Source organism: Streptomyces wuyuanensis, from assembly GCF_900103455.1.
Lineage (GTDB): Bacteria > Actinomycetota > Actinomycetes > Streptomycetales > Streptomycetaceae > Streptomyces > Streptomyces wuyuanensis.
The window spans coordinates 1-55,438 of record NZ_FNHI01000030.1; the positions used below are offsets into that span (position 1 = coordinate 1).

General features: G+C 71.2%; 53 protein-coding genes, 2 rRNA genes and 1 pseudogene (1 of these 56 cut by a window edge). 35 read left to right on the forward strand and 21 right to left on the reverse strand.

Features of this window, described 5'->3' with window-relative positions:
* The 10 genes from BLT82_RS32690 to BLT82_RS32735 all read left to right on the forward strand — a co-directional run.
* Nucleotides 1-107, forward strand: a 23S ribosomal RNA gene (locus BLT82_RS32690); the annotation flags it as partial.
* Between the two features lie 87 nt (nucleotides 108-194).
* A 5S ribosomal RNA gene (rrf, locus tag BLT82_RS32695) occupies nucleotides 195-311 on the forward strand.
* 100 nt (nucleotides 312-411) lie between these two features.
* Complete coding sequence (locus BLT82_RS32700; protein ID WP_093661497.1) at nucleotides 412-1,056, forward strand: HAD family hydrolase; 645 nt, start codon at nucleotides 412-414, stop codon at nucleotides 1,054-1,056.
* A gap of 43 nt (nucleotides 1,057-1,099) precedes the next feature.
* Nucleotides 1,100-2,338, forward strand: a complete 1,239-nt coding sequence (locus tag BLT82_RS32705) for an MFS transporter (RefSeq protein WP_093661499.1) — start codon at nucleotides 1,100-1,102, stop codon at nucleotides 2,336-2,338.
* Nucleotides 2,289-3,464 carry an acetoin utilization protein AcuC gene (locus tag BLT82_RS32710; RefSeq protein WP_093661501.1) on the forward strand — a complete coding sequence of 392 codons (1,176 nt, stop codon included), beginning with the start codon at nucleotides 2,289-2,291 and terminating at the stop codon, nucleotides 3,462-3,464. The genes BLT82_RS32705 and BLT82_RS32710 overlap by 50 nt, the downstream gene beginning before the upstream one ends.
* 91 nt (nucleotides 3,465-3,555) lie before the next feature.
* Nucleotides 3,556-4,371 carry a phosphatase gene (locus BLT82_RS32715; protein ID WP_093661503.1) on the forward strand — a complete coding sequence of 272 codons (816 nt, stop codon included), beginning with the start codon at nucleotides 3,556-3,558 and terminating at the stop codon, nucleotides 4,369-4,371.
* A 128-nt stretch (nucleotides 4,372-4,499) separates the two neighbouring features.
* Nucleotides 4,500-4,709, forward strand: a complete 210-nt coding sequence (locus tag BLT82_RS32720; protein ID WP_158687078.1) for a helix-turn-helix domain-containing protein — start codon at nucleotides 4,500-4,502, stop codon at nucleotides 4,707-4,709.
* A gap of 110 nt (nucleotides 4,710-4,819) precedes the next feature.
* A complete protein-coding gene (locus BLT82_RS32725; protein WP_003948845.1) occupies nucleotides 4,820-4,918 on the forward strand; it encodes a 30S ribosomal protein bS22 in 99 nt (32 codons plus the stop codon).
* 186 nt (nucleotides 4,919-5,104) lie between these two features.
* Nucleotides 5,105-6,160, forward strand: coding sequence for an NAD-dependent epimerase/dehydratase family protein (locus tag BLT82_RS32730; protein ID WP_093661505.1), 1,056 nt, complete (start codon nucleotides 5,105-5,107; stop codon nucleotides 6,158-6,160).
* A 15-nt stretch (nucleotides 6,161-6,175) separates the two neighbouring features.
* Nucleotides 6,176-7,264: a lysophospholipid acyltransferase family protein gene (locus BLT82_RS32735; protein ID WP_093661507.1), complete on the forward strand. Its 1,089-nt coding sequence runs from the start codon at nucleotides 6,176-6,178 to the stop codon at nucleotides 7,262-7,264.
* 145 nt (nucleotides 7,265-7,409) lie between these two features.
* Here the strand turns inward: BLT82_RS32735 and BLT82_RS32740 are convergent, their stop codons facing one another.
* The 3 genes from BLT82_RS32740 to BLT82_RS32750 all read right to left on the reverse strand — a co-directional run bounded on the left by BLT82_RS32740 (nucleotide 7,410) and on the right by BLT82_RS32750 (nucleotide 11,164).
* On the reverse strand, nucleotides 7,410-8,609 hold the full coding sequence (locus tag BLT82_RS32740; RefSeq protein WP_093661509.1) for a DUF5667 domain-containing protein: 1,200 nt from the start codon (nucleotides 8,607-8,609) through the stop codon (nucleotides 7,410-7,412).
* Between the two features lie 299 nt (nucleotides 8,610-8,908).
* On the reverse strand, nucleotides 8,909-9,745 hold the full coding sequence (locus BLT82_RS32745) for an ECF subfamily RNA polymerase sigma factor, BldN family (RefSeq protein WP_093661511.1): 837 nt from the start codon (nucleotides 9,743-9,745) through the stop codon (nucleotides 8,909-8,911).
* A 471-nt stretch (nucleotides 9,746-10,216) separates the two neighbouring features.
* Nucleotides 10,217-11,164 (reverse strand): HAD family hydrolase, encoded by a 948-nt coding sequence (locus BLT82_RS32750; RefSeq protein WP_093661513.1) that lies wholly within the window; start codon nucleotides 11,162-11,164, stop codon nucleotides 10,217-10,219.
* Between the two features lie 126 nt (nucleotides 11,165-11,290).
* Between BLT82_RS32750 and BLT82_RS32755 the strand changes: the two genes are divergently transcribed.
* The 6 genes from BLT82_RS32755 to hemB all read left to right on the forward strand — a co-directional run bounded on the left by BLT82_RS32755 (nucleotide 11,291) and on the right by hemB (nucleotide 17,743).
* Entirely contained in the window at nucleotides 11,291-11,566 is a 276-nt protein-coding gene (locus BLT82_RS32755) for a glutaredoxin family protein (RefSeq protein ID WP_093661515.1), read from the forward strand.
* Nucleotides 11,567-11,837: 271 nt separating this feature from the next.
* Nucleotides 11,838-12,611: a redox-sensing transcriptional repressor Rex gene (locus tag BLT82_RS32760; protein WP_093661517.1), complete on the forward strand. Its 774-nt coding sequence runs from the start codon at nucleotides 11,838-11,840 to the stop codon at nucleotides 12,609-12,611.
* Nucleotides 12,608-13,963 (forward strand): glutamyl-tRNA reductase, encoded by a 1,356-nt coding sequence (locus BLT82_RS32765; protein ID WP_093661519.1) that lies wholly within the window; start codon nucleotides 12,608-12,610, stop codon nucleotides 13,961-13,963. The genes BLT82_RS32760 and BLT82_RS32765 overlap by 4 nt, the downstream gene beginning before the upstream one ends.
* On the forward strand, nucleotides 13,960-14,937 hold the full coding sequence (hemC, locus tag BLT82_RS32770) for a hydroxymethylbilane synthase (protein WP_093661522.1): 978 nt from the start codon (nucleotides 13,960-13,962) through the stop codon (nucleotides 14,935-14,937). The genes BLT82_RS32765 and hemC overlap by 4 nt, the downstream gene beginning before the upstream one ends.
* Complete coding sequence (locus tag BLT82_RS32775; protein WP_093661524.1) at nucleotides 14,934-16,592, forward strand: bifunctional uroporphyrinogen-III C-methyltransferase/uroporphyrinogen-III synthase; 1,659 nt, start codon at nucleotides 14,934-14,936, stop codon at nucleotides 16,590-16,592. Before hemC ends, BLT82_RS32775 begins: the two co-directional genes overlap by 4 nt.
* 152 nt (nucleotides 16,593-16,744) lie before the next feature.
* Nucleotides 16,745-17,743: a porphobilinogen synthase gene (gene hemB, locus BLT82_RS32780; RefSeq protein WP_093661693.1), complete on the forward strand. Its 999-nt coding sequence runs from the start codon at nucleotides 16,745-16,747 to the stop codon at nucleotides 17,741-17,743.
* 58 nt (nucleotides 17,744-17,801) lie between these two features.
* On the opposite strand, the gene BLT82_RS32785 is transcribed toward hemB, so the two are convergent.
* Nucleotides 17,802-18,596, reverse strand: coding sequence for a DUF4253 domain-containing protein (locus BLT82_RS32785; RefSeq protein ID WP_093661526.1), 795 nt, complete (start codon nucleotides 18,594-18,596; stop codon nucleotides 17,802-17,804).
* 382 nt (nucleotides 18,597-18,978) lie between these two features.
* Complete coding sequence (locus tag BLT82_RS32790) at nucleotides 18,979-19,890, reverse strand: imine reductase family protein (protein ID WP_280142514.1); 912 nt, start codon at nucleotides 19,888-19,890, stop codon at nucleotides 18,979-18,981.
* A gap of 237 nt (nucleotides 19,891-20,127) precedes the next feature.
* Here BLT82_RS32790 and BLT82_RS32795 point away from each other — a divergent pair, with 237 nt between their 5' ends.
* A complete protein-coding gene (locus BLT82_RS32795; protein WP_093661530.1) occupies nucleotides 20,128-20,400 on the forward strand; it encodes a DUF1876 domain-containing protein in 273 nt (90 codons plus the stop codon).
* Nucleotides 20,401-20,472: 72 nt separating this feature from the next.
* On the opposite strand, the gene argS is transcribed toward BLT82_RS32795, so the two are convergent.
* Nucleotides 20,473-22,236, reverse strand: coding sequence for an arginine--tRNA ligase (gene argS, locus BLT82_RS32800; protein ID WP_093661532.1), 1,764 nt, complete (start codon nucleotides 22,234-22,236; stop codon nucleotides 20,473-20,475).
* 233 nt (nucleotides 22,237-22,469) lie between these two features.
* Here argS and lysS point away from each other — a divergent pair, with 233 nt between their 5' ends.
* Nucleotides 22,470-24,209 (forward strand): lysine--tRNA ligase, encoded by a 1,740-nt coding sequence (gene lysS, locus BLT82_RS32805; RefSeq protein WP_093661534.1) that lies wholly within the window; start codon nucleotides 22,470-22,472, stop codon nucleotides 24,207-24,209.
* 219 nt (nucleotides 24,210-24,428) lie between these two features.
* Here lysS and BLT82_RS32810 read toward each other — a convergent pair whose 3' ends face one another.
* The 3 genes from BLT82_RS32810 to BLT82_RS32820 form a co-directional block, all read right to left on the reverse strand.
* Complete coding sequence (locus tag BLT82_RS32810; RefSeq protein WP_208868111.1) at nucleotides 24,429-25,706, reverse strand: DUF2637 domain-containing protein; 1,278 nt, start codon at nucleotides 25,704-25,706, stop codon at nucleotides 24,429-24,431.
* A gap of 188 nt (nucleotides 25,707-25,894) precedes the next feature.
* Nucleotides 25,895-26,623 (reverse strand): DUF3558 domain-containing protein, encoded by a 729-nt coding sequence (locus BLT82_RS32815; RefSeq protein WP_093661536.1) that lies wholly within the window; start codon nucleotides 26,621-26,623, stop codon nucleotides 25,895-25,897.
* Between the two features lie 180 nt (nucleotides 26,624-26,803).
* Entirely contained in the window at nucleotides 26,804-27,598 is a 795-nt protein-coding gene (locus BLT82_RS32820) for a hypothetical protein (protein WP_093661538.1), read from the reverse strand.
* A 229-nt stretch (nucleotides 27,599-27,827) separates the two neighbouring features.
* On the opposite strand from BLT82_RS32820, the gene BLT82_RS32825 reads away from it, so the two are divergent.
* From BLT82_RS32825 to BLT82_RS32835, 3 genes and pseudogenes are all read left to right on the forward strand, one after another.
* Entirely contained in the window at nucleotides 27,828-29,021 is a 1,194-nt protein-coding gene (locus tag BLT82_RS32825) for an RtcB family protein (RefSeq protein WP_093661540.1), read from the forward strand.
* A 245-nt stretch (nucleotides 29,022-29,266) separates the two neighbouring features.
* A complete protein-coding gene (locus tag BLT82_RS32830; RefSeq protein WP_208868112.1) occupies nucleotides 29,267-30,061 on the forward strand; it encodes a hypothetical protein in 795 nt (264 codons plus the stop codon).
* Nucleotides 30,054-30,428: pseudogene (locus tag BLT82_RS32835) on the forward strand (GntR family transcriptional regulator); the annotation flags it as partial. The gene BLT82_RS32830 and the pseudogene BLT82_RS32835, both read left to right, overlap by 8 nt.
* A gap of 370 nt (nucleotides 30,429-30,798) precedes the next feature.
* Here BLT82_RS32835 and BLT82_RS32840 read toward each other — a convergent pair.
* The 4 genes from BLT82_RS32840 to BLT82_RS32855 form a co-directional block, all read right to left on the reverse strand.
* Nucleotides 30,799-32,520, reverse strand: a complete 1,722-nt coding sequence (locus tag BLT82_RS32840; RefSeq protein ID WP_093661546.1) for an alpha/beta hydrolase — start codon at nucleotides 32,518-32,520, stop codon at nucleotides 30,799-30,801.
* A gap of 469 nt (nucleotides 32,521-32,989) precedes the next feature.
* Nucleotides 32,990-33,757, reverse strand: a complete 768-nt coding sequence (locus tag BLT82_RS32845) for an SDR family NAD(P)-dependent oxidoreductase (protein ID WP_093661548.1) — start codon at nucleotides 33,755-33,757, stop codon at nucleotides 32,990-32,992.
* Nucleotides 33,758-33,808: 51 nt separating this feature from the next.
* Nucleotides 33,809-34,144, reverse strand: a complete 336-nt coding sequence (locus tag BLT82_RS32850) for a YnfA family protein (protein WP_093661550.1) — start codon at nucleotides 34,142-34,144, stop codon at nucleotides 33,809-33,811.
* A gap of 96 nt (nucleotides 34,145-34,240) precedes the next feature.
* Nucleotides 34,241-35,674 (reverse strand): FAD-dependent monooxygenase, encoded by a 1,434-nt coding sequence (locus BLT82_RS32855; protein ID WP_093661552.1) that lies wholly within the window; start codon nucleotides 35,672-35,674, stop codon nucleotides 34,241-34,243.
* A 178-nt stretch (nucleotides 35,675-35,852) separates the two neighbouring features.
* Here BLT82_RS32855 and BLT82_RS32860 point away from each other — a divergent pair, with 178 nt between their 5' ends.
* Nucleotides 35,853-36,428 carry a TetR/AcrR family transcriptional regulator gene (locus tag BLT82_RS32860; protein WP_093661554.1) on the forward strand — a complete coding sequence of 192 codons (576 nt, stop codon included), beginning with the start codon at nucleotides 35,853-35,855 and terminating at the stop codon, nucleotides 36,426-36,428.
* A gap of 92 nt (nucleotides 36,429-36,520) precedes the next feature.
* On the opposite strand, the gene BLT82_RS32865 is transcribed toward BLT82_RS32860, so the two are convergent.
* The 3 genes from BLT82_RS32865 to BLT82_RS32875 all read right to left on the reverse strand — a co-directional run bounded on the left by BLT82_RS32865 (nucleotide 36,521) and on the right by BLT82_RS32875 (nucleotide 39,192).
* The gene (locus BLT82_RS32865) at nucleotides 36,521-37,255 is read right to left on the reverse strand and encodes a Mut7-C RNAse domain-containing protein (RefSeq protein ID WP_093661556.1); all 735 of its coding nucleotides are present in this window, start codon (nucleotides 37,253-37,255) and stop codon (nucleotides 36,521-36,523) included.
* A 347-nt stretch (nucleotides 37,256-37,602) separates the two neighbouring features.
* Nucleotides 37,603-38,175 (reverse strand): GNAT family N-acetyltransferase, encoded by a 573-nt coding sequence (locus BLT82_RS32870; protein WP_093661697.1) that lies wholly within the window; start codon nucleotides 38,173-38,175, stop codon nucleotides 37,603-37,605.
* A gap of 63 nt (nucleotides 38,176-38,238) precedes the next feature.
* The gene (locus tag BLT82_RS32875; RefSeq protein ID WP_244529828.1) at nucleotides 38,239-39,192 is read right to left on the reverse strand and encodes a helix-turn-helix domain-containing protein; all 954 of its coding nucleotides are present in this window, start codon (nucleotides 39,190-39,192) and stop codon (nucleotides 38,239-38,241) included.
* A gap of 62 nt (nucleotides 39,193-39,254) precedes the next feature.
* Here BLT82_RS32875 and BLT82_RS32880 point away from each other — a divergent pair, with 62 nt between their 5' ends.
* Entirely contained in the window at nucleotides 39,255-39,824 is a 570-nt protein-coding gene (locus BLT82_RS32880) for a TIGR03086 family metal-binding protein (RefSeq protein ID WP_093661701.1), read from the forward strand.
* On the opposite strand, the gene BLT82_RS32885 is transcribed toward BLT82_RS32880, so the two are convergent.
* Nucleotides 39,745-40,149, reverse strand: coding sequence for a hypothetical protein (locus tag BLT82_RS32885; protein ID WP_093661558.1), 405 nt, complete (start codon nucleotides 40,147-40,149; stop codon nucleotides 39,745-39,747). The genes BLT82_RS32880 and BLT82_RS32885 overlap by 80 nt on opposite strands.
* A gap of 429 nt (nucleotides 40,150-40,578) precedes the next feature.
* Here BLT82_RS32885 and BLT82_RS32890 point away from each other — a divergent pair, with 429 nt between their 5' ends.
* Nucleotides 40,579-41,694 (forward strand): magnesium and cobalt transport protein CorA, encoded by a 1,116-nt coding sequence (locus BLT82_RS32890; protein ID WP_093661560.1) that lies wholly within the window; start codon nucleotides 40,579-40,581, stop codon nucleotides 41,692-41,694.
* 214 nt (nucleotides 41,695-41,908) lie between these two features.
* Here BLT82_RS32890 and BLT82_RS32895 read toward each other — a convergent pair whose 3' ends face one another.
* Entirely contained in the window at nucleotides 41,909-42,472 is a 564-nt protein-coding gene (locus BLT82_RS32895) for a hypothetical protein (protein ID WP_093661562.1), read from the reverse strand.
* 126 nt (nucleotides 42,473-42,598) lie between these two features.
* Here BLT82_RS32895 and hemL point away from each other — a divergent pair, with 126 nt between their 5' ends.
* The 8 genes from hemL (at nucleotide 42,599) to BLT82_RS32935 (ending at nucleotide 50,920) form a co-directional block, all read left to right on the forward strand.
* Entirely contained in the window at nucleotides 42,599-43,915 is a 1,317-nt protein-coding gene (hemL, locus tag BLT82_RS32900) for a glutamate-1-semialdehyde 2,1-aminomutase (protein ID WP_093661564.1), read from the forward strand.
* Nucleotides 43,912-44,604: a histidine phosphatase family protein gene (locus BLT82_RS32905; RefSeq protein WP_093661566.1), complete on the forward strand. Its 693-nt coding sequence runs from the start codon at nucleotides 43,912-43,914 to the stop codon at nucleotides 44,602-44,604. Before hemL ends, BLT82_RS32905 begins: the two co-directional genes overlap by 4 nt.
* A 114-nt stretch (nucleotides 44,605-44,718) precedes the next feature.
* Nucleotides 44,719-45,969, forward strand: coding sequence for a polysaccharide deacetylase family protein (locus tag BLT82_RS32910; RefSeq protein ID WP_093661568.1), 1,251 nt, complete (start codon nucleotides 44,719-44,721; stop codon nucleotides 45,967-45,969).
* 126 nt (nucleotides 45,970-46,095) lie between these two features.
* Complete coding sequence (locus BLT82_RS32915; protein ID WP_093661570.1) at nucleotides 46,096-46,698, forward strand: TlpA family protein disulfide reductase; 603 nt, start codon at nucleotides 46,096-46,098, stop codon at nucleotides 46,696-46,698.
* A 2-nt stretch (nucleotides 46,699-46,700) separates the two neighbouring features.
* Nucleotides 46,701-47,441, forward strand: a complete 741-nt coding sequence (locus BLT82_RS32920) for a cytochrome c biogenesis CcdA family protein (RefSeq protein WP_093661572.1) — start codon at nucleotides 46,701-46,703, stop codon at nucleotides 47,439-47,441.
* Nucleotides 47,442-47,443: 2 nt separating this feature from the next.
* Nucleotides 47,444-49,210, forward strand: a complete 1,767-nt coding sequence (resB, locus tag BLT82_RS32925; RefSeq protein WP_093661574.1) for a cytochrome c biogenesis protein ResB — start codon at nucleotides 47,444-47,446, stop codon at nucleotides 49,208-49,210.
* A complete protein-coding gene (gene ccsB, locus BLT82_RS32930; protein WP_093661576.1) occupies nucleotides 49,207-50,286 on the forward strand; it encodes a c-type cytochrome biogenesis protein CcsB in 1,080 nt (359 codons plus the stop codon). Before resB ends, ccsB begins: the two co-directional genes overlap by 4 nt.
* Nucleotides 50,287-50,389: 103 nt before the next feature.
* The gene (locus BLT82_RS32935) at nucleotides 50,390-50,920 is read left to right on the forward strand and encodes an SRPBCC domain-containing protein (protein WP_093661578.1); all 531 of its coding nucleotides are present in this window, start codon (nucleotides 50,390-50,392) and stop codon (nucleotides 50,918-50,920) included.
* A gap of 31 nt (nucleotides 50,921-50,951) precedes the next feature.
* On the opposite strand, the gene BLT82_RS32940 is transcribed toward BLT82_RS32935, so the two are convergent.
* A complete protein-coding gene (locus BLT82_RS32940) occupies nucleotides 50,952-51,407 on the reverse strand; it encodes a nucleoside deaminase (RefSeq protein ID WP_093661580.1) in 456 nt (151 codons plus the stop codon).
* Between the two features lie 21 nt (nucleotides 51,408-51,428).
* Entirely contained in the window at nucleotides 51,429-51,740 is a 312-nt protein-coding gene (locus tag BLT82_RS32945) for a PLD nuclease N-terminal domain-containing protein (RefSeq protein ID WP_244529836.1), read from the reverse strand.
* 100 nt (nucleotides 51,741-51,840) lie between these two features.
* On the opposite strand from BLT82_RS32945, the gene BLT82_RS32950 reads away from it, so the two are divergent.
* Nucleotides 51,841-53,292 (forward strand): menaquinone biosynthesis decarboxylase, encoded by a 1,452-nt coding sequence (locus tag BLT82_RS32950; RefSeq protein ID WP_093661584.1) that lies wholly within the window; start codon nucleotides 51,841-51,843, stop codon nucleotides 53,290-53,292.
* Entirely contained in the window at nucleotides 53,289-54,191 is a 903-nt protein-coding gene (gene mqnP / locus BLT82_RS32955; RefSeq protein WP_093661586.1) for a menaquinone biosynthesis prenyltransferase MqnP, read from the forward strand. Before BLT82_RS32950 ends, mqnP begins: the two co-directional genes overlap by 4 nt.
* Nucleotides 54,192-54,467: 276 nt before the next feature.
* Here mqnP and BLT82_RS32965 read toward each other — a convergent pair whose 3' ends face one another.
* Nucleotides 54,468-55,067, reverse strand: a complete 600-nt coding sequence (locus BLT82_RS32965; RefSeq protein ID WP_093661588.1) for a rhomboid family intramembrane serine protease — start codon at nucleotides 55,065-55,067, stop codon at nucleotides 54,468-54,470.
* 93 nt (nucleotides 55,068-55,160) lie between these two features.
* Between BLT82_RS32965 and BLT82_RS32970 the strand changes: the two genes are divergently transcribed.
* On the forward strand, nucleotides 55,161-55,438 hold the 5' end (the start) of the coding sequence (locus BLT82_RS32970; RefSeq protein ID WP_093661590.1) for a UbiX family flavin prenyltransferase. 388 nt of this gene lie beyond the right edge of the window; only the first 278 of its 666 coding nucleotides appear in the window; the start codon lies at nucleotides 55,161-55,163; its stop codon lies off the right edge, out of view.

The following is a 55,438-nucleotide window of genomic DNA, read 5'->3' on the forward strand; positions in this document are numbered from 1 at the left end:
ACTTGATGGGGTAAGGCTCCCAGTAGACGACTGGGTTGATAGGCCGGATATGGAAGCCAGGTGACTGGTGGAGTTGACCGGTACTAATAGGCCGAGGGCTTGTCCTCAGTTGCTCGCGTCCACTGTGTTAGTTCTGAAGTAACGAACATGCCGAGACCACGTGTTGGTCGGCTGGTTCGACATCTTCATAGTGTTTCGGTGGTCATAGCGTTAGGGAAACGCCCGGTTACATTCCGAACCCGGAAGCTAAGCCTTTCAGCGCCGATGGTACTGCAGGGGGGACCCTGTGGGAGAGTAGGACACCGCCGAACAATTTTTGAGCCTCAACCCCCGGGTTTCACTCGGGGGTTGAGGCCTTTTTGCGTTGCCCACCGTTTCCCGACCGTGTTCTCGGTTTCCTAGGCTGGGGCCATGCGCTATGACCTCGTGATCTTCGACAACGACGGTGTCCTCGTCGACAGCGAGCCGTTGTCGAACTCGATCCTCGCCGCGTATCTGACCGAGTTGGGGCACCCCACGTCCTACGCGGAATCCGTGCGCGACTACATGGGCGCCGCGGTGCACCGGGTTCATGACCTCGTGCTGGAGCGGACGGGCAAGCGGCTTCCCGAAGACTTCGACGAGACGCTGCACACTCGCGTGTTCGCCGCCTTCGAGCGCGAGTTGACGCCCGTCGCAGGGGTGCCCGAGGTACTGGGCAAGCTGGCGGCCGACGGGGTGCCCTACTGCGTCGCGTCCTCCGGGAGCCATGAGCGCATCCGGGTCGGCCACCGGAAGACCGGACTGGACACCTGGTTCCGCGAGGCGAACGTCTTCAGCGCCCAGGACGTGGGCCGCGGCAAACCCGCGCCGGATCTGTTCCTGTACGCCGCCGAGCGCATGGGTGTCCCTCCCGCGCGATGCGTCGTGGTCGAGGACAGCCCCCTCGGTGTGACCGCGGCCCTGGCCGCGGGCATGGACGTCTACGGCTTCACCGCGATGACGCCGGCCGAGAAGCTCCCCGGGGTCAACGGCTGCGTCGCGGACATGAGCGAGCTGCCGGGATTGCTCGTGTGATCCATCTACCCATGGGTAGCTGAGCGGCTTACGCTGTGCGGCCATGACGGATGCGCGGTTGCGGCACGGTCGGGCCTCGTTGGCGCTGAGTTTCTTCGCCCAGGGTGTGGCCTTCGCCCTCCTGGTGACGCGGATACCCGCCATCCAGGACCGCTATGGCATATCCGACGGGCTGCTGCCGCTCTTCCTCGCGGCGGTACCCGTCCTCGCCGGTGTCGGAAGCGTGGCGACCGAGAAGCTCGTCGCGCGCCGGCCGCCGGGATCGGTACTCCGATGGTCCCAGCCCGTGGTGCTGCTGTCGCTGCTCGCCGTGGGCGCCGGCAGCAGTGTGTGGCAGATCGCCCTGGCACTGGGGGTGTTCGGGCTCGCCGTCGGCGCGCTGGATGCCTCGATGAACATGCTCGGCGTCAGTCTGCAGCAGGCGTACGGCCGCAGCATCATGCTCGGTTTCCACGCCACCTACAGCCTCGGTGGGATCCTCGGCGCGTCCCTCTCCTGGGCGGGCGCCCACCGGGACCTGCCGCTCGCCGTGTCGTATCTGCCGGTGGTGCTCGTGCTGCTGCCCGCCGTGCTGCTGGGGAGCCGGTGGTACGTGGACGGAGGCGGTTCCGAATCGGGGAAGAGCGCCGACGGCCGGGACGCGGGGGCCACCGTCCCGTTCAGCCTGCTGCTTCCGCTGTGCCTGGTGATGGCCTTCGCCTACATCGGGGACTCCACGGTGTCCAATTGGAGCGCCAAGTACCTCCAGGACGTGCTGGGGAGTTCGGAGGAGCTGGCGACGGTCCCGTACAACGCCTACATGGTGACCACGCTGCTCGGACGTGCGGTGGGAGACCTCGGAGTCCGGCGGTTCGGGACCGCGGCCGTGGTGCGCTGTGGGTCGGTCCTGGCGGCGGTCGGGTTCGCGGTGGTCGCGGTGGCGCCCGGACCGTGGACGGGTCTTGCCGGTTTCACGCTGCTGGGGCTCGGTCTGTGCGTGATCGTGCCGCAGACGTTCGCAGCGGCGGGGCGGAGGGCCGTGTCCTACGGGGGCCCAGGGGCCGGCAACGCGGCCGTGGCACGGCTCAACGTCTTCAACTACGTGGGGTTCTTGATCGGGGCCCCGTTGGTCGGAGGACTGGGGGATGCGTGGAGCTACCGGGGAGCGATGCTCGTTCCGATGCTGTTGGTGCTCGTGACGTTGCTGTATGCCAGGTCGTTCGAGCCGGAGCCCGACCGATACGGTGTCGACCATGAGCGGCCGCGCACTGTTGATGTGGGACGAAGCGGTAACGAAGTATGACTTCGGCGCCGGCCATCCGATGGATCCGGTACGGCTGGCGCTGACCATGGGCTTGGTGCGGGCGTACGGGCTGGACCGCGCCGTCGACGTGGTGGCGGGCAAGCCCGCGGGCGAGTCCACGCTGCGGCTCGTCCACCGCGAGGACTACGTGGCGGCAGTGCGGTCGGCGTCGGCGAACCCGCGGGATGCGGACCAGGCGTACGGGCTGGGCACGATGGACGACCCGGCCTTCGCGGGCATGCACGAGGTGTCCGCGACGATCGCCGGCCAGTCCGTAGGGGCGGCGGAGGCGGTGTGGCGGGGGGAGGCCCCGCACGCCGTGAACTTCGCGGGCGGGCTGCACCACGCGATGCCGGGTTCGGCTTCGGGATTCTGCATCTACAACGACGCCTCGCTGGCGATCGCACGGCTGCTGGAGCTGGGAGCCGAGCGGGTCGCGTACGTCGATGTCGACGTGCATCACGGCGACGGCGTGCAGGCGGCGTTCTGGGACGATCCGAGGGTGCTGACGATCTCCCTGCACGAGCATCCCCGGATGCTCTTCCCGGGCACGGGGTGGCCGGAGGAGACGGGCGGTCCGGGGGCGGGCGAGGGCTCCGCGGTGAACGTGGCGCTGCCGGCGGGGACCGGGGACGAGGGGTGGCTGCGTGCCTTCCACGCCGTCGTACCGGAGCTGCTGGCGGACTTCCGGCCGCAGGTTCTGGTCACGCAGCACGGGGCGGACACGCACTTCGAGGATCCGCTGGCGCATCTGGCGGTGTCCCTGGACGCCCAGCGGCTGGTGCAGGAGGCCTGCCACTCGCTCGCGCACGAGTACGTCGACGGCGGCCGCTGGGTGGCGCTCGGCGGCGGCGGTTACGCCGTCGTGGACGTGGTCCCGAGGTCCTGGACGCATCTGGTGGGGATCGCGGCCCATGCGCCGGTGGACCCCGAGTCGGTGATCCCGTCCTCCTGGCGGGACGAGGTGTATGCGCGGACACGGCAGTTGGGGCCCGGCCGGATGACGGACGGGCGCACGCCGGCATGGCGGCCCTGGGAGGACGGCTACGACCCGGCGGACCGGCTGGACCAGGCGGTGCTCGCGACCCGTCGGGCGGTCTTCCCGCTGCGGGGGCTGCTCGCGTAGCGGGCGGGCGATCCCCGGGCGTTACGCCGAGTGTGGGGATTTGCCGGGGTTTCCGGGGTGTGCCGCCGGGCGTTGCGGGACCATCGTCGCTGTGTTGAGCAGAGGGGCGCTGCGGGCGCATCTGTTGGCGGCGGGACTCGCCGGCCCGGTGGCCACGACCCGGGAGGCGAGCCTGCGGAGCTACCGGCTGTTCGCGGCGCGGGACCCGAGAGCCACGCTCGGGCTCGATCCCGAACGGGCCTGGGCGGAGCGCGATCTGCTCGCTTTGATGGCGGACAGGTGTGGGGTCTCGGGGGACCCTGCGCATGTTTCCGGCCACGATGTCATCGACCCCGAGCGTACGTTGAGCGGGCTCGACGCCTTCGCCGGGCGGTTGGCCGCGGTCGCAGAACGGCGCGGGACCGTGCTGTTCGGAACCGGTCATCCGCACAGGCTGCTCGCGTTCTACGCCTCGCTGGCAGACGCCATGTCGGCGGTGGGCTGTCTCGTTCTCACACCCGCGCAGGGCCGATGTGTCGACATAACGACCCGGTTCGGCGTACGCACGTACACCCTCGACTACGTACGGGGAGTCGCGATGATGCGAGAACCCGGAGCGCGGGACCCGGGGTGTGAGACCGGCGTGCACTCCCATTCACCCCTCCCGGTGCGGGTCGCGCTGGAGGCTGTCGCGGAGTCCGGGGACCCGCTGCCCGAGCTGGTCGTCGGCGACCACGGCTGGGTCTGCGGCGCAGGTCAGCTCGGTTTCGAGGCCATCGGCCTGGCGGACACCGACGATCCGGCGCTGTTCGTGGGCGAGGCGGAGGGGCATGTGTCGGTGGCCGTACCGCTGGATGACGCTGTGCGGTCCGATTACTACCAGCCGCTTACTCGCTATGTACTCAATCGAGCGTGTCTGTCACAGTAAACGGCCGATGGCTGCTCCTCTTCCCCACTCGCACCACCCGCCCCTACTCTGGGGAGTGAGCGCACCGCGACGAAGAGTCACCGGAGGGGAAGCCGGTGTGCGTCGTGTGCGGAAGGTACAGGTGGGTCATGGCTGCTGGCGAAAGGCCTCTCAACGAGGTCAAGTTCCTGACCGTGGCGGAAGTCGCCTCGGTGATGCGCGTGTCGAAGATGACCGTGTACCGCTTGGTGCACAGCGGTCATCTGCCGGCGATCCGGGTGGGCAGGTCCTTCCGGGTCCCGGAGCAAGCGGTTCACGAGTACCTCCGGGAGTCCTTTGTGGGGGTCGAATCGGCCTGAGATGCCCCTCGGATTACAAGCTCGGAGCTCGGGCCGGTAGGCTAGGCCGACGTAGGTCGTGTGGGCCCAGACGCCCCGCACCGAGTGAAGAGAAGTGAGCGAGGGTAGTCGTGGGCTCTGTTATCAAGAAGCGGCGCAAGCGGATGGCCAAGAAGAAGCACCGCAAGCTGCTCAAGCGCACGCGCGTTCAGCGTCGCAACAAGAAGTAAGCGGCAGCTGTCCGCAAACGTCGTGGCCCCTTTCACCTGCGCGGTGGAGGGGCCACGGTGCTTTCTCCGCCCGGCAGTGTCGTGCGTTGGGATCAAAGAGCGGGCAAGAAGGCCCTGCGGTCATCACAGCGCAACGTCAACCCGCTACGGTGACGCATAGCCAGGACCGAACGGAAGGCGCTGATCTTGGGCAAGGTCGTGCTTGTCACCGGTGTGGCCCGGCAGCTCGGGGGCCGCTTCGTACGCCGCATCCAGCGGGACCCCGAAGTGGAACGGGTGGTGGGCGTCGACGCGGTGACTCCCGAGCATCATCTCGGCGGAGCCGATTTCGTACGGGCCGACATCCGGCAGCCCGCCATAGCGCGCGTACTGGCCGAGCACGACGTGGACACCGTGGTCCATCTGGACGTCACGGGCACACCGCTCGGCTCCGGCGGCCGTACGGCGGTCAAGGAGACCAACGTCATCGGCACCATGCAGCTGCTCGGTGCCTGCCAGAAGTCGCCGACCGTCCGGCGCCTGGTCGTGAAGTCCAGTACGAGCGTGTACGGCTCCGCCTCACGCGACCCGGCCGTCTTCACGGAGACCACGCCCCCCAAGTCCCTGCCGAGCGGCGGCTTCGCCAAGGACGCGGTCGAGGTCGAGGGGTACGTGCGCGGCTTCGCGCGCCGCAGGCCGGATGTGGCGGTGTGCGTGCTGCGCTTCGCCAACATCCTCGGGCCGCGCGCCGACTCACCGCTGGCGGACTACTTCTCGCTGCCGGTCATGCCGACCGTCCTGGGCTACGACCCCCGGCTGCAGTTCGTCCACGAGGACGACGTCGTCGACGTGCTGCGGATCGCCTCCCACGAGCCCCGCCGCGGCACGCTGAACAGCGGCACGTTCAACATCGCGGGCGACGGCGTACTGCTGCTGTCGCAGTGCTCGCGCAGACTCGGCCGTCCCACGGTGCCGGTGCTGCTGCCGGCCGTGACCTGGGTCGGCTCGGCGCTGCGTACCGTCGGCATCACCGACTTCTCGCCGGAGCAGATCCGGCTCCTCACACACGGCCGGGTGGTCAGCACCGTGCAGATGCGCGAGACACTCGGCTTCAACCCTGCCTACACGACCGCGGAGGCCTTCGCGGACTTCGCGCACAGCCGCGGGCCGGGCCTGCTGCCGCCGGAGACCCTGGCGAAGGCGGTCGACAAGGTCGCCGCGCTGTCGCCGGCCGGTGGCGCCACCCCACAGAGCGCCGGATAAGGAGCGCGAGCAACGATGGCGGACGCCAAGGTCATTCCGTTCGACGACGACCGGTCGCGCAACGGCGCACCGCAGCGCTCGGTGCGGCGCCGCGCCGGATCGGGCCGGCGGAAATCCGTGGCCGAGTCGGCGCGTGAGATCCCGGTCGGATCCGTGCCGGGACAGCTGGGCGGGGAACGGGCGGTGCCGAAGGACGCCTCGGCCGGTGGCGGTACGGGCGCGTCCGCGCAACCGCCGCGCGGTCCGGGGTCTCCCGGAGCTGATGTCGGCTGGGACCGGCGCATCGCGGGCGGGCTGGCGTTTCTGCGCCGTCGGCTCACCGGCGACTACGACGTCGACGAGTTCGGCTACGACCGGGAGCTCACCGACCAGGTGCTGATGTCGCTGCTGCGGCCGCTGTACGCGAAGTACTTCCGGGTCGAGGTGAAGGGCATCGAGAACATCCCGTCGGAGGGCGGGGCGCTGGTGGTTGCCAACCACTCCGGGACGCTGCCGCTGGACGGGCTGATGATGCAGGTGGCCGTCCACGACAACCACCCGGCCGGGAGGCATCTGCGGCTGCTCGCCGCGGACCTGGTCTTCGTGCTGCCGGTGATAAACGAACTGGCGCGCAAGGCCGGGCACACGCTGGCGTGCTCGGAGGACGCGGAACGGCTGCTGCAGCGCGGCGAGGTCGTCGGGGTGATGCCGGAGGGCTTCAAGGGCATCGGGAAGCCGTTCGGCGAGCGTTACAAGCTCCAGCGCTTCGGGCGGGGCGGTTTCGTCTCGACGGCGCTGCGGGCGGGCGTCCCGATCGTGCCCTGCTCGATCGTCGGGGCCGAGGAGATCTATCCGATGATCGGCAATGCGAAAACACTCGCGCGGCTGCTGGGGTTCCCGTATTTCCCGATCACTCCGACGTTCCCGTGGCTCGGGCCGCTGGGTGCGGTGCCGCTGCCGACGAAGTGGACGATTCAGTTCGGGGAGCCGATTCCGACGGACGGCTATCCCCCGGAGGCGGCCGAGGACCCGATGCTGATGTTCAACCTCACCGACCAGGTGCGGGAGCAGATCCAGCACACGCTGTACAAACTGCTGGTGCAGCGGCGGTCCGTCTTCTTCTGATCGCCCTGGCCGCCCTGTTCTCCTCGCCCGTCCGGTTGTCCGGTCGACGCGGGCGGGCGATCCCCGACGAAAGGGCGGGGGCCGGATACGCGTCGAGCGTATCCGGCCCCCGCCCTTTGCCATTCACCGGCCCGGGGCCCGGTGCCTACGGCATGTCCTCGCTGTCGAGACCCAGGCCCGGCAGGAGCCCCGGCAGCAGTGGCGGGATCGTCACGTCCGGCACGGGCGCGGCCGGGTCCGGGAGCCTTCCGGACGGTGACGGGGAGGTGCTGTTCTGCGGGGGGTTGAGCAGGCCGCCCGTGTTGCCCCCGATCAACTGGTCGTCCTCCACGGCGCCCGAGCCGGACGGCTGGGGCATGTGCTCCCCGTCCGGGCTGCCGGCCGATGCCGAGGAGGGTGCGGAGGGATACGCCGCCGAGGCACTCGAGGAGTCCTGCGGGGACGATCCGGGTCGGCTGGATCCCTGTCGCTCCGCCTCGGGGGCACGGGGCAGCAGCGACCGGAGGGGACCCACCTCCTGGTCTATGGCGTCGAACACCGAACTCACTTCGTCGCCGACGTCCGTGAGCTGGGCGGGCAACCGGTCCCGGAGCCCGTTCCACACGTCGCGGTGGCTGTTCGCGAAGGAGGACAGGGTGGCGATGGGGCCGAGCGAGCCGTCCCGCTCGTACGCCTGGTGCAGGAGCCGGTGGCCCTCGGAGGCGTCGTGGCGCATGCCGCCCAAGGTGCGCCGCACCTCGTTCACCGACTCGGTGTCCAGCTCGCCCGCGCGGCCGCGCTCCATGAGGCGGCGGGCCTCGTTCAGCCGCGTGGAGGCCTGGTCGAGGTACAGCCCGCCGCGGTCCGCGTCGTCGTCGGCCATACCGAGCTTCAGGTCCTCCATGCCCCGCTTCAGCCCGTAGAGGGAGTCACCGGGGAGGGCGTCGGAGCTCGCGGCGGCCACGCCGCCCAAGGCGCCTGCGGCCACTCCGACGGTCAGTCCGCCGGCCGCGAGGCCCTTGGACCACCGGGAGCGCGGACGGAGTTTCCGGAGCGGGGAGGCCCGATGCGCCCCGCGGCGGGAGCTCCGCTGCTCCGGGACCGTAGGGCCCCGGGACGCGGAGCCCTCCGCGAGCATCGCTTCCATGGCGGCCACGAGCTGTGCTCGCTGCACCACCTTCACATCGGGGTCCAACTCCGGCTTCGGCAGCTCGCCGAGGCCGTTCGCCAGGGCCAAAAGCTGCCCCTGTTCGGCCCGCTCGGCCGAATCCTCGGGCTGCTCGGCCGCCGTGCCCCGGAGCGTCTGGTTCTCCAGGGCCTGGGCGAAGGCGTTCGCCCGCCGGTGCGCCGAAACGTTCGCGATCACTGGCGGCACCTCCTCTCGTCATGACGGTCGACTCCCCGGGTGGTCCGGAAGGTTGCACGACTTGAGCACATCCACACGAATGAGTGAGTGGCTGCGCGCACGACGTGACCGCAGGGAGCCTGCATTGCGCACAACGAGCGGCTCGGCAGTTGGGTTACGCGCGGAGGATGATCGGACCAGTGCGTCATCAAGTGCTCACGGATGGTGAGTTGAGGGTGGACGGGCCGGGGACGGGCGCGTGGGGGAGGGGTGGTGCCGGTGGGGGTGTGGGGGCGGGACGGGTCAACGGGCGGCGGACGTCAGCGGGCGTCGTCCGGCAGAAGCCGTGCCAGAGTGCGCACGGCCCGGTACTGCAGGGTCTTGATCGCACCCTCGTTCTTGCCCATCACGCGGGCGGTCTCGGCGACCGAGAGGCCCTGGAGGAAGCGGAGGGTGACGCACTCCTGCTGCTGCGGATTGAGCTTGCGGACCGCTTCGAGCAGCGCGGCGTTGGAGAGCGACTCCAGCACCGACTCCTCGGGGCTGCGCTCGACCTCGTTGGCGTCGAGCATCTCGCCGGTGGTCACTTCCAGCCGGAATCGGCTCGATTTGAAGTGGTCGGCGACCAGGTTGCGCGCGATCGTGACCAGCCAGGCGCCGAAGTCGCGGCCCTGCCAGGTGAACGTCGAGATTCGGCGAAGGGCGCGGAGGAAGGTCTCGCTGGTGAGGTCCTCGGCTGTCGCCTTTCCGCCGACCCGGTAGTAGATGTAGCGGTAGACGGTGTCGCTGTACTGGTCGTAGAGCCGGCCGAAGGCCTCGGCCTCGCCGGCCTGGGCGCGCTCGACCAGCTCCATCATCCGCGCGCTGTCGCTGTCGGCGCTCGGCCGGCGGGCGGTGGTCGAGGTGGCGGCGTGCCGGCCGCTTCGTCTGCCCGCCTCTCGCTCGCCCGACCGGCCGTCGACCGCGCCGCTGCGGGCCGGCACCTTCTCGATGCGGTCGGCCAGGGCGTAGCAGGGACCGGCAGGGCCGAGGGCGGCAGGGCTCGCGGCGAAGGCGGGGACGGCGTACGCGGTGGGGACGAAGCCGCGCAGGTGGTCGATGACCACTGCGCGCAGCGTAGCCAGGCCCGAGGCGTCAACCCCGACGTGTGGGTACACGGGACTCCCAGAGGCAGAGCTTCCATCACGTGCTGTACGGGACCGTTCACTCGTCGTGGCGACGTGTGGGGGTCCATGTGCGTCTGAGGAGAATAACGCTTCGTACAGGCAGTGCTACACCCAGTTGCTCAAATCATCGAATCCGTCGCTTCTGTTACGACGAAGCAGCACATTCAGTCGCAGATTGTGATCGCTTGCTGATCGGATTACTTCGTCATCTGCCGTGGGGCGCGATGGGTTGTGTTCGTCCGAGAGCATCAGGACTGGCGGGAGGCGTGCGGGGGTAGGACCCCCGGAATGCCGGGTGCCGCTTGCTGTGCGTCGCCGCAGGACACGCGGGGTGCGGGGTTCCGCGCCGGTCGGGACCGGCCGGGAGTGCGGCGGTCGGAACCGAAACGCGGGCACTGATACGCAGAGTTGCGACGCCACCGCGCGGGCGCCGGGCGGGGCGGCGCGTTCGGCGCCGCGCGGTCAGCGGCGGCGGCGGTGCAGGGCGACGGCCGCGGCCGTACCGCCCGCGAGGGCGCCGACTCCCGCGGCGGCCGGGATGCCGACCTTCGCCGCCTTGCGGCCCGTGCGGTAGTCGCGCAGCCGCCAGTCGCGCTCACGGGCGTGCTTGCGCAGCTTGGTGTCCGGGTTGATGGCGTACGGATGCCCCACGAGGGAGAGCATCGGAATGTCGTTGTGCGAATCGCTGTAGGCGGCGCAGCGCGACAGGTCGAGGTTCTCGGCGCCCGCGAGGGCCCGTACCGCCTCGGCCTTGGCCGGGCCGTGCAGCGGTTCGCCCACGAGCCTGCCGGTGTAGACGCCGTCGACGGACTCGGCGACCGTGCCGAGCGCGCCGGTCAGCCCGAGCCGGCGGGCGATGATCGTCGCGGTCTCCACCGGCGCGGCGGTGACCAGCCACACCTTCTGGCCCGCGTCGAGGTGGGCCTGCGCGAGGGCGCGGGTGCCCGGCCAGATGCGGTCCGCCATGTACTCGTCGTAGATCTCCTCGCCGATCGACATCAGTTCGGAGACGCGGTGGCCCTTGACGATGGAGAGTGCGGACTCGCGCACGTCCTGCATGTGCTCGGGGTCCTCGACGCCCGCGATCCGGAACCACGTCTGCTGCCAGGCGAACCTGGCCAGCTCCCGCCGCTGGAAGAACTTCCGCTTGTACAGGCCGCGGCCGAAGTGGAAGATCGCGGCGCCCTGCATGACGGTGTTGTCCAGGTCGAAGAACGCCGCGGCGCTGACATCCCCGAACACGGGGAAGTCGGGCTCGGCCGGCGCGGTGTCCGCGTCGGTCCCGGCCCGGGCGTCCGCCTCGAACTGCTGCGACGTCTTGCGTGCTGCCTCGGCAGCGGCCTCGCCGGCGAGAACGCTCCGGGCGGTGGAGGAGCGCCTACGGGGGGTGAGCCATCCCAGTGCGGCCATGTCGTGAGCATAGCCAGTCCGTTCGGCAGTTCCCGACTCGCCGGGATGCGGGGGCGTGAACTCTCCGCAGCCGGATTGTTAAAGGGGCCATTCGGGCGTGTCGCCGTGGGGCGGAGAATGGGGGGCATGACTCCTCTGCTGCGGCGTGGCAAGAAGAAGGCCGGTGACCGTGTGGTGACCCTGATCGGGAAGCCCGGGTGTCATCTCTGTGACGACGCGCGGTCCGTGGTCGAGCAGGTGTGCGCCGAGACGGGCGCGTCCTGGGAGGAGAAGGACATCACCCAGGACGAGGAGCTGCACCGGGAGTACTGGGAGCAGATCCCGGTGGTGCTGGTGGACGGGGAACAGCACACGTTCTGGCGCGTGGACGCCGGCCGGCTCCGCCGCGAACTGGGGGCGTGACCGGAAAGGCGGCTACCATCGTGGGCGTTTTGTTGGGGTCTCGGGGGCGTGGCCGTGAGGAGTGTGTACCGCTTTGCCTCCTTCGGATTCTCCGCGGATGCCCATCGTGGCCGGTTCCGGAATGGCGCGATCGACTCGCGTGACCCCGGTCACTTTGCACGGACAAAGCGGACACCATCTTTGTGCACGCGTTCACAAAGACATAGCCTGCTCTCGACGGGGCGGTCCTGGGACGCATGGCCGCCAGCCTCGCTCATCCCGCAGGAGCACCGTGGCAACTGGCCGAACCCACCGACCGGCGACTCGCAGCCGAGGAATCCCCGAGGCCACCGTCGCCCGGCTTCCGCTGTACCTCCGCGCGCTGACCGCGCTGTCGGAGCGATCCGTGCCGACGGTCTCCTCGGAGGAGCTCGCTGCCGCAGCGGGGGTCAATTCCGCGAAGCTGCGCAAGGACTTCTCGTACCTCGGTTCCTACGGGACCCGCGGCGTCGGGTACGACGTCGAGTACCTCGTCTACCAGATCTCCCGTGAGCTCGGCCTGACCCAGGACTGGCCGGTTGTGATCGTCGGTATCGGAAACCTCGGCGCCGCGCTCGCCAACTACGGCGGTTTCGCCTCCCGAGGCTTCCGCGTGGCCGCGCTGATCGACGCCGACCCGGCGATGGCCGGGAAGCCGGTCGCCGGCATCCCCGTCCAGCACACGGACGAGCTGGAGAAGATCATCTCGGACAACGGCGTGTCCATCGGGGTCATCGCGACCCCCGCGGGCGCCGCCCAGCAGGTGTGCGAACGGCTCGTCGCCGCCGGTGTGACGTCCATCCTCAACTTCGCCCCCACCGTGCTCTCGGTGCCGGACGGCGTGGACGTGCGCAAGGTCGACCTCTCGATCGAGCTGCAGATCCTCGCCTTCCACGAGCAGCGCAAGGCCGGCGAGGAGACCGAGGGCGAGGCCGCGGTGCCGCCCGCCGCCCCGACCGGCGCCGCCGCCGCGGCCGACGGCCGGAAGGGACCCGACGGGGACGTACCCGCCGTGATGCCGGCATGAGCCTCCTCGTCGTCGGCCTCAGCCACCGCAGCGCCCCGGTCAGCGTCCTGGAGCGGGCCTCGCTCTCCGCGGACACGCAGGGCAAGCTGCTGCAGGACACGCTCGCCGCGGAGCCCGCGGCGGAAGCGGCCGTCCTCGCCACCTGCAACCGGATCGAGCTCTACGCCGACGTGGACAAGTTCCACGCCGGTGTCGCCGAGCTGTCGACGCTGCTGTCCCAGCACAGCGGCGTCGGGCTGGAGGAGCTCACCCCCTATCTGTACGTGCACTACGAGGACCGGGCCGTCCACCATCTGTTCTCGGTGGCCTGCGGACTGGACTCGATGGTCGTCGGCGAGGGCCAGATCCTCGGCCAGATCAAGGACTCCCTCGCGCTCGGCCAGGAGCTGCACAGCGCGGGCAGGCTGCTGAACGACCTGTTCCAGCAGTCCCTGCGCGTCGGCAAGCGTGCCCACAGCGAGACCGGGATCGACCGGGCCGGGCAGTCGCTCGTCACCTTCGGCCTGGAGCAGCTGGCGGACGGCACGCCCACCGAGGAGTGGGCCGCCGGCCGGACCGCGCTCGTCATCGGTGCGGGGTCGATGTCCTCGCTCGCCGCGGCCACGCTGGCGCGTGCGGGCGTCGCCGAGATCGTCGTCGCGAACCGCACCCGTGAGCGCGCCGAGCGGCTGGTGCAGATCCTGACCGAACCCGGCGGGACGGGCGTCCGCGCCCGCGCGGTCGACATGGCCTCGGTCGGCGGCGAACTGGCACGTGCCGACGTCGTCGTCTCCTGCACGGGCGCGACCGGGCTGGTGCTGAGGGCCGAGGAGGTCGAGGCCGCGCTGGACGGCCGTGATGGACCGCTGGCGCTGCTCGACCTCGCCATGCCCCGGGACATCGACGCCGCGGTCCACCGGCTCGACGGGGTACGGCTCGTCGACATCGAATCGCTCGCCGAGGCGTCCGCGGACGCCCCCATGGCCGCCGACGTCGACCGGGTGCGGACCATCGTGGCCGCCGAGGTCGCCGCGTTCGGCGCCGCCCAGCGTGCCGCGCACATCACCCCGACCGTGGTCGCCCTGCGCACCATGGCCGCCGATGTCGTGGCCGGCGAGATCGCCCGGCTGGAGGGCCGGCTGCCCGACCTGGACGAGCGCCAGCGCGCCGAGGTCTCCCAGACCGTCCGCCGGGTCGTGGACAAGCTCCTGCACGCGCCCACCGTGCGGATCAAGCAGCTCGCGGCCGAGCCCGGCGGCGCCGGGTACGCGGACGCGCTGCGCACACTCTTCGACCTCGACCCGGAGACGGTCGCCTCCGTCAGCCGGGCCGACGTCACCGACGCCGACATCAAGAACCGAGGGCGAGTATGACCGAGAGGGCATCGGGGACCGAGCGGCCCCTGCGGCTCGGAACCAGGCGCAGCAAGCTCGCCATGGCCCAGTCCGGGCATGTGGCGGAGGCGGTGCGGCGGCTGACCGGCCGCCCCGTCGAGCTGGTGGAGATCACCACGTACGGCGACACCTCGCGCGAGCAGCTGGCGCAGATCGGCGGCACCGGTGTGTTCGTCACCGCGCTGCGCGACGCGCTGCTCGCGGGAGAGGTCGACTTCGCGGTGCACTCCCTGAAGGACCTGCCGACCACGCAGCCGGGCGACCTCGCACTGGCCGCGATCCCGCGGCGGGAGGACCCGCGTGACGTCCTGGTCGCCCGGGACGGGCTGACGCTGGACCGGTTGCCGCAGGGCGCCCGGATCGGCACCGGCTCGCCGCGCCGGATGGCGCAGCTCAACGCGTACGCCCGCTCGCACGGGCTGCAGATCGAGACCGTGCCGATCCGCGGGAACGTCGACACCCGCATCGGTTTCGTGCGGAGCGGGGAACTGGACGCGGTGGTTCTCGCCGCGGCCGGCCTGAACCGTATCGGCCGGATCGACGAGGCGACCGACTTCCTGCCGGTCGACGCGATCCTGCCCGCCCCCGGTCAGGGGGCCCTGGCGGTGGAGTGCCCGGCGGCCGACACCGCCCTCGCCGCCACGCTCGCCGAGCTCGACGACCCGCACACCCGGGCCGCCGTGACCGCCGAGCGGTCCCTGCTCGCGGCCCTGGAGGCCGGCTGCAGCGCGCCCGTGGGGGCGCTGGCCGACCTGCCTGCCGACGAACAGGCTGTTCATGAAATGCGCCTGCGGGGTGTCGTCGGTACCACCGACGGTTCCACGCTGGTGCAGCTGTCCATCACCGGTCCCGTGCCCACGTCGCACGACGAAGCCGTGGCACTCGGGCGCGAACTCGCCTCCGAGATGCTCGCCAAGGGCGCGGCCGGTCTTATGGGGGAGCGAGCACTTTGAGCCCCACCACCTCGAACGTCCCGGCTGGTCCCGTACACGGGCAGGTCACCTTCCTCGGCGCCGGTCCCGGTGATCCGGGCCTGCTGACGCTGCGCGCCGTCGAGGCGCTGGCGGGCGCGGACGTATTGATCGCCGAGCCGGAAGTCCTCGACGTCGTTCGCGGCCACGCGCGCGCCGGAGTGAGCACGCCTGAGCTGACGGTTGTTGACGATGCCTCAACAACCGCCGGTGTCCCGGTGTTGAGGGACGCGGCCAATCTTGTCATGGAGGCCGTGCGGGGCGGCAAGCGGGTGGTCCGTGCCGTGAGCGGGGACCCCGGGCTCGACGGCGACGCGGGCGCCGAGATGCTCGCCTGCGCCGCCGAGGGGATCCCCTTCGAGGTCGTGCCGGGTGTGGCGACCGCCGTGGGCGTGCCCGCCTACGCGGGAGTGCCGCTGCGTGACGCACAGGGCACGGACGTGCGGTTCATCGACGCCCGGACGGCGGACGCGCGCTGCTGGACCGAGGTCGGTGCCTCCGACGGGACCGTCGTCGTGTCCACGACGCTGGACGCCGTGGCGTCGGCCGCCGGGGAGCTGGTGACGGCCGGGCGCAAGCCCGACACCCCGCTGACGGTGACGGTCGCCGGTACGACGACGCGGCAGCGGACGTGGAATGCGACGCTCGGCACGATCGCCCAGGTCTTCAAGCAGGGCAAGGTCCTGCCGTCGCCCGAGGGCCACCGGCCGGTCATAGCCGTGGTCGGTGAGCGCAGTGCCGCCGCCCAGCGCGACCAGCTCGCCTGGTTCGAGTCCAAGCCGCTGTTCGGCTGGAAGGTGCTCGTGCCGCGCACGAAGGAGCAGGCCGCCTCGCTCTCCGACCAGCTCAGGTCCTACGGCGCCGTGCCGCATGAGGTTCCGACGATCGCCGTCGAGCCGCCTCGTACGCCGCAGCAGATGGAGCGCGCGGTCAAGGGACTGGTGACCGGCCGCTACGAGTGGATCGCCTTCACCTCGGTCAACGCCGTGAAGGCGGTGCGGGAGAAGTTCGAGGAGTACGGGCTGGACGCCCGCGCCTTCGCCGGGATCAAGGTCGCTGCGGTGGGCGAGCAGACGGCGCGCTCGCTGATCGAGTTCGGCGTCAAGCCGGACCTGGTGCCGAGCGGCGAGCAGTCGGCGGCGGGCCTGCTGGAGGACTGGCCGCCGTACGACCCGGTGTTCGACCCGATCGACCGGGTGTTCCTGCCGCGGGCTGACATCGCCACCGAGACCCTGGTGGCGGGCCTGATCGAGCTGGGCTGGGAGGTCGACGACGTCACGGCCTACCGGACCGTGCGGGCCTCGCCGCCGCCGGCGGAGACCCGGGAAGCGATCAAGGGCGGCGGGTTCGACGCCGTGCTCTTCACCTCGTCGTCCACCGTGCGGAACCTGGTCGGCATCGCCGGCAAGCCGCACAACGTGACGGTGATCGCCTGTATCGGGCCCGCGACCGCGAAGACGGCCGAGGAGCACGGGCTGCGGGTGGACGTGCTGTCGCCGGAGCCGTCGGTGCACAAGCTGGCCGAGGCGCTCGCCGAGTTCGGCGCGCGGCGCCGGGAGGCCGCGCTGGAGGCAGGCGACCCGGTGACGCGGCCGAGCGAGCGGCGTCCGGGAGCGCGCAGGCGCCGTACGACGTGAGGTCGTAGGACGTGATCGGAAGGGGTCGCGGGGTTGTTCCCCGTGGCCCCTTTCCGTTCCTTCTGGACCGGATCGCGCAGGGGGCGGTCCGCCCGCGCCCGGGGACAACGTGTCGGCAAAAGCGGTCCCGGCACGGGCGTAGCGTGGTGGGCATGACTGTGTACGGATCCTTCCCCGGATCGCGGCCGCGCCGGCTGCGGACCACCCCCGCGATGCGGCGCATGGTCGCCGAGACCAGGCTGAACCCCGCCGATCTGATCCTTCCGGCGTTCGTGCGGGAGGGCGTGAGCGAGCCGGTGCCGATCGCGGCGATGCCCGGGGTCGTGCAGCACTCGCTGGACACGCTGCGGAAGGCCGCGGTCGAGGCGCGGGAGGCCGGTGTATCCGGGATCATGCTCTTCGGCGTGCCGGAGGACGCGAAGAAGGACGCCGCCGGGACCGCGGGCACCGACCCGGACGGGATCCTCCAGGTCGCCGTCCGCGCCGTGAAGGAGGAGGTCGGCGACGAACTGGTCGTCATGTCCGACCTGTGCCTGGACGAGTACACCGATCACGGCCACTGCGGGGTTCTCGACGCGGACGGCCGGGTCGACAACGACGCCACGCTGGAGCGGTACGCCGAGATGGCGCAGGTCCAGGCGGACGCGGGCGTCCATGTCGTCGGCCCCAGCGGGATGATGGACGGCCAGGTCGGGGTGATCCGCGACGCGCTCGACACCATCGGCAGGGAGGACGTGTCGATCCTCGCCTACACCGCGAAGTACTCGTCCGCGTTCTACGGGCCCTTCCGCGAGGCGGTCGCCTCCTCCCTGAAGGGCGACCGCAAGACGTACCAGCAGGACCCGGCGAATCTGCGGGAGTCCATGCGGGAACTGGCGCTCGACCTGGCGGAGGGCGCCGACATGGTCATGGTGAAGCCCGCGGGTCCGTACCTGGACGTGCTGGCGAAGGTCGCGGAGTCCGTGGACGTGCCCGTCGCCGCGTACCAGATCAGCGGAGAGTACGCGATGGTCGAGGCCGCCGCGGAGAAGGGCTGGATCGAGCGGGACAAGGCGATCCTGGAGACCCTCACCGGGATCCGGCGCGCGGGCGCGCAGATGATCCTGACCTACTGGGCGACGGAGGCAGCGCAGAAGCTCGGCCGCGCGTAGCCGCCGGAGGCCGCGCGGAAACGCGCGGCCGGGCGGCCTCGGGGCCCGGTCCGGTGCCTCAGTCCCACCAGAAGGTCCAGACGCGGGCTCCGGGGAGCAGCCTGGCGTACGCCCCGAGGCCGGAGCCGGGGTCCTGCCGCACGCTGTCCGGGCAGAAGGCGAGGTGCTCGGCCGCGAGAGCCTCGGCGTCCGCGGTCGTGGTGGGCGGCGCGGCCACGGAGAGGACCAGCCGGTCGAAGGACAGCCCGACGACCCGTATGCCGAAGCGGTCCTCCCACGAGCGCAGGACCGAGCAGAGGCGGGCCACGTCGTGCTCGTGGTTGAGCGGACCGGACCAGCCGATCGCCGCCGGTATGTCCGCGCTGCGGCGGGCACGCACCAGGGCGGGGCGGGCGCCCTTCAGCACATCGCCGCCCTGGCCGCCGGAGAGCGCGTCGGCGGTCTCGGCGGCGAGCCGGTCGGGATCCTCCGGGAACGTGCTGCCCGGTGCCAGGCCGGGCCAGCCGCCGTCGGTGTCCGGCTCGTCGGCCGCGAAGGACTCCCAGTACTCCGCGAGCACCTCCTCGGCGTCGTGATCCCCCGGGTACGACACCCGCTGCGGCCACAGCTCCCACTCGTGCGGGCCGTGGGCGCCGCCGATCAGGACGGGGTGCAGCCCGCCGGCCCTGCGGGCGGGTAGGAGCCGGTCCCAGGTGCCGGGAGCGGCCGGGTCGTCGCCGTACCACAGCAGCGGCTCGTGCCAGGGACCGTCGACGGTGGTGTCCACCAGCCGGCCGGGAGGCAGATCGAGGCCCAGGGCCCGGCCCGTGGGGTCGTCGAGCAGGGTCGGCAGGGGGTTGGGAAGCATCGCCATGGTCCGAAGGTAGAGGCAGGCACTGACATCGATGGTCGTACGCAGGTTCCGGCGGTCGTGACTCGGGCACCGACTGACGCCCTGCCCGGGCTGTCCTCCCGTTGTTCTGTCCGGACCGCCGGGGCTCGCGGGGGTATGCCGCGGCGCCGGCCTTCCCGACCGCGCACGGCCACGTGATCGCGATCGGCGTGGAAGGCACCGCCTCCCACGGGGCCGGTTTCACCCGCGCCGCCCGCTCGCAGGGACTTCACGTGGCGGAGGTCAACCCGCCCGACCGGGCCGAACGCCGCCGCCTCGGCAAGCCCCTCACCGGCCGGACAAGCACGAGTGGATCGCCGAGTGACCGCCTGACCGGTGCCGTCGGCGGGGTGCCGGTGCGGGCTCAGCGCCCGAGGGTGAGCAGATCCGCGAGACGTGAGAGGCCGTCGGCCGAGTTCCCCTCCTCGACGGCGCGGTCGAGGATCGCCTGGAACGGCTCGAAGAGTTCGGAGCTGACGCCCTGGTCGCGGAAGGCCGCGGTGAAGTTGGGGAACGCGGCCTGGTTGACCGCGAGGCTGGAGACATCGGTCAGGTGCCGGCCGGTGTCCACGGCCCGGCCCATCTCCGGGGCGCCGGCGAGCATGGCGCCGACCCAGGGGACCAGGAGGTCCGAGAACTCCTCGGCAGAGATGTGCTCGGTACGGACCAGGGCGAAGGCCTGCAGGACGCCGAGCAGCATCCCGTACATGCCGGTCAGCAGCGCCAGGTCGTGGAGGGCGGCCCTGCCGGGGTCGGTGCCCGTCCACGTCGTGCCGCCGAAGGCCGCGAGGGTGGCTCGGTGGGTCTCGTACGCGCGATGGTCGCCGCTGTAGAGGACGTAGGCGTCCGGGCCCGCGATCATCTGCGGCACGGCCATGATGCCGCCGTCGAGGTACCGGGCTCCGCGCTCCGCGGTCAGTGCGGAGAGTTCCCTGGCCTGGGCCGGGGTGCCGTTGGTCAGATTGACCACGGTCTTCCCCGCCACCGTGGTGCCGAGGCCGTCGAGTACCTCCTGGACGGCATCGTTGGTTAGCAGGCACACGACGACGAGGGGTGCGGCCGCGACCGCGTCGGCCGCGGTGGCGGCCGGTAGCGCGCCCTGGGCCACGAGGGGGCCGGACTTCGCGGAGGAGCGGTTCCAGACGGTGACGGGGTGGCCCGCCCTCAGCAGCGCGGCGGCGAGGGCGGCGCCCATCATGCCGAGACCGAGGACGGTCACGGGTGCGGCGGAGACGGCGGGGGCGCCGCTCGCGGGCACGGTTGTTTCGACGGGCACGGGTGGCTCTCCGGGCATGGCCGGTCCTCCGGTCGGGGGCAGCTGGGCTACGTCCCTGATCCTCGTCGGGTGCACAGAGGCGGGCAAGTACCGACTATCTGGTCAGGTACTCACCTTTCGGTGAGTGACCGTCGGCCGGCGGCGTGCGGGGGGTGCGGCGTGCGGGTGCGGGAGATGTGGTGATCAGCCTGCGGGCGGCGCACCCTGGGATTGGTACCGCTGTGGAGGTGATCCGTCATGCAGACTCTCGTCGGTTGGCACGTCGAGATGGAGTTCCTCGAGGAAGGCGACAAGACCAAGGCGGCCGCGATGCTCCGGCTCGCCGACGGCTCGGAAGTGCGCGGGCACGGGCACGCCAGCCGTCATCCCTCCGACCCGGCCCAGCTGCGGGTCGGCGAGGAGATCGCCGGCGCCCGGGCGCTCATGGACATAGCCCAGACACTGCTCAAGAAGGCGCACGACGAGATCGAGGAGACCACGGGAAGGCCGGCCCACCCGTTGAACCGCTGACGAGGCGACGCCGGGCGAACGGAGGACGGCCCCGTCGCTCACCAGCGCCGGGGCCGCCTCCGCCGTCGTGTGTCAGAGGCGCTCGGGGGTGCGGATGCCGAGGAGCGCCATGCCCTGGTCGAGCGTGCGGGCGGTGAGGTCGATCAGGAAGAGGCGGTTCTCGACCTGGGCCGGGGTCTCCGCCTTCAGGACCGGGCACTGGTCGTAGAACGTCGTCAGGTGGGAAGCCAGCTGGTACAGGTACGCCGCCAGCTTGTGCGGCTCGTACGACGCGGCGACCTCGGCCACGGTCTCGCCGAACTGGTCCAGGTGCAGTCCGAGCGCCCGCTCGGCCGGGGCCAGCGCGAGCTCCGGGTGGGCGGCCGGCCTGGCGTCGCCCGACTTGCGGAGGATCGACCGGATACGGGCGTACGCGTACTGGAGGTACACCGACGTGTCGCCGTTGAGGGACACCATCTGGTCCAGGTCGAACTTGTAGTCCCGGACGGCCGAGGTGGAAAGGTCCGCGTACTTCACCGCGCCGATGCCGACGTACCGGCCGTTCTCGACGACCTCCTCGTCGCCGAGTCCCGCCTTGTCCTTCTTCTCGGCGACGACCGCCGTCGCCCGCTCGACCGCCTCGTCCAGCAGGTCCTCCAGCCGCACCGTCTCGCCCTCACGGGTCTTGAACGGCTTGCCGTCCTTGCCGAGCACCGTGCCGAAGGCGAGCTGGACGGCCCTGACGTCGTCGTTCAGCCAGCCGATGCGGCGGGCGGTCTCGAAGACCATCTTGAAGTGGAGAGACTGGCGGGCGTCCACCACGTACAGCAGGGTGGTCGCTCCCAGGTTCTGCACGCGGTCGCGGATGGCGGAGAGGTCCGTCGCCGCGTAGCCGAAACCGCCGTCGGACTTCTGGACGATCAGCGGGACCGGGTTGCCGTCCGGGCCCTTGACGTCGTCGAAGAAGACGCACAGCGCGCCGTTGGAGCGGACGGCGACGCCCGACTCCTCCAGCAGGCGGCAGGTCTCGACCAGCATGTCGTTGTAACCCGACTCGCCGACGATGTCCGGGTCGTTGATCTCCATGTCGAGCTTCTCGAAGACCGAGTAGAAGTAGATCTTCGACTCGTCGACGAACCGCTGCCAGAGCGCGAGGGTGTCCTTCTCGCCCGCCTGCAGGTCGACCACCCGGCGACGGGCCCGGTCCTTGAACTCCGGGTCGGAGTCGAAGACCGCGCGCGAGGCCTTGTAGAGGCGGTTGAGATTGGACATGGCCTCTTCGCCGGAGGCGGAGTCGGCCTTGTGGTCCAGCTCGTGCGGGTGCTCGATCAGATACTGGATGAGCATGCCGAACTGGGTGCCCCAGTCGCCGATGTGGTGCCGTCGGACGACCTTCTCGCCGGTGAACTCCAGGATCTCGACCATGGCCGCGCCGATCACGGCGGACCGCAGATGGCCGACGTGCATCTCCTTCGCCACATTCGGCTGGGCGTAGTCGATCACGGTCGTGCCGGGCTTCTCCGCGTGCGGAACGCCCAGGCGTGCGTCCGCGGCGCGGGCGGCGAGGGTCTTCACGATCGCCTCGTCGGTGATCGTGATGTTGAGGAAGCCGGGGCCGGAGACCTCGATCTCCTTCAGGACGTCGTTGGCCGGGATCGCCTCGACGACCTTCGTCGCCAGCTCGCGCGGGTTGCCCTTGAGCCGCTTGGCAAGAGCCAGGATGCCGTTGGCCTGGAAGTCGGCCCGGTCGCTACGTCGCAGCAGCGGGTCGGCGGAACCGGCCTCCGGCAGGGCTGCCGAGAGGGCGTCCGCGAGGCGCTGCTGCACGTTCGAAGCGAGGGAAGGGACCGAGGCCATGAGCTTCTGTTCCTGTCAGTGGGCGGTAGGTGCCAATTCAGTGGTCAAGTGTCCCACGAGGGAGCAACCTGTTTCTCCCGTGGACCGCGGGCCTGTGGACGGACCGGCGCCTGTGGACGACCGGGGCGGGAACTCGGACCGATCGGCGTGGGCCTGTGGACAACCAACGGGCGCGTTGTTCCGTCTGGGACAATGGCAGACGCCGGCTTCGACAGAATCAAGCAATCAAGGACGTGCCGATCGTGGCTCAGAGCAGCACCGAGACCGACTGGGTCTCCCGTTTCGCGGACGATGTCATCGCCGAGTCGGAACGGCGTGCGCCCGGGAAACCGGTCGTGGTTGCGTCTGGCCTGTCCCCGTCCGGGCCCATCCACCTGGGGAATCTGCGCGAGGTCATGACCCCGCACCTGGTCGCGGACGAGATCCGGCGCCGCGGGCACGAGGTCCGTCACGTGATCTCCTGGGACGACTACGACCGCTACCGCAAGGTCCCGGCAGGCGTGGAGGGCGTCGACGACAGTTGGGGCGAGCACATCGGCAAGCCGCTGACCTCGGTGCCGGCGCCCGCCGGCTCGCCGCACCCGAACTGGGCCGAGCACTTCAAGGCCGCCATGGTCGAGTCGCTCGCCGAACTCGGTGTCGAGTTCGACCCGATCAGCCAGACCGAGCAGTACACCTCGGGTGCCTACCGCGAGCAGATCCTGCACGCCATGAAGCACCGCGCCCGGATCGACGGCATCCTCGACCAGTACCGGACGAAGGCCAAGGTCCAGGCGAAGAAGCAGCAGCAGAAGCCGGTCGACGAGGCCGAGCTGGAGGCCGCCGAGGGCTCCGGCGCGGCGTCCGAGGACGACGGCAGCGGAGGCTCCGCCGGCTACTTCCCGTACAAGCCGTACTGCGGCAACTGCGAGAAGGACCTGACGACCGTCACGGAGTACATCGACGCGACCACGGAGCTGACGTACTCCTGCACGGCGTGCGGCTTCTCGGAGACGGTCCGGCTGAGCGAGTTCAACCGCGGAAAGCTGGTCTGGAAGGTCGACTGGCCGATGCGTTGGGCCTACGAGGGCGTGATCTTCGAGCCCAGCGGTGTCGACCACTCGTCCCCGGGATCGTCGTTCGTCGTCGGCGGTCAGATCGTCCGCGAGGTCTTCGACGGCGCCCAGCCGATCGGCCCGATGTACGCGTTCGTGGGCATCTCCGGCATGGCCAAGATGTCGTCCTCGCGCGGTGGCGTGCCGACCCCGGCGGACGCGCTGAAGATCATGGAGGCGCCCCTGCTGCGCTGGCTGTACGCCCGCCGCAAGCCGAACCAGTCCTTCAAGATCGCCTTCGACCAGGAGATCCAGCGGCTCTACGACGAGTGGGACAAGCTGGAGTCGAAGGTCGCGGAGGGTGCCGCACTCCCGGCCGACGCCGCCGCGTACTCCCGTGCGGCCCGTACCGCCGCCGGTGAGCTGTCCCGCACGCCGCGCCCGCTGCCGTACCGCACGCTTGCCTCCGTCGCCGACATCACCGCCGGCCACGACGAGCAGACGCTGCGCATCCTCAGCGAGCTGGACCCGGCGAACCCGCTGACCTCGCTCGACGAGGCCCGGCCCCGGCTGGACCGCGCGGAGAACTGGATCACGACCCAGGTCCCGGCCGACGCCCGCACGGTCGTGCGCTCCGAGCCGGACGCGGAGCTGCTCGGCTCTCTCGACGACGAGGCGCGCGAGTCGCTGCGCCTCCTCCTGGAGGGGCTGGACAGCCACTGGTCGCTGGACGGTCTGACGACCCTCGTCTACGGAGTGCCGAAGGTGATGGCGGGCCTGGAGCCGGACGCCAAGCCGACGCCGGAGCTGAAGGCCGCCCAGCGTTCGTTCTTCGCGCTGCTCTACCGGCTGCTGGTGAGCCGCGAGACCGGCCCCCGCCTCCCGACCCTGCTCCTGGCGGTCGGCGCGGACCGGGTGCGCAAGCTGCTGGCGGCCTGACCGGCGGCCCACGAGGGCCGTGCGCGACGGAAGAAGGGCTCTCCCCCTCGTGGGTGAGAGCCCTTCGGCGTTGCTCCGTCATTCCGGCCCGATCGCCCGGCCGTCACTCCGGCCTGATCGCCCGGCCGCGCCGCCCGGGACCGCCGGTTCGCGGCCCGGCCTGCCGGCCCCCGACAGAGGCTCCGGTCTCCGGCGCCGCCCGGTGGCGGCATCGGGTCCCTACGCGATGTGGTCTTCCATCAGCTCGTTGTTGAAGCGGGTCGTGAACCGGTCCATGTACTGGTTCAGCTCACGGGGCTGAAGGAGCATGCCGTAGGCGGCCTCGACGTTCGACGCGAAGGCTCCGGGCGTCGGCATGCCCTCGCCCTCTATCGAGCGCCGGAACACCTGGTACAGGTTCTCCTCCGAGGGCAGCGCCTCTTGCACGCCCTCACCCAACGGCCGTATGCCGCCCGCTCCGTTCGGCACCGGGAACGCCGGCTCCGGTGCCTGGGCCGTGACCGGTTCCGCAGCGCCCCGCTGCGCCACAGCTTCGGGCTCCGCCGGGTGGGTCCGAGGGGCCGGTTCGGGCTCGGCCGCGCGCGGCTGCGGTACCGGGATGCTCTGCGGCTGCTCCTCGTACCAGGCCTGGTGGTCCGGCCCCGGGACATACATGGGCGGCTCGTAGTTCGGGTCGTAGTCGCCCTGGTACCGCACATGCTGCGGAGTGGCGAACCACTGGCTCGGCTCCTCTTCGGCAGTCTCCAGCGGCTCGCGTTCCCGAGCCCGCCCGGTCGACTCCAGCTCCGGTGCCGCGGGCTGCGGCGGCAGCAGCATCGGCTCGATCCCGGCGGCGGCCAGCCCCGCCGGCGCGGTCTCGGCCAGCGGCACCCCGTACTTCGCCAGCCGCAGCGGCATCAGCGCCTCGACCGGGGCCTTGCGGCGCCACGCCCGCCCGAAGCGGGCCTGCAGCCGGGCCTGGTAGATCAGCCGGTCCTGCTCCAGCTTGATGACCTGCTCGTAACTGCGCAGCTCCCACAGCTTCATCCGCCGCCACAGCCGGAACGTCGGCACCGGGGAGAGCAGCCAGCGGGTGAGGCGCACGCCCTCCATGTGCTTGTCCGCGGTGATGTCCGCGATCCTGCCCACCGCGTGGCGGGCGGCCTCGACGGACACCACGAACAGGACCGGGATGACGGCGTGCATGCCGACGCCGAGCGGGTCGGGCCAGGCGGCGGCGCCGTTGAAGGCGATCGTCGCCGCGGTGAGCAGCCAGGCCGTCTGGCGCAGCAGGGGGAAGGGGATGCGGATCCAGGTCAGCAGGAGGTCGAGGGCGAGCAGCACACAGATGCCCGCGTCGATGCCGATCGGGAAGACCAGGGAGAACTGGCCGAAGCCCTTCTTCTCGGCGAGCTCGCGCACGGCGGCGTACGACCCGGCAAAACCGATCGCGGCGATGATCACCGCACCGGCGACCACCACGCCGATGAGTATGCGGTGCGTGCGTGTCAGCTGCATCGCGGCCACCCGCGACCCCCATCCCTTTTCTGTTCACGGCGCCCCTGGCGCGGCCCAAGCCTGGCACATGAATCCGGAGTACGGCCCTCCGGGGAGGACCGTACTCCGGTCGGCTGCCGGGCCGCGGGGGCCGTGCTGCGGATCGTGCCGGACGCGGTCGCCGGGGCCCCGCGGCAGGTCCGCCGGGCCTAGTTGGCCTTGGCGACGGAGGCCGTGGCCTCCTTGGCCGCGGTCACCGCTTCCTTCATCAGCTGCGACGGGTCCGGGTTCTTGGCGCCGGCGAAGCCCGTACCGTTGTAGCCGAGGGTCACCACGACATTGCCCGTGCGGGCCACGATCGTTGCGTATTTGAAGTCCTCGCCGGACTTGGTGAGGCCGTAGCTGATCGCCGTGGCCTCCTCGCCGACACCCGAAGCGGGCGAGGTGTTGACGCTCTTGGCCTTCTCCGTGGCCCGGACCGCGGCCACTTCCTTCTCGTAGGCGTCCTTGGCGCGGTCCTCGCCGCTGCCGACGCCCGACTCCGACTCGAAGCGCTGGAACGACACGTCGAGCCAGCGGTAGTTCGAGCCCTTGACGCCCTTGTCCTCCAGGCCGTTCCAGGAGCAGCTGCCGCGGGCGGCCGTGTCGTTGGAGGTGCCGGCCGTGCCGGACTTGTTCTTCACCTTCGGCACCAGCTCCTCGACCGTCTTGGAGGTCAGTGCCTTGCAGGGCTGGGGCAGCTTGGCGTACTTCGCCGGCTCCACGGCCGCCGGCGACTGCTCGCCGCCGGGGGAGGAGGCCTCGGACGAGGAGGACGAGCCGCCGTCCGAACCCGAGCCCTTGCTGTCGGAGTCCGACGAGCAGCCGGCGACGACGAGCATCACCGGGACGGCGGCGCAGGCGAGTATGCGGGTGAGTCGCGGGGCTGATCGGTGCATGGTTCCTTCAGTCGGTTGTCGTACGGTCCTCCGGAGCGCCGGACACGGGGTCCCGGTCCTCCGGGCGGACGGTCCGGTGTTCCCGGGCGGCCACGGTACGCCGACACGGTACGACGCCGGGTCGTCCGACGGGACCGGGCGGCACAGGAGCCGCGTCACGCCGGCGCCCCGGCGGACGCGCTAGTCGTTGAACCGCTCGGCCAGCTTCCGGGCCAGTCCCTGCGCCTTTTCCTGCAGTTCCTTGCTGTCCGGGATCTCCGTCACACGGGCGGGCTGCTCGCCGTAGTCGACGGTCACGATCACATTGGATGTGCGGAACACCACGCTCACCGTGCGGTGCTGGGCGGTGGAACCGGCCCGGGTGAGGACGTCGTCGAGGAACGCGGCGTCACCGAGGCCGTCGAGCACGCGCGGCTCAAGGCCCTCGGGAGCGGTGGGGGAACCGGAGGCGGTTCCGCTGGGGCTGCCCGAGGGGGGCTCGCTGCCGGCGCCGGGGGAACCGGTCACCGGGGCACCCGTGCCGCCCGCGGCGGGCGCGGGGAGCTGGGCCGCGTCCTGCTTCCTCGTGTACACCTCGAGGGCACGCTGGTCGTCGCTGACGTCCTGGGCGTAGGACACGACGCGCTCGACGTCGATGCGGAGGTTGTGCGAGGCGTCGGGGGAGTCGGCCTTCCAACTGCAGCCGACACGGCGGTCCGTGTCGTACGTGACGGCGGCGGTACCGCGGAAGATCTTCTCCTGCTGCTCTTCGGGCAGCTCGGCCGCGCCGGGGAGCAGGTCCCTGAGCATCGAGCGCTCGACCGCGCCGCACGGCTCGTAGAGCGTGCGGTACTTGCCGGGCGCCGCGACCGGGCCCGCGGTCTCGCCGGCCTTGGACTCGGTGGTGGTGCCACCGTCGGTGGATCCGCCGGTGCAGCCGGTGACGAGCGCCGCGAGAAGCGCCGCAACGCCGGGTGCGTACCCCTTTCGCCGCACGTTTCCAGGCTCCCTTCTCTGCCGTCCTGCACGTCCGGCCCGGTCCGGTCGCCGGCTGGCTCCCGGTCCCTGCCGTGGCCGCTCGCGGCGAAAACGTGTTGCCGCCCGATGCGCGCCGATGGACACAATGTGTATCGCACGCGCAGCTGTGAACGCCGGTTCGATATCCCTTTTCTTGAGCTTGGCGCCGGTTTTGCGTTATCAGGCTTTTTGGGGGAATCGAGGAAGTATGTCGTATGTAGAGGTGCCCGGTGCCAAGGTGCCGATCCGGATGTGGACGGACCCGGCCGCGGTCGAGGACGGCGCGATGCAGCAGCTGCGGAACGTCGCGACTCTGCCCTGGATCAAGGGGCTCGCGGTGATGCCGGACGTGCACTACGGCAAGGGCGCGACGGTCGGCTCGGTGATCGCGATGCACGGCGCGGTCTGCCCGGCCGCGGTCGGCGTCGACATCGGCTGCGGGATGTCGGCCGTGAGGACCTCGCTCACCGCGAACGATCTCCCCGGCGATCTGTCCAGGCTCCGCTCCAAGATCGAGAGGGCGATCCCGGTCGGGCGCGGAATGCACGACGACCCGGTGGACCCCGGGCGGGTGTACGGATTCCCTTCGACGGGATTCGACGATTTCTGGTCGCGGTTCGACGACGTCGCCGACCCGGTCAAGTTCCGCCGGGAGCGTGCGGGCAAGCAGATGGGGACGCTCGGCTCCGGGAACCACTTCATCGAGTTCTGCCTGGACGAGACCGGCTCCGTCTGGCTGATGCTGCACTCCGGCTCGCGGAACATCGGCAAGGAGCTCGCCGAGTACCACATCGGCGAGGCCCAGAAGCTGCCGCACAACCAGGGCCTGGTCGACCGTGATCTCGCGGTGTTCGTGTCGGACACCCCGCAGATGGCGGCGTACCGGAACGACCTCTTCTGGGCGCAGGAGTACGCCAAGTACAACCGCGCGATCATGATGGGGCTGTTCCAGGAGGTCGTCCGCAGGGAGTTCAGGAAGGCGAAGGTCGCCTTCGACCCGGTCATCTCCTGCCACCACAATTACGTGGCGGAGGAGCGGTACCAGGGCATGGACCTGCTGGTCACCCGGAAGGGCGCGATCCGCGCCGCGTCCGGCGACTTCGGGATCATCCCCGGCTCGATGGGCACGGGCTCGTACATCGTGAAGGGCCTGGGGAACGAGAAGTCGTTCAACTCGGCCTCGCACGGCGCCGGCCGCCGGATGAGCCGGAACGCTGCGAAGCGGCGGTTCTCGACCCGGGATCTGGAGGAGCAGACGCGGGGTGTGGAGTGCCGTAAGGACTCCGGCGTCGTGGACGAGATCCCGGGCGCGTACAAGCCGATCGAGAGGGTGATCGACCAGCAGCGGGACCTCGTGGAGGTCGTCGCGAAGCTGAAGCAGGTCATCTGCGTGAAGGGCTGACGTCCAGTACGCCACGTGATCGACGGGCCCCGGACTCCGCGTCCGGGGCTTTGTGGTCTCCGGGCCGGCCCGGCGGTGTGCGGTTGGCCGGCGATCCGCGGCGGGGAGGGAGGCAGTGGCGGAACTCCCCTGTGCCGGATGCCGTCTCCCGTTGTTTCGCCTTGTATTGAGGGTTTGACACAAGATCCCGGCCAGGGCATCTTGTATCCACCGCTTGGTACAAGATGATCTGGGGGGATCTCCGTATGCTCGACACCGTCCCGCTCCAGACCCGGTTCCTCGACCACGCCGACTACTACGCCCGCTGGTCCTGTCTGGCCATCGGCTTCGTGGCCGCACAGCAGTTGGTCGAGATGGAGAGCGACGACATCACGATGCCCCTCGTGGTCGCCATCACCGCTTTCGGCCTGTGCGCGGTGGGCGGTGTCCTGCTCGGCGACGCCCTGACCCTGCGTCCCCAGGGAGCGGTGCGCACCGCGAGTCTCGCCCCGCGCCTGGTCCGGGACCAAGTGCCGCCCCGTATGGCACCCCTGCTTCTGCTGCAGGCGGCGTCCCTCGTCGCCCTGCTGGTGATGGGTGCGGTCACCGCTTCGTCCGACCCCGACCGGATGGGCAGGGCGGGGCGCGTCATGACCGTCATCTGTGAAGGGGTGCCCGCTTCTCTCGGCCCCTGGCCGGGCCTGTACTACAGCGGCCCGATGTTCGCCGCCCTCGCGGTCGGAACCCCCGCCTGCGTCTGGGCCCTGCGCCGTATCGCGCACGGCCCGGGCGACGACCAGCAGCGGCGCGACCGCGCCTGGGCGATTACCGGAGCCTGGGGGCTGATGGTGTCGAGCCAGGTGCTGCTCGTCGTTCTGATGGTCCTTGTCGCGCTCACGGAGAACGACTGCGTCGGGCCGCTGGGCGCCGCCACCATCGTGCTGATCTGCCCCCTGGGCCTGCTGAGCCTGTTCACGTCCGGATGGTCTCTGGTTACCGTGGTGGCGCCCCGGGCGGTCGACGACGAGGCAGCCGACGATGGGACTTTCGACGATGAGTGACCCCGCCGTCCGCGTCGACACCACCAGCCAGGTACCGCCGTACGAGCAGATCCGCGCGCAGCTGGCCGCGCTGATCCGCATTGGCCGGCTGGCCGAGGGCGAGCGCCTGCCGACCGTGCGTCAGCTCGCCGCCGACCTCGGTCTCGCGCCGGGCACTGTGGCCCGCGCCTACCGCGAGCTGGAGGCCGCCGAGCTGATCCGCACCCGCCGTGGCGCGGGCACCCGGGTCGCGGCGCTCCCGTCCGAGCCGCACGCGCACGATGCCGATCAACTCGCGACTCTGGCGCGGGACTTCACCTCCGCCGCCCGATCGCTCGGCGCCGGGACCGAGGACATCCTGACCGCCGTCCGCGACGCCCTGGACCCGGGGGCCGCCTCCTCTTCGGCCGCGGCCGACAGCGGAGCTGGCGGCCCCAAGACGGCCGACGTGTCGACGCAAGCCACAGGCGTGAGGAACAGGCTTGGGCGGCAGGCGTAGGCAACAGACGTAACAGGCGCAGGTGACGCCGGGTTTGCGTCACCTGCAACGCGATGCCGCGGCCTCTGGAATGTTCCGTTCCTGCGGTCCTGACGCAGCCGGAGAACCTCCCGTCCCGGACGATCGACCGGCAGCGGGACTCGTGGAGGTCGTCGCGAAGCTGAAGCAGGTGAACTGCGCGAAGGGCTGATCGCCTGCTTCGCCCCACGGCAGAGGTCCCCGGACTCCGAAGTCCGGGGACCGCTGCCGTGGGCGCGGGTCATCGGCCCGGCGGTGCGGCGGCGTGCCGTGGAGCCGGCGTCGGCCGGAGCCCGAACCGAGTGGTCGCGGGCCCCTGTGCGGGGTGAGCGCCGTATCGGCTGACGGCGCCGGCCAGCCCTCCGCCGCCGGTGGCGATGCCGCCGTAGGGCCTGGGCGCGGAGAAGGGGGGAGCGGTCGGCCGGCACGTCGTTCCGGCCGGGGGGAGCGTGCCGTCGATCAAGTAGCGGCTTTCGTGCGCCTGCACGCAGCTGCTGGGATTGACCAGCGCGGTGTGCCCGTATCCCTCGTGGGTGAGCAGGCGGGCGTCCGCCAGCTCCCGGGCCATGGCCTGTGCGTTCGTGTAGGGGGTGGAGGGGTCGTAGGTCGTGCCGACCACCAGGACGGGGTGCGCCGTCGGCTTGTTCCACGGGCCGCGGTAGCGGTTCGTGGCGGACGAGGGCCAGGTGGCACACGCCTCGGCCGCCCAGGTCCAGAAGCGTCCGCTGTCGCCCGCGCGGAGGGCGGCTGCCTCCTCCAGCGCGTGGTAGGCCCCGGGGTCACGGGGATTGGGGCTGTCGCCGCAGAGCACGGCGCCGGCCTGTTCCTCGCCGAGGTACGGGTCCGGATGCGGGACCGGTGGTGCGGGCGGGAGCGGGGACGGTTCCGGAGCGCGGCCGCGCCACAGCTCCTGGAGCCTGCCGGCGAGGTCCGTCCAGCCCGGGTGGACGACGTAGAGGCCGTTCACCACGTCTGCGAACGTCCGGCCGTAGGTCCACGGACCCACGGGATTCTCCCGGAGCCGCTGCATCAGCCGGTCGAACTTGCCCCGGGTCGCTTGCGGACTCCCGGCGGAGAAGGCACAGCGTGAGGCGGTACCGGATCCGCACAGGCTGAGGAACTTGTCCAGGGTCGAGGCGGCGGTGCGGTCCGATCCCATGCGCAGGAACGTCGTGAGCCGGGCGTCGTCGGAGGAGCCGTTCGTCCACGCCCGCGGGTCGATGTTGCTGTCCAGGGTCATGGCGCGGATCTTGCCGGGAAAGAGGCCGGCGTAGGTGGCGCCGAGGATCGTGCCGTAGGAGATCCCGAAGTAGGTGAGCTGAGGGTCGCCGACGGCCTCGCGGAGCCGGTCGAGGTCGCGGGCGGTGTCGGTGGTCGACACATGGCGCAGCAGCTCGGGGTCTCGCTGTTCGCAGCGCCGGGACAGGTCCTTGTACGCGGCGATCCACTCCGCCCGCTCCCGCTCACCCACCGGGAAGCCGGCCGGCTTGCCCGAAACCCAGGCGTCCGCCTCCTCGCGACTGCCGAAGCAGTTCACCGCGGTGCTGCTGCCGATCCCGCGGGGATCCCAGCTGACGATGTCGAAGCGCTCCCGTACCTCACGGGGGAAGTTCTCGTAGTTCTGCGGCATCTGCACCGTCCCGGGCCCTCCGGGGCCCCCGGGGTTGAAGAACAGGGTGCCGATGCGCCGTCCGGGGCCGGTCGCCCTGCGCTTGATGACGGCCAGTTCGATCGCTCGGCCGCTCGGCTTCGCGTAGTCGAGCGGCACCTGCGCCGTCGCGCAGTCGAAGGGACTGCCCTGGACGCAGGGGCTCCAGTCCAGCTTCGGGGCGGGCTCAGGAGGCGGGGTCGCGCCGCCGGCCGGGGCGAGATCCGGCCCGACGAACAACGCCGAGCAGAAGACCGTCGCGGCAAGGGCCGTGGCGTGATGCCGGCGACCCGTCGTATGTCCGGATATGTGCATACTCCGCCCTCCTCGTTCGCAGCCGAGCGTCCGATGCCGCCCAGGTACCGGGCGTCGGTACACATCGGCCTCAACACCATCGCGGCCGGACGGGGTGCGCCAGCGGGCCGCAGCCGAATGGCCGAGCCGCCCGAACCCGGGCCGAGGAGACCGACGTCCGGGTCGGGCGGGCGCTCGTGTGGCGCCTCGCCCAGCGGCGTGCGTGGGGGGAGGGGTGGACGGCTCGGTGGTGTCACCGGGGCGTCCCGAGAGGTGCCGACGTATTCAGGGCGGGGCGCCGGGGCGGGCGCGGGGCGGGCTGCCGGAGAAAGCGTGCTCAGGTGGTCGGGCAGGCCGCAGGTGCGGTCGTGCTCACGGACGGCCCGTCGCGGTCGTGCCCCGGCACCGGCGGCCGGGTCCGGCCGTGTGCGCGGTGGCGCGGGCGGGAACGGCCGCTGGGCCGGGCCGGCGGCCAGAGGAGCGAGCCGGGTCAGTGCTGCCGGTGGACCTTCGTGTTCGACGCCTGGGCCCGGGGGCGGACGATCAGCAGATCGATGTTGACGTGAGCAGGCCGGGTGACCGCCCAGGTGACGGTGTCGGCGACGTCCTCGGCCGTGAGCGGTTCGGCCACGCCCTCGTAGACCTTGGCGGCTTTCTCCGCGTCGCCCCGGAATCGCGTGGTCGCGAAGCCCTCCGTCTTGACCATGCCGGGGGCGATCTCGACGACGCGGACCGGTGTGCCGACGATCTCCAGACGCAGGGTCTCGGCGAGGACGTGCTCGCCGTGCTTCGCGGCGACATAGCCCGCGCCGCCCTCGTACGTGCCATGGCCGGCGGTGGACGAGAGGACGACGACCGTGCCGTCGCCACTGGCGGTGAGCGCGGGAAGCAGGGCCTGTGTGACGTTCAGCGTGCCGATGACGTTGACCTCGTACATCTGGCGCCAGTCGGCGGGGTCGCCGGTCGCGACCGAGTCGGCGCCGAGGGCTCCGCCGGCGTTGTTGACCAGGACCTTCACGGGCCCGGAGCCGTCGAGGGAAGCCGCGAAGGCGTCGACGGCGGCACGGTCGGTGACGTCGAGGGGATGGGCCGTCGCCCGATGCCCGGCGTCCGTCAGTTCGGTGGCGAGGGCTTCGACCCGGTCCTTGCGCCGGGCGGTGAGGACCACGTGGTAGCCGGCCTCGGCGAGACTCCGTGCGGTGGCGGCGCCGATTCCGCTGCTCGCTCCGGTGACGACGGCGATGGGCGTGGCGGTCATGACGGCTCCTCGGTCAACTGATCGTTACCAGAAGTCAGGATAGGCAGACGGTCACCGGCCGCGCGGCGCGTACATGATCACCGCCATGCCCGCCAGGCAGATCAGGGCGCCCAGGACGTCCCAGCGGTCGGGGCGGTAGCCGTCGGCCACCATGCCCCAGGCGATCGAACCCGCCACGAACACCCCGCCGTAGGCCGCGAGGACACGGCCGAAGTCGCCCTGCGGCTGGAACGTGGCCACGAACCCGTAGGCGCCGAGGGCCAGGACGCCCGCGCCGATCCAGATCCAGCCCCGGTGCTCCCGCACGCCCTGCCACACCAGCCAGGCGCCGCCGATCTCGAAGACGGCGGCGACGGCGAACAGGAGCACGGAGCGGGCGACGACCATGGGGTCAGCCTGGCATCTCCGGGGCGGTGGCCGAGCCTCGGGGCGCCGTTACGCGCCGGGTGCCCGGGTGCGGTCCGCTCCCGCCGTGCCCTCGGCTCAGTCCTGTGCCCATGCGATGTATCCGTCCGGGCGGACCAGGAGAGCCGTGCGGGTCGAGCCGCTGTAGTGGGCCCTGGCGACCGGGCCGGGCGCCGCCGGTGCGCAGGCCGTGTCCGCGACGTCCGGTGCCACCAGGACGAACTCGCCCCTGCGCAGCAGCTCGTAGAGCCGGCCCTCCCTGAGTGCGAGATCGGGGGCGCGCCGGCCGGTCAGCCGGTGGGCCCCGCGCGGGGCGCCGTAGGAGATGCCTATGCCCGAGATCATGCCCATCGCCTTGTCCGCCGCGGGCCGAACCACGTTGAGGAGGCTGGTCGCGAGGGCGCGCCCGAGGCGCTCGAGCGGTGTGTGCGCCATGGCGAGGCGCACGATCGCCCCGCTGCTGCGCACCACCTGGGCGCCGACCGGGTGCCGCTCGGCCTGGTACGTGTCGAGGAGGCCGTCGGGGTCCGGGGCGTCGTGCCGGAGGACGGCGACGAGCTTCCAGGACAGGTTCGCCGCGTCCTGCAGGCCGGTGTTCATGCCCTGGCCGCCCGCGGGGGAGTGCACATGGGCCGCGTCCCCGGCGAGGAAGACCCGCCCCCGGCGGTACTCGGGGACCTGGCGCTCGTCACTGTGGAAGCGGGAGAGCCAGCGGGGGTCCCGCATGCCGTAGTCGGTGCCGAGAGCCTGGCGGGCGACCTCGCGCACGTCCTCCAGGTCGACCGGCCCGTCGTCCGGCCGGGAGTCGTCGCGCCGCCAGCCCATCACCCGGTACCAGCCGTCGCCGAAGGGGGCGATGAAGGCGAAGGCCCGGCCCGTCCCGTTGACCGTCAGCAGATTCTCCGGCTCCTCGGAGAGCCGTACGTCCGCGAGCAGGATCGAGCGGATGGCGGAGACGCCGGGGAAGGGCAGGCCGAGCGACTTCCGCACCGAACTGCGCATCCCGTCCGTGCCGACGAGGTAGCGGGACCGCAGCACCGTGTCGCGACCGTCCTCGTCGTGGAGCTCGGCGGTGACCGATCCCCCGTCCTGGCTCAGGCCGCGCAGCCGGGTGCCGTACCGGAAGTCGGCCCCGGCGTCGCGCGCACGGCGCTCCAGCAGCCGCTCCACCTCGTACTGCGGGGCTATCAGCAGATACGGGAAGCGGGATGCCAGCCGGGACAGATCGAGGGAGAGCCGGCGGAACAGCCGCAGGCCCGTGATCGGCGTGCCCTTCGCCACCAGCTCGTCCGCCAGACCCCGGGCGTCGAGGAGCTCCAGCGTGCGTGCGTGCACTCCGAAGGCCCTGGTCAGGTTGCTCCTCGTCGGCGGCCTGCGCTCGATGACGGTGACGCGGACGCCTGCTGCCGCGAGGTCGCCGGCGAGCAGGAGCCCGGTGGGCCCCGCCCCCACGACCGTCACGTCCGTCTCCGTGGCGGCGGGGGTGTTCGGGGCGGCGGTCTGTTCGGTCATGGCGGTGCCTCCTGTCGGCACTCGGGCGCCGGGGCGCCGGTGTCTTCTTGCCGGAGCACGGGCAGCCCGGCGCACTTGGCTCGGCGAATGCGGTCAACGGATGTTGGCCAACGCTCGTTGGCAACGTTAGATCGGCGCACGCTGGCGTGTCAACGCCTGTTGGCCTACATTTGTTGGCATGAACTCGGAACCACCTCCGGCACCGCGCCGCTCGGACGCCACCCGCGCCGCGATCCTCGAAGCCGCCCGTGAACGCTTCGCCGCGGACGGGTACGAGCGGGCCACGATCCGCGCCATCGCCAAGGACGCGGGAATCGATCCGTCGATGGTGATGCGGTACTACGGCAACAAGGAGGGGCTCTTCGCCGCGGCGTCCGAGATCGACCTGCGGCTGCCCGCGCTGGGGGCGATGCCCGGCCGGCACATCGGGGCGGTGCTCGTCGCCCACTTCCTCGACCGGTGGGAGCACGACGAAGTGCTGACGGCGATGCTCCGGGTCGGCGTCACCAACGCCGCCGGTGCCGAGCGCATGACGGAGATGTTCCGGGGGCAGCTGCTGCCCATCGCCGCCGGAGTGTGCCCCGTACGGGAAGAGGTTCCGCGCCGGGCCGCGCTCGTCGCCTCGCAGATCCTGGGAATGGCCCTCGCCCGCTATGTGCTGCGGATCCCGCCGGCGGTCGGGATGAGCCGGGACGAGGTGATCGCCTGGCTCGCCCCGACGATCCAGCGGTATCTCACCGCCGAGAGCCCGTAGCGGTCCCGGGCGACGTGGCGGTGGACCCGCCGCCGGGGGGCCGGTGCCGAGCCCCCGCGCTGCGGGCGGACGGCGCCATGCGCCGGACGCGGTCAGGCGGCCGCGTCGCCGAACTCGCGCAGCGCACCCTCGACGATCGCCTGAAGACGGGCGTGGTGCGCGCCGCGCCAGTAGACCCGCTCACAGGCCGTGCACTGCGCGAACACGTCGTACGAACGCTGCGTGCCCTGCTCCAGCTGGTGCTCGACGGCCGTCTTGTCCGTGTCCGCGAGGCAGCCGTTGCAGGCCGTGCAGCGGGTCCACGGCTCGAGAGCGGGTGCGAACCGCTGCAGCACGTCACGGAGCTGGTCGTCGGGGCGGTCGCTGTAGACGTACGCACCCGCCCACAGCTCCCGGCGGCGCAGGAGACCCCGGTCCCGGGACAGCATCACGCGCTGCTCGCGCGCCGAGAGCGCGGCCAGTGCGGCGTCGCCGATGTCCTCGCTCTCGTACGCGGCGTCGACGCCCAGGAGCCGCAGCCGCCGCGCAAGGGTGCCGAGATGGACGTCCAGGAGGAACCGGAGAGGGGCGCCCGGCACCCGCTGCGGACGCTCGACGCCCAGGACCCGGACGTGCTCGCCCTCGGCGGGGACGTACGAGGTCTCGACACGGCTGCCGTCCACCAGCAGCCGCCCGGCCTCGGTCAGCGGGACCCCGAGCGACTCGACGACGTGCCCGAGGCTCGACGAGCCGTCCGTGACGAGGGCGGTCCGCCCGCCCCGGCGCTCCGCCGGGACGAAGAGCCGCAGCTCGGGGGCGAAGCTGATGTGGATCTCCGGTCCGTTCACGCCGCCAGGATGCCATCGGGCGGACGGCGCCAGCCAGCGGTTTCCGCCGGGCCCGGGGCGCTCCGGGCCGCCGCGTGGGAAGCGCGGGCACGGGCCGGCTGGGAGGCCGTCCGGTCATCACCGAACGGGGAACGCCGGCCGCCGCCGGGCCCGGTGCGCTCCGGGCCGCCACCGCCGGGAGGGAGTCGCCGCACCGCCGGCGCCGGGAACGAGCCGCCTCCGCGCTCGATCCGGTCGGTCGATCCGGTCCCTGCCTCTCGTCGAGCCGTCTCCGCCTGCGGTCCGGTCCCCTCCCGGGAGCCGCCCCGTTGATCGGACCCGGCCCGGCCTCTGCGGGACGCCCCCGCTCAGAAACCGGTCCCTGCCCCCTCCGGAGCCGAGCCCGCCCGGCCCGGCGCCGGCTCGCCGAGGTCGAGGCGCCAGTCGTTGCTGCGCAGCGGTGTGCCCGGCGGGTACTCGAAGTCGCACTCCCCGATCAGGGAAAAGCCCGCCTTGCGGCACACCGCGTTCGACGCGACGTTGCCGACGGAGGGAAAGGCGTGCAGATGGCGGTGCTTGTGCGCCGCGCGGGCCTCCTCCACGACGGCCAGCGTCGCGGCCGTCGCGATCCCCCGCCCCTGGAAGCCGGGCAGGACGCTCCACCCCGTCTCGTAGACCTCGCCGCCGCGCCAGGTCTTCTCCCAGAACCCGATCGATCCGACGGGCTCCCCGCTGTCCGCCGACACCACGCGGTACATCCGCCCCGACCCCGACCGGTCCGCGCTCAGGGCGACATAGCGCCGGTGCCGCTCGGCCAGTCTCTCCTCCGGCTCCGGTCCCCCGAGGTACTCCGTCAACTCAGGTGCGTTCAGGGCCCGGAGCAGCTCGAGGTCGCCCTCCGACCAGGGCTCGATCCGCACAACCGTTGTCGTCTCGTCCATGACCGGCACGGTACGCCCCCGCACCGACAACGCCCGGAGCACGAGCTCAGCCGGAGCACGAGCTCACCCGGGTGTTCTCGTCGCCGCGTACGCCGTGGGCGGGACACCGACCGTCGTGGTGAAGTCGCGTACGAGATGGGCCTGGTCGCTGTAGCCGAGTTCCGCCGCGAGGGCCGCCCAGTCCGGCTCGGCGCCCCGGGGACGCGCTCCGGCCGCGCCCGCACCGGGCGCGGCGGTGCGCCCGGCCCGGTCAGCGGCGGGGCCGTCCGCCTCGGCTCGCTCCAGTGCCTCGTGGATGCGGTAGCGCAGGATGACCCACTTGGGCCCGACACCGACGTACGCGGCGAAGAGCCGTTGCAGGGTCCGCGGCGAAATCCCTTCCACCGCGGCGAGTTGGGCCACCCTGCGGATCGTGCGGTCCGTGCGCACCAGCTCGACGAGGGCCATCGCGTGGCGCGCCTGCGGATCCGCCGCCGGTCGCAGGGAGAGGAGGAAGTCGTCGAGGGCGGCCACCCGGGCGTCCTCGACGTCGGGGACGACGACGGCCGAGGCGTCCACCGCCGCCGTGAACACGTCGGCCGCCGGCACCCGCCGTCCGGTCCACGCCGACACCGGCCGCGCCGGAGCGAACGGACGGAACCCGCCGGGCCGGAACTGCACTCCGCAGACCCGCCCTCGCCCGTGCAGCTTCTGCGTGAAGAGTCCGAGACCGATGCCGGCGACCTCGCACCACGGCTCCCCGTCCCCGTACCGCTGGAAGACGGCGTTCACCGACGGATGGGGAACGACGTGCGTGACGTACGGCTCGGGCAGGTCCCAGTCGACGAGCCAGTAGTGCTCCAGGTAGGGGCGCAGGGGAGGGGCCGGTTCGCGGCGCCGGAACCGTACGCGGGCGAACAGCTCCGGGGCGTCCACGATCCCTCTGGTGTCGCGCCGCGGTCCCGGCTCCCCGGCCGCGCGCGCCCCGTCGGCGGACTTCGACCCGCCGGCCCCACCGGGCTCGCTCCTGGTCGCCATGCCGGGATCCTATGTCGCGTTTGTTCAAGACGCCCGGGCTGCGGCGCGGCCACCGTTGCGGCATGAAGACCATCAGTGAACTGCTCGCCGCGACCACCGAGCGCGCGCTCCCCGTCCTGCGCGGGGTGACCGAGGACGCGCTCACCGCTCCGACCCCCTGCCCCGAGTACGACGTACGCGCGCTGATCAACCACCTGCTGCAGGTCGTGGTCAACTTCCAGGCGCTGGCAGCCAAGCAGGACACCGACTTCTCCACGACGCCGGACCGCACGGCGGAGGGGGACTGGCGGGAGATCTTCGCCGACGAGACCGCGCGCCTGGTCAAGGCATGGGCCGGGCCGGGTGCGGAGGAGGGCACCACGGGCGCGCTCGGCCTTCCCGCGAGGACCGTGGGGCACATGGTGCTGGCCGATCTGACCGTGCACGTGTGGGACCTGGCGCGCGCGACGGGCCGGGAGTACGCACCGGATCCGGAGGTCGTCGCTGAACTCGGCCCGGCGGTCGAGGAGATGGCGCCGCAGGCCCGCCGGTACGGAGCGTTCGGTGAGCCGGTCAGCGTTCCGGCGGACGGACCACCGTTCGCGCGGGTGCTGGCCGCGACGGGCCGTGATCCGCGGTGGAGTCCGAGCTGACCCGGCCGGCACCCGTGCCGGCGGCCACGTCCGTGGCCGTGTCGCCGTTCGCGCCGGGGCCCGCGCCGTCGTACAGCCACGCCAGCCTCGCGTAGGCCTCGTCGACGATCTCCTCCGCCGCGGCGAGCATCTCCCGCTCCGCGAGCCGGGCTCCGGCGTGCGCGCGGGGGTGCTCGTAGGCGTAGACGTACGAGCACACGCCCGGATAGAGGTGACGCGGCACCACCCCGCGCCTGCGCCGCCGCCACCAGCTGTCGCACACCGCGTAGAGACCGCTCGCGCAGAGCGTCAGCGGGATGCACAGGGCCAGCAGGACGTCACCCACGCCGGACCTCCTCGGGCTCGGAGAACTCGTGTCTCGTGTCAGGACCGTCACGGCACGTCGGAGCGACTCCCGACGGGCGCAGTCCGGACATCGGCAGCCAGAGCGCCCGGCTGGAGTTAGTTCACCGTTCAAAAGGATGTCCGGCAACGGCGTGTGAACGGACCGAAAGACGCCGGGGACGCAGGATCACCGCAGGACTCTCACCGGACTTTCGCCACCCGTGTCCGTCGCGCGGCCGGGCGACGACCTCCCGGTCGCCGGCCCTCACCCACCGGGTCACGCACCTGCTCACGGTCCGCGGACAAGGGGCGCACGGAGGGGCCCCAGCCGCGAACCACCGCACACCGTCCGTCATTTACAACCGACTTCCCGTTCGAGAGGCTGGCGGTGAGGCATCACCCCCTGCCCGCCCGGGAGTCCGCGTTGTCGATGATCCGTACCCTCGGTCGCGCGGTACGCCGCGCCTACCGCCGCACGGTCGACCTGAGCCATCCGGCCCGGTCGCCCCTCGGCAGTGCCGTCGTCAACTGCGTGGGCTACGCGGACGGGGTACGGCAGGCCGGGAGCTGCCCGGCCGCGGAGGCGCTGCGCCGGGTCCGCAAGGAGAACGACTCCGATCCCACGAGCAACAGCTTCGTCTGGATCGGACTGCACGAGCCCTCCCGCGAGGAATTCGACGAACTCGCCGAGCTGTTCGGGCTGCATCCGCTCACGATCGAGGACGCCGTCGACGCGCACAGCAGGCCGAAGGTCGTGCCTTACGACGACACCCTGCTCGCGGTCTTCAGGACGGTCGGGTACGCCGGGCACGCCGAGCCGACCTCCACCAGCCAGGTGGTGGAGACGGGCGAGATCACGGTGATCACCGGGCGGGACTTCGTGATCACCATCCGGTACGGCAGGCACGGCTCCCTCGGCCCGCTCCGCGAGGCCCTCGAAGCCGTGCCCGAACAGCTCGCCAAGGGCCCGTCCGCGGTGCTGCACGCGGTGGCGGACTTCGTCGTGGACGAGTACCTCGCCGTCGCGGACTCCGTCCAGGACGACATCGACGCGGTCGAGTCCGCCGTGTTCTCGGGTCATGCGGGCCGCGGCGCCGCCGGCCGGGGCGAGGCGGGCAGGATCTACCAGCTGAAGCGGGAGCTGCTGGAGTTCAAACGGGCCATGTCACCGCTGAGCCGTCCGCTGGACGCCCTGGCCCACCAGCCCGCCTCGCTGATCGCCCCGGAGACGAGGCCCTACTTCCGTGACGTCTCCGACCACCTGGCCAGGGCCGGCGAGCAGATCCAGGGCTACGACGCGCTGCTCGACTCGATCCTGCAGGCGCACCTGGCCCAGATGACCGTCGCGCAGAACGAGGACATGCGGAAGATCACGGCCTGGGCGGCGATCGTCGCCGTCCCGACGATGGTCTGCGGGGCGTACGGCATGAACTTCGAGCACATGCCGCTGACCGGCTCGGTCTACGGCTATCCCCTCGTGATAGCGGTCGTCTCGCTCGCCTGCCTCGTGATCCACCGGGGCTTCCGCCGCAACGGCTGGCTCTGAGCCGCCGCGAACGCCTCCGCCGGCGGGATCCGCGGGATGCGCCTGCGGCCCGCGGGCGTCGGAGACATCCCGCCCGGCGTCCTACGGGCGGACGGCGCCATGTGCCGGACACGGCCTCGGGCGATGCGGCGGAGCCGGCACGCCCGCCGAGGCTCCCCGGCGGCGGCACTCGCCGTCGGCGCCCCGCCGGTCCCCGTGTCCGCAGCGGCCTCGATCAGGGCCACACCAGGCAGTACGGCTGGTGCCCCGCCTCGTGCAGACGATGGCTGAAATCCTGCCATTCGTGCAGCAGCTGGTAGACGTCGAACGCGTCCCGCGGGCCACCGCGGTCCGGGACGGTGGACCAGATGAACGCGGCAGCGCCCACCGATTCCTCGCCGATGTCGCGGAGCGGGTCGACGACCGTCATCGGGAGTTTCACCACGGCGTAGTCGGGGTGGAGGACCACGAGCTCGAGCGGGGGCACCTTGTGCAGGGGCATGCCCTGAATACCCGTGAGAACCATCGCGGCTATCGTCTCGGGTTTGATCTTGGTGAACATTCCGCCCATACCGAGTTCGTCACCGCCCAGTTCCTCCGGGCGCATCGAAATCGGCACTCGGGCGGCCGTCGCGCCGTCGGGCGCGCCGAAGTACTTGTAGGTCACCCCCATGCCGCGGCCACCCCTGCTCTCCACGGGCTCGGGCGTGCCCGCCTCGTGCCGCCGGTGCCTCCCACGCCGGGCAGGCTCGGGACCCAGGTCGTCAGTCCCCTCGCCCAGTCCGCCACCGCGATGCATATCTCCACCCGACTGCTTTTAGGACGCACGGCCCCCGCCGCGCAACCCGATCATCGTGACAGTGACCTCCCCCACGGACGTGTGGTGAAACACCTGTCCGCAAGAACGTCCCGTGCCTCTGACACCATGGATTCCGTGAGCTTTCCCTATGACGCCCCAGTTTCGCAGACGCTTTTCGACCGCGCGTCCCTCGTGACGCCCGGCGGCGTGAACTCTCCCGTCCGTGCTTTCCGCGCCGTGGGCGGTACCCCCCGGTTCATGGTGTCGGGTACCGGCCCGTATCTGACCGACGCCGACGGCCGCGAGTACGTGGACCTCGTGTGCTCGTGGGGTCCGATGATCCTCGGGCACGCCCACCCCGAGGTCACCGCGGCCGTGCAGGAGGCCGTCGCGCGCGGGACCTCGTTCGGTACGCCGGGTGAGGGCGAGGTCGCGCTCGCCGAGGAGATCGTGGCACGAGTCGCCCCGGTCGAACAGGTGAGACTCGTCTCCTCCGGTACGGAGGCCACCATGTCGGCGATCCGGCTGGCGCGCGGGTTCACCGGACGGGCGAAGGTGATCAAGTTCGCCGGCTGCTACCACGGGCACGTGGACGCGCTGCTGGCGGCGGCCGGCTCGGGGGTCGCGACCTTCGGGCTGCCGGACACCCCGGGTGTCACGGGAGCGCAGGCCGGCGACACGATCGTGCTGCCGTACAACGACGCGGACGCGGTCCGTGCGGCCTTCCGGGCGCACCCCGGCGAGATCGCCTGTGTCATCACCGAGGCGTCGCCGGGCAACATGGGCGTCGTCCCGCCGCTTCCCGGTTTCAACCAGAGCCTCAAGGACGTCTGTGCCGAGAACGGCGCGCTCTACATCTCCGACGAGGTCATGACCGGTTTCCGTACGTCGAGGGCGGGCTGGTTCGGCGTCGACGGCGTCGTACCGGACCTGATGACCTTCGGCAAGGTCATGGGCGGCGGTTTCCCGGCGGCGGCGTTCGGCGGGCGTGCCGACGTCATGGGGCACCTCGCCCCGGCCGGGCCGGTCTACCAGGCGGGCACCCTCTCCGGGAACCCGGTCGCGACCGCCGCCGGCATGGCCCAGCTGCGGCTGCTGGACGACGCCGCGTACGCGAAGGTCGACGCGGTCTCCGCGGCCGTCCGGGGCCTGGTCACCGACGCGCTGGCCAAGGAGGGCGTCGCCCACCGGCTGCAGTCGGCGAGCAACATGTTCTCGGTGTTCTTCACCGACGGCGAGGTGCGGGACTACGAGGACGCGAAGCGCCAGGAGGCCTTCCGCTTCAACGCCTTCTTCCACTCGATGCTCTCCCAAGGGGTCTACCTTCCGCCGTCCGCCTTCGAGTCCTGGTTCGTGTCGACCGCCCACGACGACGCGGCCGTCGAGCGGATCGCCGCCGCGCTGCCCGCCGCCGCCCGCGCCGCCGCGGAGGCCACGGCATGACCGGTACGGGGATCAATACGGAAAGGACCGTCGTCCATCTCATCCGGCACGGCGAAGTGGACAATCCGGATGGCGTTCTCTACGGGCGCCGCCCCGGCTACCACCTGTCCGAGCTGGGACGCCGGATGGCCGACCGCGTCGCCGAGCACCTCGCCGACCGTGACGTCACCCACGTGGTGGCCTCCCCGCTGGAGCGGGCGCAGGAGACGGCCGCGCCGATCGCCAAGGCCCACGGGCTGACCCTGGACACCGACGAGCGGCTCATCGAGGCGGCGAACGTCTTCGAGGGCAAGACGTTCGGGGTCGGCGACGGCGCGCTCCGCAGGCCGGGCAACTGGCGGCACCTGACCAATCCGTTCCGGCCGTCCTGGGGCGAGCCGTACACGGAGCAGGTCGTGCGGATGCTCGGCGCGCTGGGCGCCGCCCAGGACGCCGCCCGCGGCCACGAGGCGGTCCTGGTGAGCCACCAGCTGCCGATCTGGATCGTGCGCAGCCACGTCGAGCAGCGCCGGCTCTGGCACGACCCGCGGCGCCGGCAGTGCACGCTCGCGTCGCTGACGACCTTCACGTTCGAGGGCGACAGGATCGTCTCGGTCGGGTATTCGGAGCCCGCGCGCGATCTCGTTCCGCCGCATCTCCTCGCCGGTGCCAAACCGGTCAAGGGAAAGTCGAAGGCGTTTGGCGCATAGTCGTCTGGCTGTCCCGCACATCCCGTGCTAACCCCGGGAACCTTTGGGTTCCGCACGCCATCTCACTGAATGCGAGTACGTACGGGGACGCGACAGGAAACGGGGACGGTCGGCATGCGCAACATCACCCGAAGGAGCCTGCTGGGAGCGGGAATTGGTGCCGCCGCGGCCCTCGGAGCCGCGGGCTGCGGCGTCGGCCCGGGCGGCGGCGGGAGGCCAGGGCGGGACGGCGGCGACGCGGGCGGGGGCGACGCCAAGGCCCCCGGCCCTGCGGAGAAGCCGGTACGGCTCATAGGCGACGGCTCGACCGCCGACACGGGAAAGCAGCCGAAGCAGCCCGAGGCCCCGGTGCCGCTCGAGCCGGGGCAGGCCCCGCCGCAATTCGTGATCTTTTCCTGGGACGGCGCGGGCGAAGTCGGCAACGGCCTCTTCCCGCGTTTCCTGGAACTCGCGGCGAACCACGACGCGGCGATGACGTTCTTCCTCTCCGGGCTCTATCTCCTGCCCGAGTCGAAGAAATCGCTCTACCGTCCGCCGAACAACCCCGTCGGCGCGTCCGACATCGGCTACCTCACCGACGCGCACATCAAGGACACCCTGAAGTACGTGCGGCAGGCGTGGCTCGAAGGGCACGAGATAGGCACCCACTTCAACGGGCACTTCTGCGGCGGATCGGGTTCGGTCGGCAACTGGACGCCCGCCCAGTGGGAGAACGAGATAGACCAGGCCGTGTCCTTCGTCACGCAGTGGAAGGGCAACAGCGGCTGGACGGAACTCGAGCCGCTCCCCTTCGACTACCGCAAGGAACTCGTGGGCGCCCGCACCCCCTGTCTGCTCGGCCAGGACAACCTCCTGCCGACCGCGAAGAAGCTGGGCTGGCGCTACGACGCGAGTTCCCCGGGCGGCCGCCAGAAGTGGCCCGAGAAGCGCGGCGGCCTCTGGGACCTGCCCCTTCAGGCCGTGCCGTTCCCCGGCCACTCCTTCGAGGTGCTCTCGATGGACTACAACATCCTCGCCAACCAGTCCGGGAATTCGACCAAGGGAGTTCCCTCGCGCTACCCGGGCTGGCGCAGGCAGGCCACCGAGGCCTATCTCAACGGATTCCGGCGGGCCTACGAGTCCAATCGCGCGCCGTTCTTCGTCGGCAACCACTTCGAGCAGTGGAACGGCGGCATCTACATGGACGCGGTCGAGGAGGCGCTGAAGTCCATGGCCGGGAAGAAGGACGTGCGGCTGGTGTCCTTCCGGCAGTTCTGCGACTGGCTGGACGTGCAGGACCCGAAGATCCTCGCGAAGCTCCGCACTCTCGAGGTCGGACAGTCTCCGGAGGGCGGCTGGAACGCCTTCCTCAAAACCGCCGCGTAGCCGGCCCGGCGGAATGCGGCGTGCCGATCCGGCGCGCCACGCTCTTTAACCACCTTTGACAAGGGGCGTTACGGGCAGCAAGGGGGGCGGCCAAGATCTCCTGAACCCTCATGCGAAACTTTTCACATGAGCCTTGTCCGTGCCCCTCGACGCACCCTGCTCGCCGTCGGAGCCCTCGCCGCCGCGCTCACGCTGTCGGCGTGCACCGGCGATTCCAACGGCAGGTCCGGCGGCGGCGGTGACACCAACTTCGTCACCGGCACGGGCGGGATCTCCACCGCGGCCAAGGGCAAGCGCACGGCGGCCCCCCAGCTCGCCGGCAAGGACCTCACCGGCAAGCCGCTCGATCTGGCCGACTACAAGGGCAAGGTCGTCGTGCTGAACCTCTGGGGCTCGTGGTGCGCTCCCTGCCGCGCCGAGGCGCCCTACCTGACCAAGGTCTCCGAGGAGACCAGGAGCAAGGGCGTGGAGTTCGTCGGGATCAACACCCGCGACCCGCAGACCGGTCCGGCGCTGGCCTTCGAGAAGAACTACGAGGTCCGGTACCCGAGCTTCCACGACCCCATCGGCAAGCTGATCCTGAAGTTCCCCAAGGGCAGCCTCAATCCGCAGGCCATTCCGAGCACGATCGTCATCGACCGTGAGGGCAAGATCGCGGCCCGCGCGCTGACGGCACTGGACGACAAGCAGCTCCGCTCCATGATCGACCCCGTGGTCGCGGAGAAGTAGGGATGCAGAACGAGACGGTCATGAGCGGCGCGATGCTGCTCGCACTTCCCGTCGCCGTCCTGGCGGGCCTGGTGTCCTTCTTCTCCCCCTGCGTACTTCCCCTGGTTCCCGGCTACCTGTCGTACGTGACCGGCGTCACGGGCAGCGATCTGGCGGAGGCCCGCAAGGGGCGGATGGCCTCCGGGGCCGCGCTCTTCGTGCTCGGCTTCTCCGCCGTCTTCGTCTCCGGCGGGGCCCTCTTCGGCTTCTTCGGCTGGACCCTCCAGGAGCACCGCGAGGTCCTCACCACGGCCCTCGGCGTCCTCATGATCCTGATGGGCGTGTTCTTCATGGGCCTCATGCCCTTCCTCACCCAGCGCGAGTTCCGCTTCCACAAGCGGCCCGTGACGGGGCTCGTGGGGGCACCGGTCCTGGGCGCGCTGTTCGGCATCGGCTGGACCCCCTGCATCGGCCCGACCCTCGCCTCGGTGACGTTCCTCTCCGCGCAGCAGGGCAGCGCGGGCCGGGGCGCGCTGCTGACCGCCGCCTACTGCCTGGGCCTCGGACTGCCGTTCGTGCTGGCGGCGGTCGCCTTCCGCAAGGCGCTCGGTGCGTTCGGCTGGGTCAAGCGGCACTATGCCTGGGTGATGCGGATCGGCGGCGGCATGATGATCGCGACCGGCGTGCTGCTGCTCACAGGTGCGTGGGACATCCTCGTGCAGGAGATGCAGAGCTGGTCCAGTGGCTTCCAGGTGGGAATCTGACCATGAGCAAGACCGAGACGACGACGGAGACGCCCGACGCCGCCCGGGAGGCCGGCCAGGAGGCCGGTGACCTCGGCAGCGCGGGGGAGCAGCTCTCCACCGCACCCCAGGAGCGGGCCGTGCCCGGCTCCTTCGGCGGACGGCGCGCGCCGGGTCCCGCCGGCGCGCTCGCCTGGGGGTTCCGTGAGACGGCCGGCTGGATCCGCTGGTTCTGGCGCCAGCTGACCTCCATGCGCGTGGCGCTGATCCTGCTCTTCCTGCTCTCGCTGGGCGCGATCCCCGGTTCCCTCATCCCGCAGAACAGCGTGGACGAGGTGAAGGTCCGCACCTGGAAGACGAACAACGAGTTCTGGACGCCGGTCTTCGAGAAGCTCCAGCTCTTCGACGTCTACAGCTCGGTGTGGTTCTCCGCGATCTACATCCTGCTGTTCGTCTCGCTGATCGGCTGCATCGTCCCCAGGACCTGGCAGTTCACCGGCCAGCTGCGCGGCCGGCCGCCGGGTGCGCCCAAACGCCTCACCCGGCTGCCCGTGTACGCGACGTGGCGCACCGAGGCCGGGCCCGAGGAGGTCCGGGAGGCCGCGCTCGCACTGCTGCGGAAGCGGCGGTTCCGGGCCCATGTCGCCGGGGACGCGGTGGCGTCGGAGAAGGGCTACCTCCGCGAGGTCGGCAATCTCCTCTTCCACGTCGCCCTGATCGTGATGCTCGTGGCCTTCGCCGCCGGGCAGCTCTTCAAGTCCGAGGGCGGCAAGCTGATCGTCGAGGGCGACGGCTTCGCGAACACCCTCACCCAGTACGACGACTTCAAGTCCGGGTCGCTGTTCGACGTCGAGAACCTGGCGCCGTTCAGCTTCACCCTGGACCAGTTCACGGGCACGTACGAGCCCAGCGGCCCCCAGAAGGGCACGGCCCGCACCTACGAGGCCGCGGTCACCTACGCGGAGGGCGCCGAGGGCAAGGACCGGAAGGCCGTCATCCGCGTCAACGAGCCGCTGGAGATCGACGGCTCCAGGGTCTATCTGCTCGCCCACGGCTACGCGCCCGTCGTCACCGTCCGCGACGGCAAGGGCCAGGTCGTCCACAAGGCCGCCGTGCCGCTGCTGCCGATCGACAACAACGTCAGCTCCACCGGCGTGATCAAGGTGATGGACGGCTACCGGAACAAGGACGGCAAGAAGGAGCAGCTCGGCTTCCCGGCGTTCTTCGTCCCCACCTACGCGGGCAAGGGCCACGGCCAGATGTTCTCCCAGTTCCCGGCCCTGGTCTTCCCGGCGCTCAACCTCAGCGCGTACCACGGCAGTCTCGGCGTCGACTCCGGCGTCCCGCAGAACGTGTACCAGCTGGACACCCGCAAGATGAAGCCCTTCAAGGACGCCAAGGGCGAGGTGTTCAAGCAGACCCTGCTGCCCGGCGAGACGATGAAGCTCCCCGGCGGCGCCGGCTCGATCACCTTCGAGAAGGAGATCAAGGAGTGGGCGAGCTTCCAGGTTTCCCAGCAGCCGGGCAACGGACTCGCCCTCGCCGGAGCCGTCGCCGCGATCACCGGGCTCGTCGGCTCCCTGTTCATCCAGCGCCGCCGCGTGTGGGTGCGCGCCGTGCGCGGTGAGGACGGCGTCACCGTCGTCGAGATGGCGGGGCTGGGCCGGAACGAGTCCGCCAGGCTCCCCGAGGAGCTGGCCGAGCTGGCCGCATCGCTGAACACCAAGGCGCCGACCGCGCCGGACCCCGAACCTTCCGAAGCTGTTCCTGCCGAAGGGGCTGAGAAGTGAATCTCGCCGCCGCCAACAACGAGAGCCTCGCCGAGTTCAGCAACGTGCTGATCTACTCGGCCATGGCCGTGTACACCCTGGCCTTCCTCGCGCACATCGCCGAGTGGACGTTCGGCAGCCGCAGCAAGGTCGGCCGTACCGCGGCCGCCCTCACGGCAAACGGCACGGCGGCCGCTCCGAAGATCCAGGTCGCCCGCAAGGGCGGCGGGGCCGCCGTCCTGGAGCGCCCCAAGGTCGTCACCCGCTCCTCGACGGGAGCCCGGGACGTGCCCGACGGCCCCGGCGCGGCCGGCGGTGACCAGCAGGGCGACATGTACGGCCGGATCGCGGTCTCACTGACCGCCCTCGCCTTCCTGATCGAGGCCGCCGGCGTCGTCACCCGCGCCATCTCGGTGCAGCGCGCCCCCTGGGGCAACATGTACGAGTTCTCCACCACCTTCTCCACGGTGGCGGTCGGCGCGTACCTCGTCTTCCTCCTCGCCGGGAAGAACGTGCGCTGGATCGGTCTGCCGCTGGTCACCACCGTCCTGCTGGACCTGGGCATCGCGGTCACCTGGCTCTACACCGAGAGCGACCAGCTCGTCCCGGCCCTGCACTCGTACTGGCTGTGGATCCACGTCTCCACCGCGATCTTCTGCGGCGCTGTCTTCTACCTGGGCGCGGTCGCCACCCTGCTGTACCTCTTCCGGGACTCCTACGAGAACAAGCTCGCGAGCGGCGGCAACCCCGGCTCGTTCGCCCGCTCGGTGCTGGAACGCCTGCCGGCCGCCGCGTCCCTGGACAAGTTCGCGTACCGCATCAACGCCGCGATCTTCCCGCTGTGGACGTTCACGATCATCGCCGGGGCGATCTGGGCGGGCGACGCGTGGGGCCGCTACTGGGGCTGGGACGCCAAGGAGGTCTGGTCCTTCATCACCTGGGTGGCCTACGCCGCGTATCTGCACGCCCGTGCCACCGCCGGCTGGAAGGGCCGCAAGGCGGCGTACATCGCGCTGATCGCCTTCGCCTGCTTCCTCTTCAACTACTACGGCGTCAACCTCTTCGTGAACAGCCTCCACGGCTACGCGGGCGTCTGAGCCCCCCGCCCGTGCCGGGAGGCGTCCCGCGGGACCTCCCAGCAGGCGGCCGAGTGGGGGAGGCACGGTAGCGGGCCCGGCCCGTACGGGCGACGCTGGTGCCATGACGGAAGCGATCCCCTACGGCACCAGCGAGACCCGCACCGGCGACGACGGCCCGGTCCACGTCCTGCACTTCGTGCTCCATCTGCCGCACCCGGTGGTGCGGATCTGGGCCGCCGTGGCCACGCCCGAGGGCCTGCCTCAGTGGCTGGCCGCCGCCGATCTGCTGGAACCCCAGCTGGACGGAGCGGTGAAGCTCCGTTGGCTGAACGCGGAGCCGAGCGTCGAAGGCGCCGTGGTCTCCGGGCGGGTCTCGGCCTGGGACCGGGAGGCCGTCGCGGAGTACACCGTCGGGACGCACGGCCGCATCCGCTTCCACATGGAGCCGGCGCCCGCCGACTCGCTCGCCACGGTGCTGCGCTTCACGAACGAGTTCTCCGGCCCGGACGGGCGGCGCCTGGACAATCTGGCCGGCTGGCACCAGCACTTCGAGTACCTGTCGGACGCGCTCGACGGGCGGCCGGCGGACTGGTCCGCCTGGACCCCGGAGCGTTTCGAGCAGCTCCGCGCGGAGTACGCCGCCCGCTCCTGACCGGACGGCGCGGGACGGCGCCGGCGGCGGGTCAGCCGTCGTCGCCGATGTCCTCGTGCCACAGGTCCGGGCGCCCGTCGATGAACTCCCGCATCAGCGCCGTACACGCGGGATCGTCCAGGACCAGCACCTCCACGCCGTGCGACGCGAGCCAGCCGTGGGCGCCGTGGAACGTCTCCGCCTCGCCGACCACGACCCGGGAGATGCCGAACTGCCGGACCAGCCCCGCGCAGTACCAGCAGGGGGAGAGGGTGGTCACCATCGTCGTCCCCCGGTACGACCGCTGACGTCCCGCGGCACGGAACGCGTCGGTCTCGGCGTGCGCCGAGGGGTCGTCGTGCTGGACCCGGCGGTTGTGCCCGCGGCCCAGCAGCGAGCCGTCCGCCCCGTACAGCGCGGCGCCGATCGGGATGCCGCCCTCCGCGAGGCCCGCGCGCGCCTCGTCGAGGGCGGTGGACAGCCACTTCCGTGCCGACTCCCGGTCCATGACCCGGCCCTCCCGTCGTCGTCAGGACGTGCCCGGGTCCTCGTCGCGCTTCTGGTCCTTCGTCCGGTCCCGGGACTGCTCCGGCTTGCCCTCGTCGTCGAGGGACTTCAGGAACTCGGGGTTGTCGTCGGGAGCCACCCAGCCGCCGCGTCGCGCCGGACGCGGCGTGCCGCGGTCCTTTCCGGCGATCAGCCAGGAGATCGACCCCACCAGCGGGAAGAGCAGCACCAGGATCGCCCAGAGCGGCTTGGGGATGTGCCTGATCTCCTTCTCGTCCGTGGAGATGCAGTCGATGAAGGCGTAGATGCTGAGCGCCAGCGGCACCAAGAACATCAGCACCCGAAGCATTGGCGGCCCCCTGCGTGCGGAGAACGGGACCGTGGAACGGCCCCCGTGACAAGTCCAGCGTAGCGAGTGGCCGATACTGGACGGCATGGCTTACGACGATCTTCGCTCGCTGCTCCGGGCGCTGGAGCGCGAGGGCGACCTCAAGCGCATCAAGGCCGAAGTCGACCCGTACCTGGAGGTCGGGGAGATCGTCGACCGGGTCCAGAAGTCCGGCGGCCCCGCTCTGCTCTTCGAGAACGTGCGCGGCTCCTCCATGCCGCTCGCCATGAACGTGTACGGCACCGACCGCCGGCTGCTGAAGGCACTGGGCCTGAAGTCGTACGACGAGATCAGCTCGAAGATCGGCGGGCTGCTGAGGCCGGAGCTGCCGCACGGCTTCGTCGGGGTGCGCGAGGCGTTCGGCAAGCTCGGCGCGATGACGCACGTGCCGCCGAAGAAGGTGAAGGACGCTCCGGTGCAGGAGGTGGTCCTGCACGGGGACGAGGTCGATCTGGACCGGCTGCCCGCGCTGTTCACCTGGCCCGAGGACGGCGGCTCCTTCTTCAACCTGGGCCTCACCCACACCAAGGACCCGGACACCGGGGTGCGCAACCTCGGCCTGTACCGCCTCCAGCGCCACGACAAGCGCACCATCGGCATGCACTGGCAGATCCACAAGGACAGCCGCAACCACTACCAGGTGGCCGCGCGGCGGGGTGAGAAGCTGCCGGTCGCCATCGCGTTCGGCTGCCCGCCCGCCGTGACGTACGCCTCGACGGCGCCGCTTCCCGGGGACATCGACGAGTACCTGTTCGCAGGCTTCGTCCAGGGCAAGCGGATCGAGATGGTCGACTGCAAGACCGTGCCGCTCCAGGTGCCCGCGCAGGCGGAGGTCGTCCTGGAGGGCTGGCTGGAGCCGGGGAAGATGCTCCCCGAGGGTCCGTTCGGGGACCACACCGGCTTCTACACGCCGCAGGAGGACTTCCCCGCGCTGACGATCGACTGTGTGACGATGCGCAGGCGCCCGCTGCTCCAGTCGATCGTGGTGGGACGGCCCCCCACGGAGGACGGCCCGCTCGGCCGGGCGACGGAACGCTTCTTCCTCCCGCTGCTCAAGATCATCGTGCCGGACATCGTGGACTACCACCTGCCCGAGTCGGGCGGCTTCCACAACTGCGCGATCGTCTCGATCGACAAGAAGTACCCGAAGCACGCCCAGAAGGTCATGCACGCCATCTGGGGGGCGCACATGATGTCGCTGACCAAGCTGATCGTCGTCGTGGACTCCGACTGCGACGTCCACGATCTGCACGAGGTCTCGTGGCGGGCGCTCGGCAACACCGACTACGCCCGCGACCTGACGGTCGTCGAGGGTCCCGTGGACCACCTCGACCACTCCTCCTACCAGCAGTTCTGGGGTGGGAAGGCGGGCATCGACGCGACGAGGAAGCTGCCCGAGGAGGGCTACACCCGGGACGGGGGCTGGCCGGAGATGGTGCTCTCCGACCCGGACACGGCGGCGCTGGTCGACCGCCGGTGGAAGGAGTACGGCCTGTGAGCGCGTCCGCGGCGGCCGTACCGGGGCCCGGCCGGACCAAGGCGTTCCTGCGGCTGGTGATGATCGAGCACTCGGTCTTCGCGCTGCCGTTCGCCTACATCGCCGCTCTCACCGCGATGTTCGAGAGCGACGGGAGCGTCGACTGGGTCACGCTGCTGCTCGTCACCGTGGCCATGGTGGGACTGCGGACCTTCGCGATGGCCTGCAACAGGATCATCGACCGCGAGATCGACGCCCGTAACCCGCGGACCGTCGGCCGGGAGCTGGTGACCGGAGCGGTGTCGTTGCGGTCGGCCTGGACCGGGGCCGGCATCGCCGTCGTGGTCTTCCTCGGCGCCGCGGCCCTGCTCAACCCGCTGTGCCTCGCGCTCGCGCCGGTCGCGGTCGTCCCGATGGTGGTCTACCCGTACGGGAAGCGCTTCACGAACTTCCCGCACGCGATCCTCGGTCTCGCCCAGGCCATGGGGCCGGTCGGCGCGTGGCTCGCGGTGACCGGGGCCTGGTCGTGGGACGCGGTGATCCTCGGGCTGGCCGTCGGGGTGTGGATCGGGGGCTTCGACCTGATCTTCGCCTGCCAGGACGTGCAGGCCGACCGTGCCCACGGCGTGAAGTCGGTCCCGGCCCGCTTCGGCATCCCGGCGGCCCTGTGGGGCGCCCGGGCCTGCCACGTCGTGACGATGGCGCTCTTCGTCTGGTACGCCCTGGCCACCGGTGCCGGGCCGTTCCTCTGGCTGGGCCTGGTGATCGTCGCGGTCGCGTTCGTCTACGAGCACACGATCGTGACGCCGCACGACCTGTCCCGGCTGAACCGCGCGTTCTTCACCGTCAACGGCTTCATCGGCATTGCCCTGTTCGTGTGCGCCCTGATCGATCTGGGCGTTCGGGGCCTCACCCCGTAGCCACCGTGCGGCCTGCCATCGAGTGCATGGGCAGGGAGGCCGGTGTGCCTGTCACCGTCTCGGAGATGGACCGTCTGCACTCGCAGCTCACCGTCTCGACGGCATGTTCCCGGACTACCGGACGGAGATCGTCGAGGGTGCCGTTGTGATGAGTCCGGTCAAACCGCACCACGCCAAGACGATCAGGGCGGTGTGGAATGCGCTGGAAGCCCAGCTCTCCGACGAGTGGGACGAGCCTGAGCGCGCCGCTCCCCGGCCCGTGCCGGGGCGGCCCCGTCAGGCCGTGGTCGCGGCGGGCCTGCGGCGGCGGAACACGAAGGCCGCCACGACGCCCGCGACCAGTCCGATGAGGTGCCCCTGCCAGCTCACGCCCGTGTTCGCGGGGGAGAGGCCCAGCAGGATCGAGCTGCCCCATATCGCGCCGATCAGCAGCCCGACGCCGACGTCCAGCGGCCGGCGGTCCACGAAGCCGCGTACCAGCAGATAGCCGAAGAGGCCGAACACGAGACCGGACGCGCCTGCCGTGTTCGAGCCGGGCGGCGATATCAGCCAGACACCGATGCCGTCGGCGACGATGATCAGCGCGGCCACGGCCAGGAAGCGGCGGACGCCGCCGAGCGCGGCGAGGAAGCCGAAGACCAGCAGCGGGACCGTGTTCGACGCCAGATGTCCGAAGCCGAAGTGGAGGAAGGACGCCGGGACGACGTGCGCCAGCTCACCGGGCTCGCGCGGCGTGATCCCGTACGCGTCGAGACTGTTGCCCGTGGCATGGTCCACCGCCTCCAGCGCCCACAGCAGGGCCACCCAGGCCAGCACCAGCTTGCCGGCGGCCTTCGCCCGGTCGGTCCGGCTCGGTTCGAGCGAGGTGGTCGACATCGTGGGCCCCCTGTGATTCCCGCGTCTCCCCCCGGAAACGTCCGGGGCACCTGACTCGGTTCCGCCACCGGGTGGCCGGATAGGCTCAATCCCATGAACGACGCCAACCGCACCCCGTGGGTTGTCGGGGTCTCCGGGGCGTCCGGGACTCCCTACGCCGCAGCCGTCGTACGCGGGCTGCTCGACGCGGGTGAGAGCGTCGACCTGGTGGTGTCGCGGGCATCGCGGCTCACCCTGCTCGACGAGACGGGGATCGCGTTCCGCGACGCGCACTGGCAGGACGATCTGCGCACCTGGCTGGAGCGCGGTGCGGACGGCAAGCCCGGGACCTTCCGGGTGGACGTGAGCGCGGTGCGCCACTGGGCGGCCGG

Excerpts from the sequence above, each read along its gene's own strand:
- BLT82_RS32700 (WP_093661497.1), top strand. The coding sequence starts at position 412 with ATGCGCTATGACCTCGTGATCTTCGACAACGACGGTGTCCTCGTCGAC.
- BLT82_RS32705 (WP_093661499.1), top strand. The coding sequence starts at position 1,100 with ATGACGGATGCGCGGTTGCGGCACGGTCGGGCCTCGTTGGCGCTGAGT.
- BLT82_RS32710 (WP_093661501.1), top strand. The coding sequence starts at position 2,289 with ATGAGCGGCCGCGCACTGTTGATGTGGGACGAAGCGGTAACGAAGTAT.
- BLT82_RS32720 (WP_158687078.1), top strand. The coding sequence starts at position 4,500 with ATGGCTGCTGGCGAAAGGCCTCTCAACGAGGTCAAGTTCCTGACCGTG.
- BLT82_RS32735 (WP_093661507.1), top strand. The coding sequence starts at position 6,176 with ATGGCGGACGCCAAGGTCATTCCGTTCGACGACGACCGGTCGCGCAAC.
- BLT82_RS32750 (WP_093661513.1), bottom strand. The coding sequence starts at position 11,164 with ATGGCCGCACTGGGATGGCTCACCCCCCGTAGGCGCTCCTCCACCGCC.
- BLT82_RS32755 (WP_093661515.1), top strand. The coding sequence starts at position 11,291 with ATGACTCCTCTGCTGCGGCGTGGCAAGAAGAAGGCCGGTGACCGTGTG.
- BLT82_RS32765 (WP_093661519.1), top strand. The coding sequence starts at position 12,608 with ATGAGCCTCCTCGTCGTCGGCCTCAGCCACCGCAGCGCCCCGGTCAGC.
- hemC (WP_093661522.1), top strand. The coding sequence starts at position 13,960 with ATGACCGAGAGGGCATCGGGGACCGAGCGGCCCCTGCGGCTCGGAACC.
- hemB (WP_093661693.1), top strand. The coding sequence starts at position 16,745 with ATGACTGTGTACGGATCCTTCCCCGGATCGCGGCCGCGCCGGCTGCGG.
- BLT82_RS32785 (WP_093661526.1), bottom strand. The coding sequence starts at position 18,596 with ATGGCGATGCTTCCCAACCCCCTGCCGACCCTGCTCGACGACCCCACG.
- BLT82_RS32795 (WP_093661530.1), top strand. The coding sequence starts at position 20,128 with ATGCAGACTCTCGTCGGTTGGCACGTCGAGATGGAGTTCCTCGAGGAA.
- argS (WP_093661532.1), bottom strand. The coding sequence starts at position 22,236 with ATGGCCTCGGTCCCTTCCCTCGCTTCGAACGTGCAGCAGCGCCTCGCG.
- BLT82_RS32810 (WP_208868111.1), bottom strand. The coding sequence starts at position 25,706 with ATGCAGCTGACACGCACGCACCGCATACTCATCGGCGTGGTGGTCGCC.
- BLT82_RS32815 (WP_093661536.1), bottom strand. The coding sequence starts at position 26,623 with ATGCACCGATCAGCCCCGCGACTCACCCGCATACTCGCCTGCGCCGCC.
- BLT82_RS32825 (WP_093661540.1), top strand. The coding sequence starts at position 27,828 with ATGTCGTATGTAGAGGTGCCCGGTGCCAAGGTGCCGATCCGGATGTGG.
- BLT82_RS32830 (WP_208868112.1), top strand. The coding sequence starts at position 29,267 with ATGCTCGACACCGTCCCGCTCCAGACCCGGTTCCTCGACCACGCCGAC.
- BLT82_RS32840 (WP_093661546.1), bottom strand. The coding sequence starts at position 32,520 with ATGCACATATCCGGACATACGACGGGTCGCCGGCATCACGCCACGGCC.
- BLT82_RS32845 (WP_093661548.1), bottom strand. The coding sequence starts at position 33,757 with ATGACCGCCACGCCCATCGCCGTCGTCACCGGAGCGAGCAGCGGAATC.
- BLT82_RS32850 (WP_093661550.1), bottom strand. The coding sequence starts at position 34,144 with ATGGTCGTCGCCCGCTCCGTGCTCCTGTTCGCCGTCGCCGCCGTCTTC.
- BLT82_RS32855 (WP_093661552.1), bottom strand. The coding sequence starts at position 35,674 with ATGACCGAACAGACCGCCGCCCCGAACACCCCCGCCGCCACGGAGACG.
- BLT82_RS32860 (WP_093661554.1), top strand. The coding sequence starts at position 35,853 with ATGAACTCGGAACCACCTCCGGCACCGCGCCGCTCGGACGCCACCCGC.
- BLT82_RS32870 (WP_093661697.1), bottom strand. The coding sequence starts at position 38,175 with ATGGACGAGACGACAACGGTTGTGCGGATCGAGCCCTGGTCGGAGGGC.
- BLT82_RS32875 (WP_244529828.1), bottom strand. The coding sequence starts at position 39,192 with ATGGCGACCAGGAGCGAGCCCGGTGGGGCCGGCGGGTCGAAGTCCGCC.
- BLT82_RS32880 (WP_093661701.1), top strand. The coding sequence starts at position 39,255 with ATGAAGACCATCAGTGAACTGCTCGCCGCGACCACCGAGCGCGCGCTC.
- BLT82_RS32890 (WP_093661560.1), top strand. The coding sequence starts at position 40,579 with ATGATCCGTACCCTCGGTCGCGCGGTACGCCGCGCCTACCGCCGCACG.
- BLT82_RS32895 (WP_093661562.1), bottom strand. The coding sequence starts at position 42,472 with ATGCATCGCGGTGGCGGACTGGGCGAGGGGACTGACGACCTGGGTCCC.
- hemL (WP_093661564.1), top strand. The coding sequence starts at position 42,599 with ATGGATTCCGTGAGCTTTCCCTATGACGCCCCAGTTTCGCAGACGCTT.
- BLT82_RS32905 (WP_093661566.1), top strand. The coding sequence starts at position 43,912 with ATGACCGGTACGGGGATCAATACGGAAAGGACCGTCGTCCATCTCATC.
- BLT82_RS32910 (WP_093661568.1), top strand. The coding sequence starts at position 44,719 with ATGCGCAACATCACCCGAAGGAGCCTGCTGGGAGCGGGAATTGGTGCC.
- BLT82_RS32915 (WP_093661570.1), top strand. The coding sequence starts at position 46,096 with ATGAGCCTTGTCCGTGCCCCTCGACGCACCCTGCTCGCCGTCGGAGCC.
- BLT82_RS32920 (WP_093661572.1), top strand. The coding sequence starts at position 46,701 with ATGCAGAACGAGACGGTCATGAGCGGCGCGATGCTGCTCGCACTTCCC.
- resB (WP_093661574.1), top strand. The coding sequence starts at position 47,444 with ATGAGCAAGACCGAGACGACGACGGAGACGCCCGACGCCGCCCGGGAG.
- BLT82_RS32935 (WP_093661578.1), top strand. The coding sequence starts at position 50,390 with ATGACGGAAGCGATCCCCTACGGCACCAGCGAGACCCGCACCGGCGAC.
- BLT82_RS32940 (WP_093661580.1), bottom strand. The coding sequence starts at position 51,407 with ATGGACCGGGAGTCGGCACGGAAGTGGCTGTCCACCGCCCTCGACGAG.
- BLT82_RS32945 (WP_244529836.1), bottom strand. The coding sequence starts at position 51,740 with ATGTTCTTGGTGCCGCTGGCGCTCAGCATCTACGCCTTCATCGACTGC.
- BLT82_RS32950 (WP_093661584.1), top strand. The coding sequence starts at position 51,841 with ATGGCTTACGACGATCTTCGCTCGCTGCTCCGGGCGCTGGAGCGCGAG.
- BLT82_RS32965 (WP_093661588.1), bottom strand. The coding sequence starts at position 55,067 with ATGTCGACCACCTCGCTCGAACCGAGCCGGACCGACCGGGCGAAGGCC.